Here is a 57671-nt window from a genome sequence, read left to right as displayed (position 1 = left end):
CCTTTTTCTTCTTCTAACTGATTTCCAAGAGATGTTACCTGTTCTACAACATTTTTCATTTTAGAGAGTTCATCTCTGTCAAACTGATACATCTTTTCTGTGTACTCTGCTTTACTTAATAAGTCTGTGATATTGCTGGACTCTAAAAGCATCTGTGCCCATGCACCACTTCCACCATTCTCATAAAGATACTGAATTCTTTTTTTCATGGCTGCGTACTGTTCATCACGCTCTGCTTCAGATTCTGCAAGTTTTTCTTTTGTTTCTTCTATAGAATCTTCTTTATCTGAAATCTCACCCTTTAAGATTTCAATTTCTGCCAGTGTTTTTACCAGACTCTGGTCAAGAGAATTAATTTCTCCTAATAATTCTTCTTTCTGTTGTTCCAGTTCTGCTTCTTTGCTTTCCGCTGCAGATAATTTACTTTCTGTATTTGCTTTTTCAGTCTGAACTTCCTCTTTTCTGGATGCAGCTACCGGCATAACCTGTGTGACTGCAAGAGCAAAAATAAGACTGAGACAAAGAAATCTTTTTTTCATATATATTATGTACCTCACATTTTCTTTCTGAGACAATATTACCTTGAACATGATATCACAAAATTATTACATTAGCAAGCATAAGTTTAAATTTTTGTAACAAATAAGAGGTCCTGTACAATTTTGTACAAGACCCCTTTTGTCTTTTGTTCGCTTTTTAATTCTCTTAAAGTAAGATTACTCTACAATTCTTCTGATTGCTATGTATGGACGATACAGTGCGTTAGATGAATACTTAATTCCACCCTGTGGATATGGTGCACTGTTAGAAGCATGTACAATTCCACCGTCTCCTGTAAGAATTGCTACATGTCCGGAATATACAATGATATCTCCGGCACGGGATTCGGAATAAGAAATTCCTCTTCCTGCTCCCGCCTGAGCATCGCTGACACGTGGTAAACTGTATCCAAAGTGTGCAAATACCTGCTGCACAAATCCAGAACAGTCAATTCCGTTTGTTAAGCTGTTTCCACCATAGACATACGGATTTCCAATAAACTGGCTTGCATAAGCAACGACTGCTTCTCCAGTTGCACTGGAAGTACTGCTTGAACTATTATCTGTTGTACTGGAGCTGTCATCAGATACATCTTCAGAATAATTGCTGTCATTATCGGATGTATCGTTAGATGCATCATTTGTTGTGTCATTAGATGCATCATCATTTGAAGTATCTTCAGAAACATTGCTGTTATCTGTTGTATCTTCGGAAGCACTGTTACTGCTGTTGTCTGTTGTATCTTCGGAAACATTATTGTCACTGTTATCTGTTGTATCTTCGGATTTTGTACTTGTCTGTTCTGCTTTTGTGCTTTCAGCTGCTGCTTTTTCTTCCGCAGCTTTTGCTTCGGCTGCTGCCTGTTCTTTTGCTGCTTTCTCTTTCGCTGCTTTTTCTGCTGCCGCTTTTTCTGCAGCTTTTCTTGCTTCTTCTGCTGCTCTTGCTTCTTCTTCCTGAATCTTCTTCAGTTCTGCATTCTGCTGTTCAATCAGGTTTTTGTATTCCTGAGCCTGAGCCTGTACATTTGCAATCTGAGTTTCGTAATCGGAAGCTTCTGCTTTCTTCTGATCCATCTGCGTCTGCAGAGAACTCTGCTGTTCTTCCTGAGCCTGTTTCATATCTTCAAGCTCTGCTTTTTCCTGTGTAAGCTGTTCTCCAAGCTGTGTAACTTCTGTTACAACATCTTTCATCTTCTGCAGCTCATCGCGGTCATACTGATACATTTTTTCAGTATACTCGGCTTTATCAAACATATCCGTAATACTTCCGGATTCCAGAATCATCTGTGCCCAGGCATTACTGCCACCGTTTTCATACAGATACTGTATTCTTTTCTTCATAGATGCATACTGTTTATCTTTCTCAGCCTGTGCATCCTCTAATTTCTGTTTTGTATCTTCAATTGCAGATTCCTTGTCAGAAATTTCTCCGTTTAAGATTTCAATCTGAGCCATCGTCTGTACCAGACTCTGATCCAGAGAATCAATTTCTCCAAGTAATGCATTTTTTTCTGATTCTAATTCATCGGCCTTACTTTCTGCCGCAGATAATTTACTTTCTGTTGCTGCTTTCTCAGCCTGTACCTCATCTTTTCTTGCTGCTGCAACTGGAAAAGTAAGAGATGCTGACATCGCTAAAACTAAGCTAAGAGCTATAATTCGTTTTTTCACTTCTTTACCTCTCTCCTTTTTTTGTGCTTCACTGTTGTCCATAATAGCACACTTCTTTTAAAGATGCAAGCTTTTTTCATTTTTTATTAATTTTCATGTTATATTTTGTAACATTTTATTAATATTTAACTTCTTTTCTTGTGCTTATTTTTTTAGACAACCTTACTCTTTTTTGTTGTCTTCACAACGTTTTTTATGGTATTATAAACTCATCATAAAAGGGGGTTCTTGCGTGAACATAAAAAAGAAATTAAATGAAATCATCTACACAATCTCACGCTACACGGAAATATTTCTATCTCTCATTATTCTGACCGTGATTGTTCTACTGATTATTCCCGTCGTATATGATTTTGTACAACATCCTCTGCTTGAAATCACGGCTCACGATTTCACCACATTTCTGGGGAATGTCCTCACCTTACTCATCGGTGTAGAGTTTGTAAAAATGCTTGCAAAACACACTGCCGAAACGCTTCTCGAAGTACTGATGTTCGCTCTTGCACGACAGATGGTCGTCGTCCACGAAACCATGGTGGATACGCTTATCGGAATTGTTGCGCTTGGAGCAATTTTTGCAATTCGTAAGTATTTATTACTAAAAACTCCGGACAAGCAGAAAATCTATGACAAGCTTTAAAAAGAATCTCGCTTGCGAGATTCTCCGCCTGCGGCGGATCGCTTTTGCGACAGATTTCCTCACCGCCGCAGTGCGCTCCCTGCGGAGTGTTTTTATTTCATAGGATGCAATTTCCTATGAAACAAAAAGCCACCCTGCCTTAGGGTGGTTTTTTATTCATAAGCTCTCATTCCCGGAAACAAAATGCCATCTCCGTCAGGATGAGATTTTGCCCGCATCTGTCTTTCTGTCAGCATATAATACTGATATCTTCTTCCATTTTCTCTTTCTCGCAAATCCCAGGTAACGTCGCAGAAAAAGTGCTGGTCTCCTAATTTGACTACATTCCACGCATGAGTTTTAGAAGCATAGCCAAAACATTCGATCTGGAGCTGTCTTAGCAAGTAAAGAAATGTTACTGAGATTCCTTCGCAGACACCGACACGATTCAATAATGTTTCCAGCGTGTAAGAAGCATAAGGATAAGAATTATCATTCTGATATTTCTTGTTTGTATACGTCAAATTTAAAGTAAGAAAATCATAGACGGCACGAACCATCTCTGCTTCCGTCATTCCTTTTGTAATAGTCTCCTCCAAAATATCTTTTGCCATTGCCGACATCTGATTCATTTTTCTTCGAATCAACTCCCTGTCGGTATAATGATAACTTAGTTCAAAGGAAACAACTATTCCGTCCTCATTTTGCTGAATCCGTTTTATTTCATACTGATTCCAATAGAAAAATTCTGGAAAATCCAATGCAATCGCTAAAAAGATAGCAGACCAGTCTCTTCTTGTCATAACGGTGCATGGGATAACCTCTTTTTCTAATCTGGAAATCATTTTTACGAACTGCCAGTAAAGCTCCTGCTGTCTTCCTGTTAACTGATTGACACAGCGCAATGAAGTGCTGTGCTCCATCCTATCAATTTTTACAATTTCTTCTGCCATTTCCTGTTCCTTTCATCTACCGCTCTCCCAATATGCCAAACATGTACGCTCACGGTCTATACTACATTTATTTACTCCAAGTTTAGCTTAAATCCAAAGTTACATCTACTTTCTGATTCATTCCTTTTTCTAATGCCTTTACCTGAATTTTATCTGCTGTTTCCATAATCAGTTCCACTTCAATAGTCGTATATTTTGCAAGTGGTTTTTTACTTCTTAAGAGACAGGTTCCAACTTCCTGTGCCCCTTCCAATTTCATTTTTGTACTGATACTGCCACTTGAATACAGATGCAGTGCAACTTTTGTCTGTTTCTCATAAGCAGTTTTTACGTTTGTTTTAATATGTACCGGAAGCTCCATATTTTTGAAAATCAAGTTTTCGATGTAATAACTTTTGGTTCCTGCACCAGAACCATCTAAAATTCTAAGACCAAGTGTCTCATTCGACACCTGTTTCATTTTCGGGATTTTGGAATGACTACCTGACTGATTTTCTGAATAAATCAAGCCTTTCATAATCCCTTTTTCCAACATGTAAGCATAAACTGCATCCCCAAGCGCTACGGCTTCTTTTGATTTGTAAGAGATACAATTATTTCCGTACATCTTTTTAAATTCATTCACAAAATATGGATTTACATTACTTCCCCCTACTAAAAGAGTCAGGTCTGCTCTCACTCCTTTTTCTTTTTCCACCTTTGCCAGACGTTCCAAGACAGGCATTAACTTTACCTGCATCAATTTTTCACAAAGCTTATGATAATCTGCTTTTGAGATTCCGATTTCAACCTGTTTGTTATATTTTGGAGTATAGAGAATAATACTGTCGTACTCTTTTCCTGGTGCAGACATACGGATTTTACATTCTTCACAACGGTTTCTTAACACCTGAAATGCCTCTTTATCCCCAGAGAGATCGATTCCATTCGCTTTTAACTGTACTGTAAAATACGCCATCATCAGATAATCGATATCGTCTCCTCCTGCTTTTACTCCGTCCACTGCCAGCACTTTAATCTGACGTTTTGAGGCAGATAACAGAGCCACATCAAATGTACCTGCACCCAAATCAATGATTCTTAAATTGAGCGGTTTCTCAGATAACTTGTCTGGATACAGATATGCAAGTGCACAAGCCTCCGGTTCTGTGATCATACCAGCCACCTTCATTCCTGCACTCTGCGCTGCTCTGCGCACAAATTCCTTTTGTTTTAGATTAAAAGAAGCCGGATAAGAAACAACACATTTATCTGTACGATAATTCAGTTTTCCATCAGGATCCATTCTGGTCTTTGTATTTCTTTTCAAGTACTGAAATAATACTTTATGAGCGTCCAAAATCGAGAAACGTACCCCTTCACGGCTGATTGCAAATCCATTATTTTCCGTGCCAATCAATGATTTCATAGATAAAACAACCGGCTCAAGCATGGCTCTTTCCTTGGCACTGCGTCCCACATCTGAAAATTCTAATGGTTCTCTTAAGAGAACAGCAGAAGGGGTGCTGTTCACTCCCTCTTCATTTTCAATTACTAAAGGTTTTTCAATTTTCGTGTTATAGACTCCTACTACGCTGTTATTCGTACCAAAGTCAATTCCTATCGTTTTCGCTGCGTATTCTTCAAACATCGTCAGTCTCCTCCTGTATATTTATATCCTGCCACCATTTCTTTTAACAAAATCTTTCCATGATATTCATAACCATTTCTAATTGATTTTGCAATTCTGGCATGTTTCTCTTCTTCCTCTGTCTCCACAATATCAATTACTTCATGAATTTTTGAATCAAAAGCAGAATTTTCCTTTGTTGTATGAATTTTAACCCCCATCTCTTCGAAAATAGAGTCAAGCCGTTTAAAAATCAGATGACTCTGTTCTTCCTGTTCATTTGCGGTCAGATAAGAGGCTACATCTTCTCTCCATAAAGCAAGCTCTCTTAAAAACTTTTCGAAATCTTCCCCTTCTCTCTGCTTCGCATTTAAAAGTCCGATAAATTCCTGCAATATTTCACTCTGACTTTCGATTTTACGATTCTGTGAGTCTATTTTTTCATTCATTTTCTTTAACAGATTTTCCATCTGACGATACTGGATTCTTTTATTCATCTTCATCCTCCTCTGTGTTGTCAAACTTAGTCAAGTGGATATTCGCAATCCGCTTCGCTACTTGCTCATAACCAAATAGCTGCTACGCAGCTTATCAGAAGGGGCTTGCCCCCTCCTGATACAAGCAAGTCCCCACCCCTGCTTATTGCTTTTCGCAATTGAAGCAGGGGACTTACTTGATTTGGTTAAAATGTTCCATATATTCATCCTGGTTTGCTTTTACTAATTTGTCTCTTTTAGACTTCTTTAAAGGGATTTTCATTGTATTCAAATACTCATCCATCACAACTTTTTCGTAATATTTCATTTTTCTCTGTTCTTCTTCCATTTTGCTTGATAAGAACTTCATTACTTTTGCCATATCATAAGGTGCCGGCAATAAACCATCTTCTTTCCACATCAAACTATAATACTCATCTTGATGATACTCGTAAGCAAATAATAATAACTTTGCAAAGCACTGTGTTTTACCATCTTCTGGCTTTCCAATCAAAGAAACCGCAATGGAATATCCAAACAATCTTTCTCTTAACTCATTCTGAAACTCAAACCATTCATCCTCTTTGTCCTGATAATAATTGCGAATTTTAGAGAATAAAAAACTTGGATTTGCGCTGTTTTCAAGATACTCCCAGCATTCTTCTGCAAATTCTTCTGGTTTTTTATCCTGTTTCTTATCTGATTCTCTGGTTTTAATTTCTGTTTTCTCCTGACCAGATAATTTATATTCAAAAGTTTTTGCTTGTAAAGAAGTCTGAATCATTCCTTTTTCTCTTAAGAGATTCCAAATTTTCGGAAAATAAATTTTCAGCATATTTTCAGCAGCTGTACATTTTTTCTCAGGGTTTCTATAAATTTCCCATAGATTTTCATACAGCGTAAACAAAATTTTTTCTGTCACTCCTAACACATCTTCTCCAGCTTCTTTTATAATCTGATAAGTAAACTCATAAATTTTCTTTCGCTCTTTCCAATCCAATCCTAAAACTGTTTTTACGGTTCCTGGAATCCACATAGATTCCCATTTCTTTTCTCCGTTTTTATATTCCGTTTTTCCTCCAATTAAAATTTGTGCTTTCGACTGAAGGCATGTTCCATTACTGATAGTATAAAGATGTTCCTGAAGCTCATAAGGCAGAATCTGATAGTACTCAAGCTGTACTTTTCTTCGTTCCGGCTCTGAGCCTTCAAATTTAAAATAGAAGGATTCTTCCGGATGTTTTGCCAGATAAAATGCCATTTTAAAAAGTTCTAATCGAGTTTCTGTATTTACCTTTTCAAGTAAATCCTCTTCCTTCCACTGTTCAAACCATTTTACATCTCTCTCAAAGTTTTCGTTTGGAAGTCTTTTTAAGTTTTCTTTAAATTCTTTCTCATAAAAGACCATTCCGTTTACTGCCGGCAGACGAAAAATTATGTTCTTAAATTCCTCAATATTCATTAAAAAGCCGTGCATTGTCACATGTGCTCTTCCATCAAAATAATTTCCATTGACTTTCTTTCCCTGCATAACCACCATATTTTTATTTCCAATTGGATAGATTAACAATGCTTTTTCTGGACTGTCCACTTCAATTTCAAGACATTCTTTTTCAATTTTTTCCAGATATTCGATTGGAAATCCAGGACTGTAGCGTAAAACACCAAGTCCATTTCCACTTTTTGTATTTCTGCCTCCAATAAAGTAATACATACCTTTCCCTCCCGATTCCTATTCTACCGTTTTCCTAAACTTCTTCTTTAAGATTTCCTTTAAACTGTTAAAGTCAAATAATCCATCTACATCTGTTTCATCTGATTCTTCGTCTTCTTCATAATCTCTTTTTGTCTCTTTTTTGGTTTCTTTTTTAGATTCTTCCTTTTTTTCTATTGCTGTCGGATAAAGACCTGAATCATTCAACAAATACATAATTGGTTCTTCGATAAACTGAGGATTGTACTCATACTTCCATTCCATTCCATCTGATTCACTGATTCGAACCGGTTCACTGCCAATGGATGCTAATAAACCATAAACCAGTTTTTCTTCTCCGATATAACGGCGGATTGTATTATAAAAGTCCGGGCAGTCCTGACTTAAATACTCCTTGATTGCCATCTGCTTCTTATTGAACTCTTTTAAGTTGAAACCATTCTTGTGAACCAGTTTTGTATATCTTTTGCCATCCCAGGAAAGTGTCTTCTGACAAATGCCTGCCAGTTTTTCATTCTGTTCTAAAAGCAAATCTGCTCTGGTAATTGCAACAAAAATTTTATAATCCTGACCCGCCTTTTTAATTTTCACTTTTGGAAGAAGCTGGTCTAAAATTTCATGGTACTTTGCAACTTCTTTTCCGAGCAATTCATTTGAATCAATCATAAAAACAATGTAAGAAGCATTTAAAATAGAAGAATTCCAATCCATGTTGATACATTCTTCTCCGGAGATGTCATCGTATTTTAATAAAATATTACGTTTTGGAGCAGAAATCATATAATAATTCGCCGGATAAATACCGTTTACCTTTGTTCCTTCCGGCAGTACCTGCTCATAAATAAAGGCTCTGCGCTCTTCATCCTGTTTTCTTTTTAGTAAATCGATTGCCGGAAAATCATCATAGATTGCTGTATCGGTTCCCGATGCAATCAAATCAAAATACGGCAGGTCTGTCATCTGGAGACGCAGGCAGGTTTTTCCTGAGGACATACGACCAACTGCAACGACCTGTTGCACCGGCACACAGCCTGCATGAATCGGAAGGATTTTATCGGTGCCGGCTTTTACTTTTATCGGTGCAAATTTCTGTCTGCCATCTTTTAATTTCTTTTTTAATGCAATTGGAAATTCAGCATCCAAATCTTCATATACTGCTTCAATTCCGTTTTTTCCAACCATATCTATGCTTAAATATTTATTTTCAATCACCTGGCTTTCCTCTAATTCCCAGTCTTCGGAAAGAGTTTCTACTCCATTTCTCAGCTCTTCATTGGTAAATAAAATTTCATTTTTTTTCAATTCCACACCATCCACTTCAAATGGAATATAATCTACCTCGTCACTAATTTTTAATTTTTCAAACATAACCGTTCCTCCTCTTTCATGTACTATCGAAACCTATTCTTCCGTAACTAATCGATTGACGATCTCTTTCGCAATCAGTCCGGCATTGACACTGCTTCCCCCATCAATATGATTTAAACATACCGTAATCGAATATGGTTTATTTTCATTCAAAATGCCTCCTGTTACGAGTAACGTCTGTGTCTTTCCGTCTCCTTCTTCACCGGTACCTGTTTTAAATGCCATCTCAACTCCATCAACTGCAAAGTCACGTCCTGTTCCTTCTCTCATGACTTTCACCATCATGTTTTTGATGCTGTCTGCCACCTCTTCTGTACACATCTGTCTTGTGACTGCCTGTGTCTTTGCTTTCATTGGTTCTTCTCGTTTGTCATTCGATCCTAAAATAAAATGAGGCTCTGCCAGAACACCTTTATTTAAGATTGCATTTGTATACATGTTTAATCCAATCGTGGTTACGGATGCCTGTCCCTGACCGATACATCCGTAGACCAGGTCGTAAGCATTTTCACTTTCCCCCATAAAGGTATTATCATTAAATTTAAATGAATCATAATGCATCACATCGTCAAATCCGAATTTTTTTAAGTTTTTTCTTAAAATTTCTTCTGGAACCTGCTGCGCTAAGGCAATAAAATAACCATTACAGCTCTGCGCCATTGCCGACTCCATTGTTGTCAATGTTCCATGTACATTTCCACCTGAGCAGTGAACAGAAACCGTTTCTTTTCCCTCTGCATCTAATGTAAAGGTATTGTTGCCTTTGCAGGTATAACTGAAATTTGCAAGATTTGCATCGTATTCTAATGCCGATGCTGCAGTTGCCAGTTTCATGGTGCTTGCCGGATGAAATTTTCTTGAAAATACGGTTTCTGAAGAGTCTCCTCCCAGACATACCGCAGCCTCAACCTCTCCGGTTTGAAAATTACTTACCATAACAGAGCTGTCCATATAGCCATTTTCAATCAACAGATCTTCAATAAAATTTTGTAAGTCTGCGTCAATCGTAAGCTTTACATTTCCACCAATTCGTCTCTGATTTGGATGAAACAAAGATTTTTCATCCATTCTTGAATCGGATTCACCCAAAAGTTCCGGTGCCATCCCAAGAATGGTCATGCGGACATTTCCGGTTTCCACTGCCTTTATATAATCCGTTCCTCCAATTAAACGCTCCAGAGAATTACTCTTTTTATCACTCATCCAACTAAGTTTTCCTGGTTCACTGCCAAACATCAATACATTATCCTTTTTGTCATAAATAGTACCTGGCAGATACACTTCTGAAAGACTCAGTAAAGAACTGTCTAATTCCTGTTCTGACATTGTCGTTTTTGCGTCTGCTTCCAGATAACGGTTTCCCAAAACAACAGCCAGAACAAGCATCATTACAAGTGCCACTTTAAACAAACGCCATACCTGATTAATGTAACTTTGAAGTTTTTCTTTTTTTCTGAACATTTCTTTTTTCTCCTTTTTCCATAAAGCCAAGCTCCACAGCTATGTAACTTACAAACATTGCATTTAAACATAACCCTCTTGATGCCAGAGGAAGGCTCACTCCTGCACTGATGAATCCTCCTGTATTAGACCCAATATGAAGCAAAAGAATCGTACCGGTTACAATAATGCTTCCCAACGTCCAAAATTCTTCCATTGTATCTAATGTTCGAATAGTTGTCATCCATCTTACAAGCAAAACTCCTGCTGCAATGACCAGTATTCCCATTAAAATTCCATAATCATAAAGGATTCGTGTCAATGCATGATCCGTATCACAAGTCGTTTTAAAAATAATTGATAAGTTTCCAGGTCCCAGTCCAAACCAGCCACTACGCTGAATATTTTTCAAAAAATAAACAATACTTTCTGTCTTTCCAACCAGTGCTTCGTCGGTTACTGCTTTCGGTAAATCAAGCCATACTTCCAGTCGTACTCTGATATGAGAAACAAACTTACATGCCAAAAATGCTGTTCCAAGACAGAGACCGATGTAAGCCATCCGGATTTTTAAATCCGGAATCGAATACCAGAAAAACGCTGTTCCAAGCAGAGCAATTAGAATTAATAAATTAAATTCGTTGCACATTGCTATAAGAGGGAAGAGAGCTACGGTATAGCATAAGAAACCGACATTTTTGGAAGAAAGACTTCCAACCTTTCCTCCAAGATATCCTCTGCTGTGCCCTTTCAAAAACCAGCAGATAGCAGTTTGATAAAGCAGAACAACCAGCGGTAAAATCAAAATTCCAAAGACCTTAATGTGTGCTCCGTTTATCGGATTACAAAACAGCGCGCCGATTAATGCCAAAGGTGCAGAAAGCATAGCCAGAAAGCCCAGATTCTTTGACTGATACCAGTCAGTATAACAAGTCAGAAAATAAACACCTGTAAAAATCAAAATCAAATACTTTAAATCGTTTGCAAAAGCTCTGCAGTTTGATGCACAATAGGAAACGGCTGCCCCGATATTCATTAAAAACAACATGATGTAAATTCCCTGTCGTTTCTTTCGATTCTTTTCCCATATAATACTGATTACGAGTTCTACTGCTAACAGTATTGTAACTACCCATACATAAGCCAGGCTCTCATCTAATGATTTCTTATTGCTGAATACAGTCCAGAAAAGCAATGAAAAAGAACTGATAAAATAAACTAATTTTTCAAGCATTAATCTTCCTCCCTTCTGAAATCGATTTTAATTCCATCCATAAAAAGTGTTGTATTTCGTGTGATATGTTTCTGTATGGAAGAATTCTCTTTTAAAACAATCCCCTCCATTTCGACTTCTCCCTTTAAAACAGTCAATAAAATTTTGTTTTCTGATTCTATATTTAAATAAAGCTTTACTTTACTCTTACATCCGTAAATTCTGATATCGTTAAACCACCCTGTTCCAAGTCGATAAATACCAGGCTGAAGTGAAAGTTCAGATACCATATCTTTATTTTTTAAAAAGCGTTTCATTCTTCCGATTCGCTTAATTCTCAGACTCCATACTCCTGAAACTTTATAAACTGTTTTCTGCATTGTCGCACTTTCATAACAAATGAAAATCAAAAAACAGATGACCGTTATCATTTCTAATGTGATGTTTGTGATTCTCACTTCGCTTGCCTCCTTCCTTTTATAAAAATCTCGCTTGCAAGATTCTCTGCCTGCGGCGGGTCGCTTTTGCGACAGCTTTCCTCACCGCCCGGTACAATCCTCGCAGATCGTTTTTAAATTCATAAGACGAAGTTTCCTATGAATTTAAAAAGAGCATTTCTGTATAATTTAACTATACAAAAATGCTCTTGAATTTCGTTTCTAATTTTATTTTTTTATTGCTTTTTATTCTTTCCAGAAGCAATCATAAAAGATTTTTACTTCTCCCTTCCAGTTTTCCCACATGTTTCTCTCTTCATTGATATGATAATGTCCTGCGTACCAGGCTTTTATGGAAGAACCAAATCGTTCAAGGATTTCATCCATTTTTTCTTCTGTCCGTGATGTCTGTTTTCGTTCTGTAAATACTTTTGCACAACTTTTCGGAAGCACATGAGAAAGTACAATTAAGTTTAATAGGTCTAAATCTTTTTGATTCTTCTCTTCTAACCTGCCAATAATTTTCTGCCATTCTATCTTTGAAAGTTCTTCATCCGGCCACCAGCCTTCGTTATTTAACATTCTCGAAAAATAATCCGAGGAATATCCACCACCGAGTACCAGATACTGACTGCCTTCGATTTTAAATAATTCTCCATCTTTTAAAAAAATCAGATTAGGATATTCAGATTCCACATAGACTTGTCCACCCCATCGCATCTGCTTTTCATAAGAATAAATGTTTTCCGGTCTGCACTCATGATTTCCTCGAATCAATAAAATATTACATTCTTTTTGATTCTTTTGCCAAAATTCATCCACTGCTTTTTGAAGCTCTTGCTTCTTTTTTCTGTCCCCTTCTCCTAAATCATAGTTGATTCCTGCATCTCCATGCACAAACAGATAACAGTTTTCTTTTCCTTGATTTTTTTGAATAAATTCAATGATACGACTCATGTTCCCGTGTAAATCTCCGGTATGTACTCTCATCTTCAAATGCCTCCTTCTATTCTCTATATATCAAATTTTATAAAGAAGGTTCTGAATTTTGAGTTAATTCTCACATTTTACCTGATTCAACAATCGTTCATCAATTTCTATTGTTTTATTCTTTAATTTTTCTTTTAATGCATCTAAAATCACTTGCGGATGCGCGCCTTTTTGCTGTAATGTTTTTAATATTTCCAAATCTTTTCTTACTTCATCTGCAGTCCGGTATTCTTCTTTTCCATTTTTTTTCATCATTTCAAGCAGCTTTTCAGCCACGCTTTCACTGCATCCGGTTCGTTCCTGAATCTTTTCTATGTTAACACTTCCATCTCCTTTATAAACCTCTCCATATAGAAGCCGGAACATAACCTGAATACAGCTGTAAAGGTCTGTAGCTGGCGTAATTGCTTTTACTGCTTCAAGAAGCAATCCGGCACGTCTTGCTGTTCGCTCTTCTATATATCTCGCTTTTGCAACACTAAGCTGAAAAATTTTCGGAGCTCGATATCCCTCACTGCTGCATCCAATTCCTTCGTTAAATACAATCTTATCTGCCATCTCCTTCTTTTCCTGCCGGCTCATGGTCTTTAAATCATATCCATATTCGTCATAAGAAAATACACTCCCGAAATCAAGCAGGCAAAATGATTTTGCCACGCCCTCTCCACGAATCCAGATATTCTGCCCTTTAATATCCCCGTGACAGTATTTATCTCCCAAAAGCTGTTCTACAATCACTAAAAGCCGTTCGATTGATTCAATCGCTTCTTCGATGCTAAGCCGTCCTTTTTCTCTGACATAAGCTTCTAATGTCTGCCCCTCTGAAGTATCCAGAATCATATAACTGCTGTCCCCGTAATGCGTTAAAAATTCCGTATGAAATGCATAAGGACTGTTATTTTTTCCATCAAAATACATCTCATTTGCCAAACGAATTTCTCGTCTGACATTTTGTTCCTGACGTTTCTTTTCTTCTTCACGATCCTCTGAGCGAATGCAAATCGGCTCTCCTGCTTTTTCCCGATAATAACGTTTCACAGGTGACTGACTTTCATCTGGAAAATATTCTTTTATGATACACATCTGTTTTTCTCCATTGAAATGCCGGATTCCTTTATAAGCAATCGCTGTGCCTCCCCTGCCCACTACCTGAATCAAGTCTACTTTCAACACTCCGCTTTTTTCATCCGCCAGTGTAATTTTTTGTTTTTCATCAATCAGACTCTGTCTCTCCATTCTTTTACTCCCATTTTTTATTCCTATTTTTTCCTCTTACTTAGCATTTAGCAAATAAAATATCATGAAAAACTGCATAGCCCTCTTCCAGACAGCTATCTTCAAAATCCCATGAAGCCATTCTTAATCGGTTAACTCTTCCTTTTAAGGAACGCATTTCTTCCATACTTTCAAAGGCTTCTATAAAATATTCATCAAACGATGTGTCCAAAAGTTCCATTCCAAATCTGCAATTAAATAATAAATTTTCATTTATGTATGAAAGCTGAATATTTGCTACTCCAAGTGCTTTAATTCCAAGTACTACAAGCAGTAAAAATTCTCTGGAAACCTCTCTTTCTCCAGTCAGCATTTCCTTGAAAATCACTTCCATTCTACGAATTTCATAAGGCTTTTCCTTTGCATCCATTCCATGTCTGACCGCTCTTGCTTCAAATGGGGCAAATGCCTCTCCTTTTTCTTCTATTACTTCTAATTCTTCTGCTATTTCTGGTTTTTCTTCTGTTTCTGATTCTTCTACTATATCCATAAAATAATCCTTTGTATTATCCTCAAATGTCTGACTTCCATCTAACAATTCATTGAATACGTGAATGACTTTCGTATAATTTAATCTCCGGCTCATCAGATATTCTTTCCATTTTTCTGATGAAACCTCTTTATACTCGTCAATGTATTCTGCTATTTTCGATAACGGACGCCCCATTTCATTTGTTTTTCCAAGCCCAATATCCGTCAACCAGCACTCTTTGAGTTCCTTCTTTAACTGCTCTTTCATCGAAGCATCCGTCTGCCAAATTTGAATATCTCTACAAAATTTTTCAATCTGCCCTATTACAACAAGGGATAATAAACGGTATAAATACCACTGTCTCCGTTTTTCGGTATCACATACATGCAAAATCACTTCCTGATTAAACACTTCTTCCAGCTTCGTTTTTCCAAGTCTGGTCGGATCCGCAATAATTCCATTCATATTTTCTGTAATGATATCCAGCGAATTTTTTGTTTCCATTCCGGTTTCATCCAGTCCAGCTTTGATTCTCTCACAAACTTCTTTGAAATTTTTTGTTGTCAGATTATCCATTTCAAAATTCAATGCATACGCTGTTTCTTTCCGTTCCTTCCAATCTTTCGATAAGCCTGCCCAAATATCAAATCCCTGATGTGTTTTTAAGACATAATACAAAATTAGTTCTGTCATATCACTTTTATTATCCATACGCATTAACGCATACTTGCACCCCGCTGATTCACAGATATCTTCATAAAGTTCCAGATAGGATTCTTCTTTATCAATATTTAGCTCATTTTCAATCACAACAAACATCAGAGTCATACACTCTAACTCGGAGAGCTTTCTCTCTTCTACTTGCTCTCCCGATTCTTCTGCTTTTAAATCCTTTATAAACTGTGTAATAAATTTCTGACGCAATTTTTTATGTCCATTTAAATATTCAAATTCCAATTCTCCAATCTGCTTTATCATTTCTTTTGACGTTTTTACTGTCTCTTTGGCTTCCCATTTTTCTATTGAATACGGATAATCTGTTATTTCAGCAACGCATTTCAACACTTCTCTATACATCTTTATCTTCTCCTGTCTTTTTTATTCTAAAACCTTCTCTCAGAAAATTGTTTATAAATACTCCTCTATCTTAGTTCGATATTCTTTCACTAATTCTTGCAGTTCTGTCCACGCTTCTAATTCCTCTAATTTTTTCTGCAAATCTTTCAAAACACCAACATTCATTCTTCTGTTTGACACAGCTAATTCAACTACACGCTCGATCTGTACTGGCAGTTCTTCTAAGATTTGTTTTTCCAGATTTTCTTCTTTCTTTTCTTTTAACAGACAAAGTTCACAGCCAATTGCCCGCACTAAAAATAACGCATCCGGCTGTGTCTTTTTTACTGCTTCCCGATAAGTTTCATATCCTTTTTCATATTGTTTCATGCAAAAATAATCACTCATAATCGTCCGGTAACTGTCCATCACTCTGTTAGGAAGAGAAATCTTACGAAACTCCAACGCTTTTTTATGCCATTTTAAAGCTTCTTCATACTCTTTTCTCTGATAATAATAGCTTCCCATATTCGAAATAATTTTTCCGTAAGTCAACTTATATTCTTCCTGCTTTTTTTGATATTGCGGCACATTTTCCAGTTCTTTTATTGCGGCTTCTAATAGCGGATACGCATCCCTCTTCTTCTCTTTATTACAACAATAATATAAAAAATTATAACAAGTCCCTTGTTCTAATGGCGTTAACTTTATTTTTTGCATTTCCTCTACTGCAATCCAGCCAATTTCCACACACTTCTGATTCTCACTTAAGTCTTCATGAAGTCCTGCAAGCTCATAATAAAATTCAAAGGCTTCTTTTTTTACTTCGTCCTCTTCTGCTAAAAAGCAATACAATTCTGCTCCAAGCTCTCCATAAATGAATTCCGCAAAATCAAGGTGACGGCATCTTCTGCTAAATTGGGCTGCTTTATCAAACTTAGGATAATATTTTAAATTTTTTATTACCAAATCTATAACTTCTTTTCTATTCTTTGTCTCCAGAAATGCACACAAAGCCAGATATTCTCTAATTGTTTCATGCGAAAATTCAAGCTGCTCATCTACGATTCCCAGCTTTGGAAGAATTTGATAAATCAATGCCTTCGTCATATTCTGCGGAATTATTGTCTCACTCAAAACTTGTTCCAATAAGCTTTGATATTCCAAAGTTCTGAGCTTGTTTTCTTCCGAATCCACATTTATCCAAAGCAACGCTTTCTCTACTTCCAATGCTATCTTCGGTAAAATCTCATGAATTAAAAAGCGTCGGATCTCACGAATATTATCACGATGCGCTTCCATTGAATCTGCTAAAACATCTAGCTCAAAATATTTTTGAAGCAACTCATTTCTACTTTTTAACCGCATCGCTTCTTCCGGTGCACGCTCATAAATCTCTCGAAAAAGCTTTAAAAACATTGGGTTTTCTAACTCTTCTTTTAAATGGATTTCCGGTGCCACCCATTGTGTAGGACTCAACTTTAAATACGCATCAATTTGTGTTTTCTCCAGCTTTTCAAATTCAATCTTTTTAAATTTTTCTTGAATCGAAGGGTCATAAAACGAAAATTCTCTTCTGCTTGTCATAATGATATTTACATTTGAAAAAGAACTAAGTTCCCGAATTTCATTTTCCAGGCACTCGTATACCGTCATTCCATTTTCCAGACAATAATCTACTAATTCATTCACTCCATCTAATAAAAACAGGAACAAATACTCAGATGATTCTCTTAGCATCTTGCATACCACATCTGTCCGTACCGCCTCATTAAAAAACGCACATAATTCATCCAGCAAAAAGTTTCCTCGAATCCGTTTTCGATTCCAGACATTCATCTTGAAATATAACGGAATTACTGTTTTATTGTTGAGCATTGCACCTGTCAGTTCTCGCTCTAATAATAAAAGCGATGTTGTTTTTCCGGTTCCTCCAGATCCACATAAAATATAATTTTCAGGATAAGTTTGATAAAATTCCAATAAATTCAAATGGTTCACCAGCTTTCGTAAATAAGTATATCTAGACTTATTATAGCAAAAAAAGCCAGCACTCAAAAGCAACTCTGGGATTAATTCTGGAAAGAACCTTTTCCTGCCTTGAAATTTTATTCTTGCTGGCATTAATTACGATAAAGAAACAAAACATCACAGTTGTTCCATTAAAAAAATTGATCATTCTAATTTTTAGCATATTAAAAGAGATGGTTTTTCAACCATCTCTTTTTCCTCTGAACTCACTTTTCTCGTTTTAATTTTTTTCTCATAACTCCACCAACTAATACGCCTGATACAAGTAAAACTATTAGAGGAATTTAAAAATATAATTGAGAAAGTAGATACTGCTATTATCAAAAATTTTTCATAAATTTATAGTCTCCTTATTAATTTGGATTATACACAACCTGTCCTTTATACTCCTCAAAAAAATTCATCGGTATACTTCGTTGACATTTAAAACTCTTTTCCGCTACATATGTAAAATGTTTTCCCAGCTCATCCCCTGGGCATAATACTACGCCATCAATTTTACCATTTAAAGCATCTGTTAAGGCAATAAGATATCTTATCGTTCTTGTAGTAAAATCTTCATTTATCTCTTCTTCAAACTGTGGTGAATATCGACCCAAATCTATCGTTGGTGAGTCTTGCACTTTTATCTCCAGCATCTGATTTCGAATATCTGGATATCCTCCTTCCAATCCTCCCTGCAATTTCTTATATCCAAGTTGATATGCAACCATTCTCTCAAGTTGCTGCCCTCTTTGCTTAGTTGACAATGATATGTCTAATTTTTCACCCAACAATTTTTTTGTTATCTGTTGATGAATAGTTTCAATCGGAAGTACTTTTTCAGGTTCGTCCTTAATGCTAACGTCTCCAACAACCGTACTATTTTCTGTATCTAATAAATCAACAGATATATCTGTATCTGCAACAATCATTCCATGTTTATTTATAATTTCTTCTCGTTTCTTATTTGAAATAATCAATTGTTGTTTTACTGTTGGCTTTCCAAATTTACCAAACCTATTTTCAATATATTCTGGTGTCATAATAACAATTGATTCTATAATTTCATCCTCATTTATTTTCCCCAGCACAAATCGCACATCACTTGCTAAAAGCGTTTCACCATTCTTCAAATTCACCTGAACAGATGCGCCATTAGGATTTCTATTCCATACCTGTAAATTATAATTGACTCCTGATGTTACTAAGTATGTATCTATATATTCCCTTAAAAAGGACGGTACTCCTTTCTGCTTTGGTGGTACAATCTCATATTCAACAGCCTCCTTTGGAATATACTTAGACAGTAAATGATTTGTAATCATCTTTCTAAAATTCGATCCGTCAGTTCTTGGTTTTCCCGTTAAAGGAAACTTCTGTCCTATAAGAGACTGCAAATTTTCAACAAGCTGTTCTGGATTAGATAGTTCACCTTTACTGTTTGGTGGTATTTTCCCTAATTTAATATAATCCATTATCTACTCCTTTCCAACAAATTTATTAATTTGATTAATTTCACTATCTGACAAACTGAAAGCATTAAATACAATATCATTAATCTCTCTTTCAGCCTCTTGTATTTCCATGTCACAATTCATAATACTATCCACATACATAGCAATCCGTTCTGCTTCTCCCTTTGTAATTCGCGGAATTGGCCATTTATTCAAATTAGTTGTTGTATATCGATACTTTTGAGAATACAAACAGCCACTAATCAATTTTTGATAGTATTCCAAAGCCGTAGAATTAAGCAAGCCAAGTACAAAGCTATAAAATTCATATTCAGACATATCTTCATACTCTGTAACAAACAAAGAATCTTTTTTTGTCAGAAAAAATGTATTTCCTTGACATAAATACCCTTGTTCATCTAGTGCAAATGTATTAGCAGATACAATATCTCTCGTAACAATTTTAATTTGACGAAATTTTGATAATTTCTGTGGAACCCAGCACTCATACCATTCACGAGTTTTTGATTTTGCTAAATATCTTCTTCCTTTTAAGACTTCTGAATTGCTACTCAAATACTTTGCAGCATTGGGTATTTCTTCAAGAGGATATGCTTTCATAACACCATTTTCTTCCTTGTGTGGATATAAAATATAACGATCTTTATTATTGTCTCCCCAATTAATTGACCATTTTTCAACATCAAAGCTCTGAATCAATGGATAAACAACCTCATCTTCAAATTTATTTTCTTTAATAAACTTCTCCGTCATTGGTTTTACAAATACTGTATCGGCAGTTGTCTTTATTCCCACACATACATCTAATATATCTTGTAAACAACATAATTTTTCCTGCTCCATTTTTATTTTTATCTGACTTTCATTGTCTGAAGAAAAATTCCAAGTTTTTCCATCAATTGGTAATTTAGAATGTCCTTTTGATATTTCAAATGTACGATGATCTATATTATCTCCATATTCAATATATTCTTTTGATGTTTCTATCTCTTCTATATATTTAAACAATTCTGTTGCATCACTACATCTCTGCTTGCTTTTCTTATCTGTTGTTTTAATCCCTATATGTTCAACCATAGAACTTTTGTTATTAGAATTTTCACACAAAATAATTGCCGGTAAAACTGCCGCCCCAAAAAATCTAGTATCGCATAAATCAACAATCTTTCTCACATGTCCTGTTTCCACTAAGTAGCTTCTAATTCCAACACCATAATTAGCAGTTAAATATTTGTTACTAGTTATCAAGCATAACCTTCCATTGGGTTTTAACAATTTATCTCCATGTTCAATAAAGCAGGTAAATATATCAAATCTTCCAGTTGAACTTTTAAAATTTTTCTTGATATACTCTCTTACTTCAGTTGTTAAATTTTGTAAACGTATATAAGGAGGATTACCCACAATATAATCAGCATTCCCCGAAGCTTCCAAAAAGTCTTGACAATATATTGGTAATTTTTTTACCAACATTTTCACAAAACCTATATCGCAAATACATCCTGCTTTAAGTAAACTGGTAATAATCACAATCTTCGTCACAAAAACATTGGATGGTTTTGTATCATAAGCACGCACTAATTTTTCTTCCAACAATAATTGTTGCAAATCAGCATTATCACTCAATCCACTTATAAATCTTTCCATTATTTGTTTAACAAACGTTCCTGTTCCACAAGCTGGATCTATAATTGACTTTTTTGTAGATACTGATTTATCATAGCCCAGCATGTCTAACATATATGTAATAATCTCATTAGGTGTACGCTCACTACCCGATTTTTTTCTTGATTCTAAATCGATACCATCTGTCAACAATCCAAACAATATTTCATCTAATTCTTTAAATGTTTTATCCGAAAAATTATATTTTCCATTCTTAACCTTTGAAAAACCAGCAAATATATCATCCATGTCACTAAGAACATATTTTATATTATTTCTTTTAAGATATTCCTCTAACACAACTACTGATATATATATTGATGAAACTGCATAATTCAACATTTTATCTGATGGCGTAAGTTTATTTTCCACGTTCTTAAATAATTTATCTATAAATTGTATCTCTTCATCGTGAACATTTATATAATATGTATGTCCAAAATTATCTTTATAAAAGTTAATATCTCTATTTATAATATAATATGTATTCTCCAACACAGTAAATGCGTCCATACTTTATTCCTCAATTCTTTCTATTTCCATAATTTCCGAAATGTCACATTTTAGTGCCTTGCAAATCTTTAAAAGTATATCTGTATTTACATTTTCATTCCTACCTAATTTTGCAATTGACGTAGTGCTAATTCCAGCCAATTTAGCAAGTTCTTTCTTTTTCATCTCTCTATCAATTAACATTTTCCAAAGTTTTTTATAAGTTATTCTCATGGCGTACCTTTCTGCTATATTTTATATATTACAGTATTAATATGTTTTATTGGTTTATTGTAGCATTAAAATTTAGCGTTTGCAATATATATTATGCGAACGCTAATTTATCTGTATTTATACTGTTCGCAAAATAAATTTTCATTTACATTACTTATTCACCATTCATACGTTATTAATTATTTGTTTATCATTTCTTCTTGACCTCCCCACATTTTCATAGTACTATTTAAAGGTAGTACTATACTTATAAGGAGGTTCTTATGCCAAATCGATACGGTTTATCTGACACAGAATTGGAAATCATGGAAATGATATGGTCCTCTAAATGCCCCATTTATTTCAATCAAATTTTGGATTTCTTTAATAACAATGGAAAAGACTGGAAAAAGCAAACATTACACACTCATCTTTCACATCTAATTGAAAAGGGTGCATTAGACTGTAAAAATGAAGGACGCAAAAAAGCTTATTTTCCAAAATTGACACGTGAACAGCTCACTCAAAGATATGCAAAATCTTTTTTAAACAATGCATTTAATGGTTCTTTGAACTTGTTTCTTTCCTCCCTTACAGGCAACAAAAAAGATTGTACACAAGAAGAGCTGGATGAACTAAGAGATTTTCTTAATAAAGATTAGGATGTGATTTTTTTATGATAAATTTAATAATTGCTTCTTCCATTCGCTTACTTTTTTATATGAATCTTGTTGGAAGTATCTTTTTATTTTTATCTATTGGCGCAACGCATTTATTTAGTAAACAGCTTGCGCCCAAGCATAAACTTTTATTTTGTAAAGTAAATATCTTCTTATTTTTACTTCCTGTTCCTTTACTTACAAATTATTACAAACGATTATTTTCCCCATTTATGATGCATCCAAAACCAACGGATAAAATACCTGTTGATGATTCAATCAGAATTGTTCAAAATCATCTGGTTCTTCGGCCACCGAATATCAGTATTGGAATTTTAATCGGACTGTTTTTATGCATTAGCATTATGCTGTTTAGAGCTATTTACATACACCGATTATATCTTCAGACTAAAAATTTCTGCTCAACTATTGATTCCGATTTTCATTTTAAAGAATTCATTCAGCCAAACCAAGCTATCATTACAAACCTATCGAGGGATTTAAGATTATCTAAATCTCCAATTCTCTCATTATCCGACCACATTTCAATTCCTTTTGTGACAGGACTTTGGAACACGAAACTATTTTTACCTTTATCTTTTAATTTGTCTGATGATACAAACTATTTGATTATTAAACATGAACTTGCACATCTAAAACACCATGATAATTTATTTAAGCTAACTCTTATGCTTTTATCTGTTTTGTTTTGGTATAACCCATGTATTTATCTTTTAATTCAATTTTATCAAAATACTTCAGAATTAGCCGCTGATGATTTAGCATTAATGAATTGTACACTCGAACAAAAAAGAAACTATGGCCATGCCCTTTTAAAATATTCATCTACACCACCGCATCTTTCACTTGTTTCTTCAAGTGGATTTATGTTCCATCAAAAAAATATACTGAAAGAGAGGATTACTCATTTGAAAAAACATACTGCGCATAAACACCCTATTTTTACTTCTATTGTAACTGGATTTGGAATTATATTTTTAAGTTTTTCTTCTTCCCTTACCATTCTTGCTTATAATACACCCGCTTTAGAAATAGATAATATTCACTCCTTAGAAGAAGTTCTTAATGAAGATAAAAATATATCTGAAACGGAAGGTTTCTTCTCGGTTATTGATGAAGAGGAGGATACTTTTCTTTTTTCTGATTCTTATTTTACAGATGAAAACGGAACTTCTTATGATGTAGACATAACAGAAAAAAAATCATGTAATCATATCTATGTAAGTGGAACTTATACCAGACATGATAAAAAGGTCAATGGCAGTTGCAAGGTTCTAAAATATCAAGCGCAAAGATGTTCTTCCTGCCAAAATCTGGTATTAGGAAATTTAATTTCTAGCCTTTATTCTGCCAAATGCCCTCATTAAAATAAGGTTATTGGAGATTTATGTAATGAATAAAATAAAACAATGGTTTTATATGATTCGCTTGGTATTTGTGGAACATTTAGCATATATAGAGGCGCAATGGTTCGATATTGTTGGTACAATAGTTTCTGTTTTTCTATACTATGCAATATGGCAAATTATATTTAAAAAATATGATAGTATATCCGGATATACGTTGAATCAAATGACAAGTTATATTATCTTATCAAGAGTTCTTAGTTCTCAGTTTTCAGATGGTATAAATGAAACTCTTGCACAATGGATATATTCAGGACAAATAGGTACCGAACTTACTAGACCGGTTTCTATATTTACAATTCTTTGGACAAGAAGAATTGGAGAATTTATCTTTTTTGCTGTTTTTAAAGCGATGCCAACACTATTTATTGCATTTTTTGTTTTAGGAGGCACACTTCCATTTAATATAACATATACTTTCCTTTTTGTAATAAGTATATTAATTTCAATCGGAATTATGTTTATGATTGAATTATTATTTGGTATGTTATGTTGTTATACTTTGACACACTATGCGTTAAGTTTTACGAAGACATCAATTATGGAATTTTTAAGCGGTGGTATTATTCCACTTTTTCTTCTCCCTGGATTTTTAGAAAAAATATTGAACATGCTGCCTTTTGCAGGTATGGTTTATATTCCAATAAATCTTTATTTGGGAAAAATATCTTGTTTTGAAGGAATGAAATTTATTTTTATAGAAATAATATGGATTATTATTTTCGCTCTAATAAATAGTATGTTGTTTCGTCATGTTATAAAAAAAGTAGTAGTTCAGGGAGGGTAAGATGAAAAAGCTATATTATTACTTGGTTATGATGAAAGCATATATGCGAATTGGAATTATTACTTTTACAGAGTATCCGTTGGATTCTATTATATGGTGTGTTGCTATGTTCGCAAGAGAAGCTGCAAGTTTTTTTGGTATTTTCTTTATTTGTAAAATGCTTGGAGGATTAGGTGCTTGGACTCTTTATGAAATATGCATATTGTTTGGAATGGCTATGATTCCTGAAGCCATCGGGCAGTGTTTTTTTGATTCTGTATGGAATATTGGAACATTTATTAGAGATGGAACATTAGACAAATTTATTGTACGACCTTTACCGATTATCATGCAGTTGTTAGGTAATCGATATACTTTTCAGGCTGTTATAACAATAATCAGTGGAGGGGTTATTATATATTACGGGATTTATCATGCTATGGTCTCTTTCACGATTGGAAAATTTTTGCTGTTAATTTTATTTATTATTTGTGGAACTAGTATTAATACTTCCATTTATTTGATATTTAATAGTCTCAATTTTTGGATAATACAAGGAAATGATATTGCATATTTGGTTTTAACAATTAGGCAATTTGCTAAATACCCAATTACTATTTTCCCCAAGGTCGTAGAGATAACAATATCATATGTTATTCCGTTTGCGTTTGTTTCATATTATCCAACACTTTATTTGATTGGAAAAGGAACTGTATTTATTCCGATCTGTACAGTATTTATTGCTATATTATTACCGCTCATAGCCATAGGGATTTGGAATTGTGGAATGAAAAAGTATGATAGTACAGGAACGTAAATTTCTTTTTATAGAACAGAAAAAAGAAATCAAGAAAATTTTTAAGATTCCTTGTAATTCGTTTTTTAATGAATATATCAACAAGGTTAATTTTTTTAAAGATACTATTTAATTATATTATGATTGTGAGAACAGTATGACGTTAATTAAGGTAGAAAATGTAACCAAAGAGTATAAAAGAAAAAAAAGTAGTCAAAATTTAAAAGAAGAACTTCTGCATATATTTCATCCTAAATATGAAAATGTAAGAGCTGTTGATAATATCGATTTTTCAATAGAAGAAGGAGAAGCAGTTGGGTATATTGGTCCAAACGGTAGTGGAAAATCAACTACCATTAAAATGCTTACAGGTATATTAACTCCAACAAAAGGAAACATTTATGTAAACAATAGAATTCCAACAAAAGAACGAAGAAAAAATAATCGTGAAATTGGTGTAGTCACAGGAAATCGTTCCTTACTTTTTTGGGATGTTCCAGTAATAGAATCTTTTAACTTATTGCAAAAAATGTATGAAATTCCTTCGCATATATATGAGAAAAATCTTCGGGAATTTACTGAATTATTAGATCTGCATTCACTTTTAACAGTCCCTGAAAGACAATTATCTTTGGGACAAAGAATGCGTTGCAATATTACGGCGGCTTTTTTACATGATCCTAAAATTGTATATCTAGATGAACCTACAATAGGACTTGATACAAAATCGAAAAATAGCATTAGAAATTTTATAAAGAAAATCAATGAAGAGAAAAAAACAACCTTTTTAATTACTTCACATGATTTTCAAGATATCGAAGCACTGTGCAAAAGGATTATAGTAATTGATCATGGTAAGATCATTCTAGATAATCATATTGAAAATGTAAGAAAGGAATTTGAAAAATATAAGCATATTGTTTTTGAAGTTGACAATAATATGCCAATGAAATTTGCTGCCCCTATTATGAATGGAGTAAAATTTATATATAACGATTGTTACTATGTAGAGGTTGAATATGAAATTGAAAGTGTAGAGGCAAAAACAATTATTGATCTTGTTTCAAACTATTGTCAAATCAAAGATATTTCTATTAGTGGGCGGGATATCGAACATATTATAAATGATATATTATATAAGTAAAGTCGGGTATGCTCCCGGAGCACGGTCTCATCTTCCGACAGGGAAGGAGCCTGTTCCTGAAGTTTTTTTCGTGGTTGGTTTTTTCGTCAACAACCGAGAATTCCCGCCCTAATTCTTAAACCTTCTTCATGCAAAAAAACTCCCCGCCATCTGGCGAGGAGTTTTCCACATCTTATTTTACATTCTATTCAATTACAATTACAGTTTCAGATTAACTCCGATTTCATTCATATTTTTCAGAATTGCATCTACCGCAGCCTGCACTTCTTCGCTTGTCAGTGTTCTTGTATCAAGCCCAAAGGACAGACGAATCGTAACACTCTTCACTCCTGCTGCATCATAGATATCAATAACCGAAACTTCTCTTAAAATTTCAAGTTCTAATTTCTTCCAGCACTCAGAAATTGTATCAAAGCGTACCCCTTCTGGAATGAGTAAGGATAAATCATATTCAATCGTCGGGTATTTGGATGGTTCATTGAACTCTAAGTCCATAGCCGGAATTGCAAGTAATGCATCCATATCAATTTCAATGCATACCACTGCTGCATTTTTCGCAATGTGAGCCAAAGTCTTTGGATGCAGTGTATTCAAAATACCGATTTCTTTTCCGTCTACCAAAATCTTTGTTGTATTCTTCGGATGCTGCCACTCATGTCTTACTTCTGTTTTTTCATAAGCCACTTTTTTATGTTTCAGCTGACTTACAATGGTATTTAAAAGCTGTACTGCTTTAATATATAATTTCTTTTCGCTTTCTTCTTTGCTGTACATTGCGATTCCGAGCATGCGATGTTCATCGGCAGTCTCATCTTCTCTTACACCAAGTACAGTACGCGCAATTTCAAACATTCCAAAACTTGGTTTGTAATTACGGTTATTGTACACCAATGGCAGGAAGCTCTGCATCATGCTGGTTCTTAAGATTCCATTGTCGTCTGCATGACCTAAAAGACGTACATTTTCTTCCGGAGCAAGTCCAAGATTTCTAAGAGCATCCGGATCACACCATAATCTGGTATTGACTTCATTCATTGCGTAAGCTTTTACCAGTAAGTCTTTAATCAGATTTTCTTCTTTTCTGCGTTCTGTTGTCTTTGCAGGAAGCAGTGGAGATAAGGTTGTCTTGATTTCAAAGTTATCATATCCATAGATACGTGTAATTTCTTCAATAATGTCGGCTCTCATGCTGACATCTTTTGTTCCTCTCCAGCTTGGCACTTCTGATACGAAGTTTTCGCCGTCCTGTGTGGTCTTAAATCCAAGCTGTTCCAGTGTTAATTTAATTCTTTCACATGGAATATCAATTCCGGTATAACGGTCTACGAATTTTTTGTCAAACTCTACTTTTAATTCCGGATATTTTTTCACATACACATCTGTAATCTTACTTGCACATTCACATTCCGGATCTACGTCTTTTAAAAGCTTGATGAAACGTTTTACGGCAAGCATTGTCATTTCCGGGTCAAGTGTCTTTTCATAACGTGCAGATGCATCGGTACGAAGTGCTAATCTGGAAGCCGATTTACGAACACTTACCCCGTCAAAGTTTGCGGATTCCAATACAACAGATGTTGTTCCGTCTACGATTTCACTGTCTAAACCACCCATGATTCCGGCAACTGCAACCGGTGTTTCATTATCATAGATCATCAGAGTATCCGGTGTAATTTCACGTTCTACATCATCCAATGTTTTGAACTGGAAGGATTCTTTTGGCGTGTCAACTACAATCTTTTCGATTTTATTTCCGTCAAATGCATGCATTGGCTGACCAAGTTCTAACATAATGTAGTTAGTTAAGTCTGCAAGCAGATTGATTGCTCTTGTACCACAGTAGAACAGACGAATCTGCATTTCCATTGAACTGACTTTTTTGGTTACATTTTCAATGCGCATGCTTGTGTAACGGAATACCAAGTCTTTGTTTGCTACTTCTACTGCAACAGTTGCATCACCTGTGTATGGATTTTCCATTACATCAAGTGGTTTTACATGCTGGTTGGTCAGTGCTGCAAACTCACGAGCCATTCCATAATGTCCCCATAAGTCCGGTCTGTTTGTTAAAGATTTATTATCGACTTCAAATACCACGTCGTCGATTGGGAAAATTTCTTTTAAATCTGTACCGTTCTTTAAGTCTGCATCTAATTCCATGATTCCGTCATGTGTCTCAGAAATTCCCAGTTCTTTTGCAGAACAACACATACCGAAAGATTTATATCCACGAATTTTGGAAGCTTTGATTTTGATTCCGCAAACTTCTCCGCCTACTTTACAAAATGCAGTTTTTAAACCTGCTCTTGCATTTGGCGCACCACAAACAACATCATATATTTCATCTCCGGCATCCACTTTTAATAAATGCAGATGATCGGAATCCGGATGGTCTTCGCAGGAAAGAATTTCACCTACAACAACATCTTTTACATCTTTTCCTTTATATTCAATTCCTTCTACTTCTGCTGTAGAAAGTGTAAATCTGTGAATCAGCTGGTCTAAATCCCATCCGTCCAAATTTACAAAGTCTTTAATCCAATTCATTGATACGAACATGTTTCTTCACCTCCTATTTACTTACGAACTGTGACAATGCATTTAAGTCACCTTCGTTAAATACACGAATATCTTTTACGCCATATTTCATCATTGCCAGACGGGTCAGACCCAGACCAAACGCAAATCCGGTATATTTATCTGGTTCTTCTTCGGTGTTAATTCCTGCGTATTTTAATACGTTTGGATGAATCATACCACATGGACACAGTTCCAGCCATCCGGAGTTTTTACAGGATGGGCATCCGTCACCTCCACAGATTAAGCACTGGATATCTAATTCAAATCCAGGTTCCACAAATGGGAAAAATCCAGGACGCAGACGTACTTTTACATCTCTTTCAAAGATTTCAGAAAGCATGGTTTTCATAAAATAAATCAGGTTTGAAATAGAGATGTCTTTATCAATCATAATTCCTTCCATCTGGAAGAAAGTGTTTTCATGGCAGGCATCGATTGCTTCATTTCTGAAACATCTTCCCGGGAATACGGCACGAATCGGACGTCCTTCTTCTTTTAACGCTTTTGCATACTTCTTCATAATTGCATTCTGTGCAGCGGAAGTATGGCTCTTTAATAACTGGTTTGGTGTAGACAGATAATAGGTATCCTGCATATCACGCGCCGGATGATATTTCGGAATATTCAGTGCTTCAAAGCAATGATAATCATCTACGATTTCGCTATAATCTTCTACATTAAATCCCATAGATTCAAAGATATCCTCTAATTCTCTCTGAATCAGAGTAATTGGATGATAAGAACCACACGGATTTTCTGTCGGAAGAGATTCATCGTAGGACTCTGCCTGATTGATGGCTCTTTCTTCTTCCAGATGAATCAGTTCTTTTTCTTTTTCTTCAAATTTTGCAATTACTTCCTGTTTAAATGTATTGATTAACTGTCCTGTTGTCTTTTTCTGTTCCGGCGGAACTTTTCCAAGCTCTTTCATTAAGCCTGAAACATACCCTTTTTTACTTAAAAAATTTCGGCGAAGTTCTTCTAAAGAAGAAGATGCATTTACGGTTCCAAGTTCATCTTGAAACTGTTCTCTCAGTTTTTGAATCTTGTCTTTCATAATTTCCTCCATAAATTAAAAATTCAAGCACGCTTCTCATTTATTGAAATAAAAAAACCTCGCCCCACAAAAAGGGACGAGGTATCTCGCGTTACCACCCTAATTCAAAACCGCTGTTTTTTTATTATTTCTATTCTTTCTCTTATACGGTTTTGCTCTCATCTGGCTTTAATGCAGCCTTACATCTGACTTAACGCTGAACTTTACAGCTTTTCGCCAGAAGCTCCCGTGCTGAAATTCGATTTCTGATGTTTTTGCTTCTGCTTACAGCCGGTGACAAAAGCTCTCTGGAAAAACAAGTTCAAAAATCTACTTACACACATTCTTCGCTTTAAAAATTCTAACATACTTTTTTTTAAAAATCAATAAGAAACAGCCGAATTATTTTTTAATAAGCCAGCTGTTTCTCTTATCTTTTTATTCTTTTACTCCACCTAATGTTAATCCGGTTACAAAATATTTCTGTAAGAATGGATAAATACAAATAATTGGAAGCATTGTGATAATCGTAGCCGCTGCACGAACCGAAGTAGGTGTAACCGCTCCAATTGCATTTTTCATCGCTTCTGCCGAAGCACCCTGATTTGTTACAGACGACAACAGTTTCATCAATTCGTATTGAAGTGTTGTCAGACTACCATTCATACGGTTATACAGCATTGCATCAAACCAGGAATTCCACTGTCCAACTGCTACAAACAGTGCAACGGTTGCATACACTGGTTTGCATAACGGAGAATAGATTTTTAAGAAAATCGTGGTATATCCTGCACCGTCTAACTGCGCAGATTCTTCCAGACTATTCGGGATTCCGTTCATATATGTACGAATTACCAACATATTAAATGCACTTACCATTCCAGGAATTACATATACCGCAAAACTATTGGTAAGTCCAAGTCCTTTATATAACAGGAAAGTCGGAATCATTCCACCATTTACATACATTGTAATGACCCAGAATAAAGAAAGTCCTCTTTTAAACAAAAAACGTTTTCTACTAATAATAAATGCAAGAATTGCATTCGATACCAAAGCCAGTACTGTTCCAATAATCGTTCTTGATACGGTAATATAAGCACCTGTAAGCAGATTATCTTTTTGTAATACGGTAATATAGTTTTTCCATGTAAATTTTCTTGGCCAAAGGTAAATTCCTCCACGAAGTGCATCTGTACCATCATTTAATGAAATTGCCAATGTATTTAATACCGGATATAATGTAATAATTACAAGCAAAATCATAATGATTGCATTTACAATTGGAAACACTTGTATTTTCTTTTTTGCTTTTTTTGTCTCTTCCATTGTCAAATTCCTCCTGATTAGAATAACTGTTCCTCACCATTATGTTTTGCAATCTGGTTTGCAATTACAATCAAAATGATACTAACAGCACTTTTAAAGATACCTGCCGCTGTACCAATTGCATAATCACCCTGACTGATACCCCATTTTAACACGTAAATATCGATTGTCTGAGATACACTCTGTACCAGGCCATTTCCTAAAAGATACTGAATTTCAAAACCTGCATTTAATACATTACCTACATTCATAAGAAGCAGAATAATAATTGTAGGTTTAATTCCCGGCAATGTGACGTATTTAATTTTTTCCCATCTTCCTGCACCATCAATGGAAGCGGCTTCATATAAAGACGGGTCAATAGATGTAATAGCCGCCAGATAAATAATTGCATTCCATCCGGTTTCTTTCCATACATTTGCAAACGCTACAATCGGCCAGAAATATTTTGTATGTGCGAAAAAGTTAATCGGCTTACTAATCAGATGAAGATTTACAAGTAACTCATTTATAATTCCGGTTCCCGAAAGCATATCATGTAAAATACCTGTTACAATAATCCAGGAAAGGAAATGTGGAAGGTAAGAAATTGTCTGTACGACTTTCTTTCCACCTTTTGATTTGATTTCGTTTAGTAAAACAGCAAATGCAATTGCTGTAAAAAATGTAACCACAAGATTAATTACACCCATGGCCAGCGTATTTCGAATTACGCGAATAAATGTCATATCTGAAAACAGCATCCGGAATTTTTCTAATCCTACAAATTCAGAATGAAGAATTCCTGTTCTTGGCTTATAATTCTGGAATGCCATTGCCCATCCTCCAAGTGGAAGATAGTAAAAGATAATTCCATAGATTACCATTACTGCTGCCCAAAACAATAGTACTTTCTGACGTTTTATTTCTTTCCATGTGATTTTATTTTTATTTTCTTTTCTCGATTTTGTTTTTACCATTGCCATAACATCACTCCTTAAAAAACAGGCAGATGAAATTTTATGCTACATCTGCCTGCCTTTAAATTTCATTATTTAAATTGTGCTGCCTGTTCCATTCTTCTGTCTAATTCTGTTTGTAATTCACTAATAAAATCTTCCGGTTTACAATCGCTATATGCTTTCATATATTCGCTCCATGCACCGTCAAAATCTTTTGCCATTACAACCTGTGGCAGTTTTTCATGTTTCAATTCTGCAATTTTTGTCCATGCTACACCACCGTCGGTATCTGTTGTAAAGTTATTGGAATAACTCCACATTGGATACCAGTCTCCAGGTGCATCATTTGTACCAAGCATCTCTACATAAGTTTCTGCTCCATACGCCTCAAATGCTTCTTTGATATCATCATTTAAGCCTGAGAAAAATTCACTTGCCTGTCCATCTGGTTTATTTGCATTTATTCCATCTTCACTTGTTCCTGTATACTGTGGGAAGTAAGAATAACTGCACATATGTGATGCTTTATACGCAGTATCGGATACCTGCATTCTTTCTTCCGGAGTTCTGTAAAATTCTCCGTTCTCATCTACTTCATAGTCTTTACCCTCTACGCCCCAGCAACGTAAGTTATGTACTTCTTGTGAAAGTAAATCATTCACAAACTGTAATGCACCTTCTACATCCTCACAGCTTGTTGTAATCGCAAGTCCACTTGATGCATTAAATGCTCCACCGGAATTATGCCACTGGTTATCACGCCCATCAATTGTAACAGGAACCGGAATATAATCACAGCCCTGCTTATCCAGTCCGGCTTGTTTAATTGCATCATTTGCATTTAAAAAATCCCACCACTGGTCAATCATTCCAAGTACACGTCCTGAAGAAAGTTTTGAGATATATTCGTCATAGCTCTGAGTAAATGATTCCGGGTCTACAATTCCTTTTTTATACTCCTCATTTAACTTTCCAAAATATGCTTTTGCAGTATCTGTTGTATTGTAATCCATAACTTTCTGAGTTTCAGGGTCTACCATACAAGAACCATCATTTGGATATCCATCCAAGAACATTGGAGCATTTTCCAGACAGAAATATCTCCAGTCATCGCATAAAATAGTATACGGAATATTTTCTGTTCCATCTTCCATTGTAGGATTTGCTTCATTATAAGACTCTATCAGATTAAAATAGTCATCCATTGTTTTAATTTCTGGATAGTTAGCCCATTTTAATACTCTTGCCTGAATCCAAAATGCTTCATCATTATGAGTACAGACTTTTTCTTCACCTTTGATGCAGCTAAACTGTGGTATCCAGTAAATATGACCATCTTCCTGTCTTAATTTTTCCCATTCAAGGTCTGTAAATAAATTTTTAATATTCGGATAGTCATCCAGATAATCATCTAATGGAACAAGCGCTTCTGCATCATATAACTGTGGTGTTCCATTTCCTCCCTCAATAAAATCCGGATACTCTCCTCCTGCAATCATTGTTCCAATTGCTTCTACATCCGTCTGTCCTGTCAGCCAAGTTTCTTTTACTTTTGCTCCAGTCTTTTCTGCAATCAGTTCCTGAATCTCATTATCATCATTAATTTCCGAACCCGGAACTGCAAAAAAGGCAGTAAACTCTTTTACTCCTCCTTCATCTGAACTTGATTTACTTTTTCCACTGCCGCCGCATCCAGTAAATAATGTGGCAGCCAATACCGTGCCTATCAGTACACTTGCAACTACTTTTCTTCTCATACTGTAAGTACCTCCTTTTTGATATATTTATTATACTTGTTTCACTTTTTACAAACCATCTGAGAAATTATAGTCAAACACAGGATAAATTATAGTTTTTCTTTATTTGTTCTATAATTTATCCTGCTTTTTATTATTCTTCAAACATTTGTTTTCTAAATCTTGCCGGAGTGCAGCCTTTCACCTGAATAAATCGATTCACAAAATAATCCAGGTCATGATATCCTACTTCCTCCGCAATTTGTATAATTTTTTTATCTGTATGGATGAGCTGATTCGATGCTTGCTCAATCCGATAATTATTTAAATAATCTTTAAAAGACTGTCCATATTTCTTTCTAAATAACTGCCCCAGATATGCACTATTTACATAATATTTTTCACTTAGCCCTTTTAAAGTAAGATTAGAAGCAAAACTCTCACGGATTTCTTTTTCTACCATACCAAGAACTCCTCTTGAAACATTCTTTCTAAGTTGAAAAAGGTACTCTGCATATTCACATGCAAAACTTGCAAGATGCGCTTTACTTCCTCGCATAATTCCACTTTCAAAACTGCTCTCACTGATTAATCTTAAAATTTCCTGTTGATTCACATCATCATCCTGCTCGCTTGCAAGATGAATCAAGCGAAATAAAAGATAATTGATGTTAAGCGTCATGGTCTCACTGTTCATTCCCATATTTCCCATTTCCTGGTAAAATAACTCAATTGCCTTTTTTATTTCTATATAATTATTTTGCTCGATTGTCCCAATCAACCGGTCCAGACTTTCTTTACACAATACAATCTTATTACAGGATACCTGCACTTCATCTTCGTAAAAGTAAATGGATTTTTGCGCCCGAAATCCCTGAAAGGACCGAAGCATACAGGTATTTCCATAAGACTTTGAAATACTGTTGATATCTGAAACCTTCTTTCCAACCAACATTATCAGTGGCTGTTTCATATTATTTACCAGATATTGATAAAACTTTTCCAGATAAGCTCTTTCATCTAATCCTAATTTTTGCGCCATCCCATCTGCAAAAATCAGACCAATATCATATATTTTTTCATTCGCAGATACATCAAACACACAATGGTTTGCATCTTCTTTTAAAAATTCAATGCAGCACTGATATAATTCTCTTTGAAAATTTCTCATATCTTTTTCTATACTTTCATCCATTTCCTCGGATTGTGCTTTTTGAATTTCAACATAACGAACTCCCTCTATATTCTTCATATGTTGTTTTACATATTCCAAATTGAAATCATCATATTTTCCATGAATCAGTGCAATTACATTTCTGGAAAAGTAAGCTTTTTCCTGCTCTTTTCGCTTTTTATCCAATTCTCTATCCTGACTTCGCATTGTATAAACTTTTTCCAGTAACTTAAGTAACATTTCACGGTCGATAGGCTTTAAAAGATATTCCGTACACTCATTTTGCATTGCCCTCCTCGCATACTCAAAATCGGCATAGCCGCTTAAAATCACAAAATAAGCATTGGATAATTTTTCTCTTTTTATGGTTTCTAAAAGTTCAAGTCCTGTCATCTCTGGCATTCGAATATCTGCAATAATTAAATCTACTTCTTCTTGTTCTAAAAATGCAATTGCCTCTTTCCCATTTGCAGCCATCCCTGCAATTTCAAATCCCTCCTGTTCCCAGTCAATGAGCATTTTTATTCCTTGCAGAATAAATGGTTCATCATCCACTAATAGTACTCTTAACACTTAATTTTCCTCCTCATACATATTCAGCAGGTATCTGAATCATAACCATGGTTCCTACCCCTTCTTCTCCTTCAATCGTAAATTTCACTTTATCATCTGAAACTATTTTCAGTCTTAAACAAGCATTAATCACCCCTACTCTTCCTTTTACTTTCAGCATTTCAATACTTGCATTTTGCATTTTATTTTGTAAATCCTGATACTCATTTTCGCTCATTCCATTCCCTGTATCTTCTATTTCAATATATAAATTTTCGTTTTTTTCATAGATTCTTACAAAAATCCATCCCGGAGAGGATTTACTTTCAATTCCATGTACACATGCATTTTCTACAAATGTGACCAGAGTAAGTTTTGGTATAATTTTCTTCTCACATTTTGGACTTATATTTATATCATAATTTAATCGCTCTCCAAATCTATATTTTTGAAGTGCCAAATATGCTTTTACAAATTCAATTTCCTGTTCTATTTCCACACAGTCTGCTCCCCACTCTACATACTGTCTTTGCATTAATGCAAGTTTTTCTACCATATCTGCCGTTTCATTTTCTTGTTTTAAAATACTATGCATCCGGATGCTTTCAAGCGCATTAAATAAAAAATGAGGATTTATCTGACTGTGCAATGCAAGTAACTCTGCATTTTTTCTTCCTACTATAATCTCTTGTTCTCTGATTTTACTTTTATACACCGTTTCAATTAAATGATTCGTTCTCTCTACCATACGATTATAGTTGCGAATCATACTTCCAATTTCATCTTTTCCCCGTTCATCTGACATATAAATCAGTTGTTCATTATTTACGGACTGAAATACTTTACTTAATTTTGTAATCCTTTTGGTAAAAGAACGATTGATTAAATAAACAAATAAAACCGGAAGTATTACATTTACAAAAATAAGTAATAATATAATCGGGAATTTATTCATAAGACTATCCCACCCGGTTTTCTCACTTTCATCTATACGGATTTCAAGTTCTGTCCCGTAAAGATTTACCTCCTGACAATAAGTGTATTTACTCCTTTTCTTTACTTTTTCATAATTTTCACTTTCCGTTCCATGCTTTTTATTGGAAAGCACAATTCTTCCCTCATTTAAAATTTCAACTTCATTATCATAATTCATTTTCTTTAGTTCGTCGCTTACTTTTCCATAATCCAACTCTACTTTTAATATTTTTTCTTTATTCGATGAATAGAAATCTAATTTCTGCAAGAAAACAATCTGCCTTTTTTTTGATATTTTGTTTCTGCTCTCATCATATACGAAAAAAATCCCTTTGCTTTTTTTCTGTTCGACTAAGCTTTGATACGCTTTTGTTTCTCTGATATTTTCAATCTTATTTACCTTTCCTCCATTTACTATCGTTTCATTATCTATGTAAAAAGTAAATACTAAATTATTCATTCCTAATATATTTTCAAGTAAATGGTCCTTGAAAAACTCCTGATAAGTCAACACATATTCCGGAGCACTTTCATATTCTTGCATCAAAAACGAATTGATATATTTACTGGTATAAATACTTTTTGCTGTTTCCCCTATGCTGCTTATCGTATTACTGATATTATAGCTTACTGCATTTGCAATATTTGCCATCTCATGTTGTTGTTTTTCCTGTTCTGAACTTCTAACAATGAAAAAGATAACACTATCCGTGATAATAATGGGGATTAAAACGCATATGAGATAAAGCATGTATAATTTTTTTTTAATTTTTAAGTTATCCATCCCTTCTTCTATCCGATGCAATAATTTTCTCATTTTCTTCTTTCTCCTGCTTTTTTCTAAAACCACTTCAGGGAGCAGAAAAATTCTGCTCCCTAGTCAAAAATCCTATATCTAATCAATCCATATTTTTCAAATAAAACCAACCAAAATCCGCATAATTCTCACTTTGTTTTCCATTTGAAGACGCATACATTCCTACCGTACACCCTACAAATCCTCCTGCCTCTTCTGTTGTATACGCAGTAAGAGGAATCTTTTCTGCAACCGGTTTAAGGTTTTTCTCTTTTCCAATCCATACTCTGGCTTCCTGGTCATGACATTGAATCATAATTTTTAAAATCCCCTGCCACTTACTAATATCAACTATTGAAAGTTTTGTCTCTTCCCCATGAATATAAGAGTTTACTTCAAATACTTTTTTCCCTTCTACCTGTTTTATTTCAAACTTTAAATGATTTTCATGGTTCTGATACAAAATCACTCCTGCTGTTTCATTTTCTGCCTTCGGTTCAAATTCAATCCCTGTTTCCACCTCAAAACGATAACTTTTTTGTCTTAATCCCAAATAGGAACTGTAGTCTTTTTCTGAAATTTTCTCTTTTCTACAGTATAATCGTAACATTCCTTTTCTCTCTGAAAGAGAATAAATTTCTTCATCTCGTTTTTCGATTCCTACTAGTCTTTCATCTAACTCATTTTCCCAAAACTGAATACAATCTGAAGAAGTCACTTCATTTGCAAAACGATGTTCTTCAAGCGGAATCTCAACAAAATCTTCAAGCCGTCCAACTTGTGGGGCGATAACCGGCCATCCGTTTTCCCAGATAACTTTCGCCAAAAAAGTCTCTCTTCCCATGCTGCTATGTTTTTTACACGGTCTTGATGCAAGCATTACTACATACCAGTTTCCATATCCATCATCCACAAGGTCTCCATGTCCCGCATAGACAACCGGATAATCCATTCCCAGATTTCTGTGTGTAAAAATCGGGTTTCTAGGACAGCCTTCAAACCACTGAAATAGTTTTTTACTTCTTGCTACACTAATGCTATGTTCTGGTCCTGTTCCACCTTCTGCATGCATTAGATAATAATACTCTCCAATCTTATAAATATGAGGTCCTTCCGGCCAGATGACTCCCTTTACAGCCCCTTTCCAGATTGCCATACTCTCGCCGACCAGTTTCATACTCTTTAAATCAAGTTCCTGAACCCAGATTTCCCAGTCTCCGTTGTAGCGTACCCCTTCCGGATTCGGTCTTGTGCCACAATAGTAACACCTACCATCATCGTCAAAAAACAGACTTGGGTCAATTCCTATTGCTTCTTCTCCTAAATAATATGGTTCTGACCATGGTCCTTCCGGATTCTTTGCAGTAACAATAAAGTTCCCTCCATAGCTTACGTTTGTTGTAATCATGTAGAAAAGCCCTTCATGATAGCGAATCGTCGGAGCAAAAATCCCTCTCGAAATTTCGCTTTTTTCAACTTGAAGCTGCTCTTTGCTTTCTAAAATATTTCCAATCTGCTCCCAGTGTGCTAAATCTCTACTATGAAAAATCGGAACTCCAGGTGCATATACAAAACTAGAGTTTACGATATAAAAATCATTCCCCACTCTACAAATAGATGGGTCTGGATAAAATCCACTTAAAATTGGATTCTTTGCAATTACCATACTTCTTCTCCTCCTATTTCACATATCCAAATCCAAGAATTGTAAAACATTTCTCTCTTTCTTCCTTTGGAATCTCTATTCGGACAATATGTTCTTTCGTTTCTTTTTCATTGAATAAAATGACCGCATTACAATGAAGCCAGTTATTGATATGTGGGTCTGCACACAGGCAATATTCTGTGTCTACCCAAACATCTGCTTTTCCCACATTTGTTTCTCCTGAATCTTTAAATATCAATAATAACGCCTTACAGCTTATTTTCATCTCAAAGTATGCATTTTCCGGCGAATCTCCATTATACATCCAATTATGCGGAAACTCTGGCACTGTCATTAAAGAATCATCGATTTCTACACATTGCAATTCTTTATCACAATGTACAAATCCTCCCTCATCAATCTTCGCACCTACATAACTATCTTTTTTATCTATCAGGTGGACTGACTCGAAACTATTTCCAATGACAGGTGTTTCCAGAAGCCTTCTCTCTAATGTTTCCTCATCAAAGATTCCTGTTACAAATTTATTTTTTCTTAATCCCTTTGTTTCTTCACATCGTTCAAAAAAATAGCTAAGACAATCTGCCATAATGGTATGTCCCAAATTGCTCGGATGAAACATATCATAGAAAAACTGATTCTTCGTTATACTTTGTTTTTCTTTGTTTTTAAACTGAGGCACTACTGCATCTTTTATGCTGACCATTGGCAAATCATATCTTAATCCAACAGGCATCAAACGTTCTTGAAGATTCCAGTCATTTGCAAACACTGAAAACAGCAAAATAACTGCCGGTTTCCATGGAAGCTTCAAAGCTTTACGTACAAGGCTTTCATAACAGTCTCCCTTTGTTTCATCTCCTTCATCATTCACTGCAAATTCAATGACAATGATATCCGGCTGTTCATTTTCCCTTAATACATCTCTTTCAAACCGTAACATTCCAAGCTCCGATGGAGTTCCTCCTACACCTGCTTTTATGAATTTTACATTTTCTTTTATTGCAAATTTTTTCTGAAACATCTTCCACGATTTATACGCATAACACTCCGTATGGATCGGCGTTGCTCCTGCTCCCTGGGTAATAGAACCTCCAATGTATGCTAAAGTAACAGGCTTGCCTGATTTTGCTTTTTGGATTGCTTTTTGTATCCGGAAAGTATTCCCCATACTTAACAATGAGCTGCGAACCATTTGACTGTACTGCTCTGAATTAATATTTACGGTTTCATCTTCTATTTGTTCTGGGGCATCATATCCATCGTTTAAATAAAGTTTTACACTTGCTTTTCCCATTATTTCCGGAGTTTGAAATATAAATTTTATCTGTCCCGGAATATTATCGTCTTCTGTCCATTGATATTCTGACAACAAAATCTTATATTCCATTCCATCGCCTTTTAATTTCGTTTTTAGGTTTGTTCCTCCTCCATAGAGGTCATTCTTTCCATATATCTGAAATATAAATTCTATTTCTTCTTCCGGATTCTCTGTTTCTACAAAAATTCCGATACTATGGACCAGTTTTCCAAACCCTTCTACTGTCTCTAAAAGCTTTAACTCCTCTTTATCTGTAACATTACCTGCTATCTGTGCGCTATTTATTAATCGTCCATCACTCTCATAAATATATTGAATTCCTGTTCCATCCTCCTGTCTGGAACTAAAAATTTCTTTTTCTCTCATAATATAAAAATACGGTCTTTTTTTCTCTGGATTTTTCGGTGCTTTTGGACCTTGCATCTTTCTTTCTCCCCAGTCTCATTCTTAATTTCATTTATTATAACATACTACACTCTTTAGAACACCGGGAGAAATTATAGAAAAAACTCCGACAAAATATTACGTTTTATTCGAATCCTAATTATTAATAAATTCGATAGTTTCCAGACAAAGCAAGCATTGAAAACATATAAAGGAAATTATCATAATATCTTCTGTCTCCTGTGCGAAGCGGTGTATTCCAGAATTTCTCTACACATTCTTTTGCATACGGACCATTTGCTGCCAAAGATGCCTGAGCATTCGTTGCAATAATTGCCACCGGATGCAATGCTTTCTCTTCTAGTCTTGTTCCATCTGTTAAAAATACTCCATCCCAATGTAGCTTCTGGTCCTCACAGTAAAATTTCTGAAGATGATTCGCATTTTCTACCTGCCAGGAATCTACTCCAAACCACTCATAATCCAGTCCGATATTTGCAATCGTTCGATAAGCATCACTATAATACCAATCATGACGTCCAAAAATCTCCTGATGCCCTTTATGAGGAGTTCCATCATAATCCGCATATTCCGCCGATAAACCTGTTTTTGGGTGACATGCTTTATGAAGATAGTCGCGACTTGCCTTTGCTGCCTCTTTCCAAAATTCTCTATCCTCGGGATTTGCCCATTTTGCAAATAATTCATAAAAATGAGGGAGATGATAAGATGGGTCACTAAAATCACAGTTTGGAATAAATTTAATCAAATGGTTTTTCGCATCCCACATAGAATCACCCGGTTGCCCCGGTTCGCCTTTATGTACACATTCTTTTAAGATTGCCCTTGCCTCTTTACTATACTCAAAAATTCCTTCTCCGTCACCCCATCTTCTCCACGCAAAGAATAAAGACATCGCAAAAAATTCTTCTCCATCCGGAGCCGGTCCATCTGAATTCCAAGTTCCATCAGTGCCACACGACCATGCAAAATAATTTTTTCCAGGTCCTTTCGGAATATACATATAAGTACGAACCCATTTCCAAAGACGGTCAAATTCTTCTTTTCTATTCATTTGTACACACACCATCATTGCATAAGACATTCCTTCTGTTCGGACATCGTGATTTCCTGTGTCTTCCACATACGCCATGTCTTCTCCGACTTCATGGTAAAAGCGTTCTTCTTCTGTTCCATAAAAAATAGTCTCAAAGGTCTTCTCTACTCTCTCTTGAATTTCCTCTTTAGAATATCCGCACTCCAAAAATATATTTCGATATTTTCCTGTCTGATAAGCTGCTGTCATTTTTTATCTCCTCATACTATATTATTTTCTCTGAATTTTTTTAATTATAACAAATTCCATCTCATCTAATACCGGGAATAATTATAGAAAAACCTCCGACAAAATATTAAGATTCTTTCATTGATAGGTCCCTTTAGTTTAAAAAACTCCCCACTTTTTTTCCATCTCTTTCTTGCGAATAGATATGCAAAAATTGCGGAGTTTCTTTTTTCTTTTAATAAAAATAACCAATAGACATGAAAAAATCGAGATATCCACAATCTTTCTTCATGCCTATTGGTCTACTATTCTAATTCACATCTTCTCTTTATAATATTTTTCTTTCAAGCAAATATTTTTTTTTTCTTTTGTGAATTCATATATTATATCTTGCACTCCAAGTGGCATAAAATCATCTCCTTTCCGTATCAGAAACCGTACGTTTTTTATATTTTTATTATATAGTGTTTGTATTTCCAGATCAATGTCCTTAATCCCTGATACAAAAAGCACAAAAAATCCCCCAGAGTTACTGCCCAAGCAGTTTCTCCAGGGAATTTTAGCTATCCAATCAAAAATGGTATCACATACGCCACAAGTACGATTACTACCGCACATGCAACCACAATGCTCCAGATTTTAAATTCTTTATCCATTTTTTTCTTTTCTTCCGGACTTGGTATTTCTTCTTCTATGACTCCCGACAGGTCTTCCTGCGCTTCATTTTTATACTTACTTCTACAGACTGCATAAATTACAAGTCCAAGTGCGCACCAGATAATTCCGGTTATCATTGCTTCTTTATCTAACTGAGTCATCATAATCAGATAAATAATAATACTGATTGGCGCTCCTATCATAATTCCAGGTGCTTTAAACGGACGTTTGAGTTCCGGATGTCTTTTTCTTAAACATAATGATGCAGTAATTCCGATGACGTAGTAAAACAAATCTGCAAACAAACTCAAAGAAGCAATGTAAATCATAGAATTTGATGCAATCAAAAATGCCGAAAGCAGTCCAAGCACGATAATGGATACATAAGGAGTCTGATATTTTGGGTGTACTTTTGCAAAGATTTTTGGCATTGCGCCATCTCGTGACATTGTAAATAAATATCTCGGCGGAACTGCAATACTTGCATTTAAAGTAGAAAAATCTCCACCAAAGGCAATTCCGGCTGCCAAGAGTACCAGCGGAAATCCAAGAATTCCGGCCGTTTTCATTGCTTCTGCAAACGGTGCAGACGCAGTTGCCAATGAAGAAATCTCTGAAATCGGTACGATTCCGACTAAGAACCACTGAAATGCAGAGTTTACTGCAAATACAATAAATGGTGCCAGAATCAGAGCGCGTGGAATATTAATCTGCGGATATTTGATTTCTTCTCCCATTGCACAGCAGGTTTCAAATCCTGCAAAACACCACCAAATCATACTGACCGAAGCAATAAAGCTAAGTGGTGTTGATTTTGCAATGAAATCCGGCATCTGTACAAAGTTCGGCATATTTACATTTGGAAGCATCATTAAGAACCAGATAATTGCCACACCCCAGAAGAAGAACATAAATCCATTCTGAAGTTTTCCGGTCATTTCAATTCCTCGCACATTTGTTACAATAAATACCAGAACAATCAGTGTCGCTACAACGGTATCACTGACTGGAAGTTCAATTCCAAGTGCAGAGAAAAACGTTTTAAAATAAAAACTAAATGCCAGTGCTTCTCCACTTGTTACCGATACCAGTGAAATAATAAAGTTCCAACCAGCCAGCATTCCAAACGGTTTTCCAATTCCGAGGGAAGCATATTGGTAGGTTCCTCCGGCATACGGAAGTGCGGCTCCCATCTCTGCATATAATAAAGATGGATAAATGCTGATTAACATTGCAACTAAGGTTGCCAGTATAACCGCCGGTCCTAAATCACCAACTACATTGGCTCCCGTCGTAAACAGTCCAACTCCGACAACGGTTCCAACTGTAATGGTCACGGCTTCTCTCATCCCAAATGTTCGCTTTAGCGTTTTTTTCTTTTCCTCACTCATATCTTAATCCCCTCTTGCTTTTATTTTTGTAAAGCGGACATTCGCAATCCGCTTCGCCACTTGCTCATGAACGCAGTCGCTTCGCAATCTGCCAGTGTGAGCTTTCAACTCCCACTGGCATAAGCATCCCTCCTCACCTGCCTCTTAGTGCTCTGCGCACTTGAAGCGGGGGAATGCTTATCTGCATTCAAATAGTATAAGTTATTTACGAATATCTGCTGCCGCTTTGTGTCCCATTAACCCTTCTCCATCAGCCAGTCTTGATACCAGCGGTGCCAGTTTTTTAGAAGCTTCTGCTGTCATACTTTGCTGGGTGCAAGTCTTTAAGAATGTTCCTACCCATACGCCACCGGTATAACGTGCTGCCTTTAATGTCGGAAGAGTATGGTTTGTTCCAGATGCATAATCTCCGAATACTTCTGCTGTATTTTCTCCGATAAACATGGAACCATAATTCACAAATCCTTCAACAACTTCTTCTGGATTTTTTAAATTCAATTCCAAGTGTTCCGGTGCATAATCATTGACCAAATCTACTGCCTCTTGGATATCATCCACGACTACGACTTCTCCGTAAGTTTCCCATGATTTTCTTGCAATCTCTGCGGTTTCAAGTACCTGAAGTTCTGCTTCTACCGCCTCAATGACTGCTTTTCCAAATGCTTCATCTGTTGTAACCAACATGCCTTTTGCATTTACATCGTGTTCGGACTGTGCAAGCAAATCTGCTGCCACAACTGCCGGTGTTCCACTTCCATCTGCAATCACAAGTACTTCACTTGGACCTGCGACAAAATCAATTCCAACCTGACCATAGCACTGTCTTTTTGCTTCTGTCACAAAACGATTGCCAGGTCCTACTATCATATCAACCGGTGCAATCTCTTCTGTTCCATAAGAAAATGCTGCGATTGCCTGAGCACCACCGACTGCATAAATTTCATCCACCCCTGCAATATCCATTGCAACAAGTGTCTTCGGATTGATTTTTCCTTTACCTTTCATAACTGGCGAACAGGCTGCCACACGTTTGACTCCCGCTACCTTTGCCGGAATAATCAACATCAATGCGGTAGAATACAGTGGATAATTTCCACCTGGTACATAACAACAGCAGGAATTAACCGGAATAATTCTGTGTCCGAGAAAGATTCCCGGCATCGGACTGAAGTTTTCCAGTGGTTTTACGGTCTCTCTCTGCGCTTTCGCAAAGGCACGGATATTAGAAGCGGCTGCTTTTAAATCTGCGATTTCTTCTTCTGATAACTGTGCATACGCTTCTTCAATTTCGTCTTTCAAAACACGGATTTGTTCTCTCTCGCACGCATCAAATTTTCTTCCATATTCCTTTAATGCCTCATCCTTGTTTGCTCTTACATTATCAATGATATCCTGTACCAGACGGGATAATTCTCTTCTGTCTTCTTCTGTTCTTTCCTGTGATTTCTTTAAAACTCTCATAACTAAAAACCTCTCTATCTTTTATGATAAATTACTTTTCTTATTCTCTATGCTACTATATTAAAGCGTCTAGTTTACTTTAGGTCAATATAGAATTTTCTCATTTTTTCTTCAAAACATGGAGTATACTCCATATTTTCATTGATTTTTTTACTCCAAACTACTACACTACAAATACAAATAATTTTTATGTGAGGAATTTTTATGCGAATTGGAAAAGTTTCAAAAGAATATCATATCTCCATCGATAATCTGCATTACTATATTAAGTATGGACTTCTTGTTCCCCCAAAGCCAAAGGGACAGTATTTCTTTGATGAGACCACGTTAAAAGACTTAGAATGGATTCTTGCTCTAAAAAAATTAGATTTCTCTCTTCGGGAAATTCATTCGATTTTGTCTCTGAAACGAATCTCAAATTTTGCAGATGCTGAAGATTTAGAAGAACTAAAAGAATTATTTAAAAGTAAGCGAGATTTCTGCCAGCAAGAAATCCAGAAAAAAGAAGCGGTTATAAAAAATTTAGATACTCATATCTTACGCATGGAGCAGGCAAAAAGAAAAGAAAAAAGTCCAACTGGTGTTCCGATTCAGGCAGTTTCGCTTCTCTGCTGTCCAAACTGCGGCGCTTCTTTTTCCATGCAGGATGTGGAAATGGACCAGCGTTTTTTATATAAAGGAGCACTGTCCTGTAAATGCGGTTATTATGCCAAAATTTCTTCTGGAATTTTAATGACACCAAACAAAAATCAAAATCTGCAGGACACACCTGATTTGACTCGCGAGCTTTATAAAGATTTGCCACCCGATTTAATCAGCATGTTCGAGCGTTCTTATAATTGGATGTTAGAAAAAATGAACCAAGTCAATCTTCATGGAAAAATCATTGCAGAAACTTATATCAATGCCTGGTTTTTTATGCACAATCACCTGCAGGCGCTTCCAACAGACAGCCTTTACATTGTCATTGATAAATATCCGGAAACCCTTTTAATGTATAAACATTTAATTGAAAAACAAAAGCCGGAACTCGACATTTTATATATTGCCGATTCTAGCACGAACTTTCCGTTAAAAAAACACTGCATTGATTTACATCTGGATTTCTTTGCTGCAAATGAACATAATTTCTATCATAATACCTTTTTATATGAAAGACTGACCCCATTTTTGAAAAAACATGCCGACTTAATCGGAACTTATTTTTATTTTTCTCACGCACAAAAATCCATGCGTAGTCTGCTTTCCCAGTATCCCGAGTGTAGTGCAAATAATTTTTCTCTTCCTTATTTTAAGAACTCACTTGCAGAATCTGATTTTATCTTAAAAGACTGTGAATCCTTAGATGCTGTAACTGATTCCGGAAATAACCTTGGATTTGGATTTCATCAAAAAGGAGAAAAAATGTATCTGATGCCTTATTATGCTCAAAAAACCGGCCAGTAGTTTCTGACCGGTTTTTCTTTCCATCCATATTTTTTTCATTCTTAAGCGAAAAACTTCCCTGCCGCCTGAATCAAATACCATGTATCTTTAATTCCGGCAGTCTCATACGGAGAGTGCATTGCGAGCTGTGGAAGTCCGATATCCACTGCATTTAACGCAACTTTGGTTGTGGAAATATTTCCAAGTGTAGAACCTCCTAAAATATCAGAACGATTTGTAAATACCTGATATGGTACATCTGCTTTTTTGCAGATATCTTTAAACATTGCTGCTGAAACCGCATCCGTACAATATTTCTGGTTTGCAGAATATTTAATTACAATTCCTTCATTCAGATATGGACGGTTCACCGGATCTGCTACATCACTGTAGTTTGGATGAACAGCATGTGCATTATCTGCGGATAGCATAAAGCTCTTTGCAAGATTTCTGACATAATCTTCATAAGAATATCCCATACATTCATTGATTCTTACCAGTACGTCATACAGGAATGTAGAGGCAGCACCCTGTTTTGTTCCACTGCCGACTTCTTCATTGTCTAATACGCAGTGAACTGCCAGATGCGCTTTCTTTTCGCCTTTTAAGAATCCTTTTAAAGAAGCAAACGCACACTGTAAGTCATCGAGTCTGGAAGAAGAAACAAACTCTTCATTTGCTCCCCAGATTGTTCCTTTTACACGATTGTATAAGAATAAATCATGTGCTAAGATATCATCTTCCTTTACTCCTGCTGTTTCTGCAATTGTTTTCATAAATGTATCTTTAGAAGCAATATCTCCGTAAAGCGGAAGCATATCTTTCTGTGCATTGTATTTATAACCGTCATTTACTTCACGATTCATATGGATTGCCAGATTTGGAAGCATCAATAAATCCCGGTCTACATTTACCAGTTTTGTGACAAATTCATCGTTTTCGTTTACAATAATTCTTCCGGCTACCGAAAGTGGACGATCGAACCATGGAGAACAAATCATTCCACCATAACGTTCTACATTTAATTTTACATATTTTTTATCTACCTGCATTTCCGGATTTTCTTTAATTTTAAAAGTTGGAGAATCGCTATGACTTGCCATGATTCGGTAACCTGAAAATTCGTCTTCCGGCATTACAAATGCAATGATAGAAGAATCATTTCTTGTCACATAGTACTTTCCACCTTTTTTTAATTCCCATTTATCTGCTTCTTTGATTTCTTCAAATCCTTCCATATCAAGCATATCTTTCATGGTTTTTACAGCATGAAAGCAACTCGGGCTTTTTTCAATAAATTCAAGTAATTCTTTTGCTGTTTCTTTATACATTTTTTCTTCCTCCTGGAAATCAGAAAAGCCATGAAACTTCCCTGCAAATTCCTGCACACAGCAAGACTTTCACGCAGAAATCTCATGGCTTTCCGTAAATAAAATTTATTTTTTATTTGTACGTCTTGCAATCATCGGCATGATAAAGCCAAGTCCAATTAGTACAAATGGTGTTACAATATTTAAGATAAGCTGGAATCTGTCTTCAGAATAGATACCCATAATACATGCAAATGCTGTAAATAAGAAGCACCATCCACCAAATATCATACCAACTGTCTTATTCTTTACAAAATGATACTGAGCCGGGAATTTATCTCCTGCTTTTTTCAGTGCAATATATGCTACAAATACCCAAAGATAACGGAGTGGCATACAAACAGAGTTTACTTTTACCAGCCAGCGAACCAGTGTATCCACACTGTCAATACCAAATGCCGGTACAATAATCAGAATGGAAACGATTACCATAACTAGTTTATGTCCATTTGTGTAAGTACCATATTCATTTTGTTTAAACATTGCTTTTGGAATATAATTTTCATCTGCACAATCCAGCAGCATACGAAGCGGTGCATCAATTGAAATAATCAATACCGTAAACTGTCCGATTAAGTTACAGATTGCATATACCACTACAAAGAAGTTGCCCAATCCATAATACTGACCTAATGTCTGGAATGCGTAATAAGCACCATTTGTCATAAGGTCTTCCGGAATATTATTGGAATCAAACATCATACCCATTGCGATTGTTCCAAGCATTGCGCACACAGCAACCATAATTGCCAGTGCAATCATACCCTTCGGGAAATCTCTTGCTGGGTCTTTTGTCTTATTAACATATGGAGAAATTTTCTCACATCCACCTACTGCGAACACCAGAATGGATAAATTTAATAAAAACTTCATATCAAAAGATGGCATGAATGTTTTCATAGACCAGTCAATATCTAACACATTTGCATTTGTAATCGCCGGTGCTGCCATCATCATTACGATGAATAATAGGGACATGATAAACATCGTAGAGCCTGCCAACGTAGACAGTTTCTTTAATACATTGATGCCTCTTGACGCTACCCATATTGCAAATAAGAACAGTACCAGACATGCAATCTGAAGCACTTTTGTATTTACAGAACTAATACGGTTATCTCTAAAAATTGCCCAACTAGCTGCGATAAAAGATGCATTTGGCTTCTGAGAAATGTACGGCATATGTACAACCCAATATGTCCAACCTGCAAAATAAGCAACTTTCGGACCAATTGTCTCATGCACCCAAGAACTCACACCACCACCTGCATCTTTGAATGCACTTCCCAATTCACCAACCATAAGTGCATATGGCACAAAGTAAATCGCAAAGATAATCACCCACGAAATAATTGCTTTTAAGCCGCCATACTCAGAAAAACCATTGATGACATTACCAAATGCCCAAACTGTGGAGAATGCCATAAAAGCAAGACTGTACCAAAGAATTTTTTTGTCACTTCCACCTTGTTTCATTGTTACTTTCCCTTTCTTTAACTATACTTTGCTATTCTGTTTTTAATAACAACAGTTTCAATACAACATAAATAATTATACATTCAAAGCTGTCAAAAAAGTGACAAACTTTCCTACTTTTCGTCAAGAAGTTCCATGGCAATCTTTTCCGGTTTAATCGGCATCTCTTCTACACGAAGACCGACTGCATTGTAAACCGCATTGGCGATTGCCGGACACGGAGTATCAATTACAATTTCCCCGATTGATTTTGCACCGAACGGATGACTCTTTTCATAACTTGGCTTAAATTCAACCCGAATTTTTCCAACATCGAGACGACTTGGAATTTTATACTGCATAAGAGAATTATTCGCCATTGCACCTTTCTCAGTATACTGGATATCTTCAAATAACGCCATACCAATTCCCTGTGCAATTCCTCCTTCGGTCTGCACTCTCGCCAAATTTGGATTAATCGGTGTACCACAGTCTACTACTGCAACATAATCAATCAATTCTACACTTCCGGTTTCTTTATCAATCTCAACTTCCGCCATTCCTACCATGTAAGGCGGCGGTGAAATCTCAGCGGCACAGTTTTCTGTTACCTGAAGTGCATCGTTATTTCCAAATGTTCCCCGAACTCCGATTTCCGGAAGGGTTACTTTTGCAGATTTGTCTTTCTTTTCTACACATTTTCCATCAAAAGTTACTTCATTCGGTTCTGCTTCTAACATGGAAGCTCCCATTTTTACAATTTTTTCTCTTAAGTTCTCAGCTGCTTTTGCCACTGCTTTTCCTGTGATATAGGTTGTAGAAGAAGCGTAGGAACCAGAATCATAAGGGGAAATATCGGTATCTACACCAAATGGAACAACATTGTTCAAATCTGTTCCTAAAATATCTGCTGCCATCTGTGACAAAATCGTATCACAGCCGGTTCCCATATCGGTTGCACCAAGTCCCAGCGTATAAGAACCATCCTCATTTAATTTTAAAGTTGCACCACCGACATCAACTTTGAAAATTGCGGAACCCTGCATTGCCATGGCTACACCAACACCTCTGACTTTTCCATTTGGAAGTTCTTTTCTCGGATACTTTTCATCCCAGCCAATCATTTCTTTGGCACGTTCCATACATTGATCCAAAGTACAGCTTGTAGCAGTCGGAGAACCATCATAAGCAATAAATGGATCCCCTTCACGAATCATATTTTTCTCACGAATCACAGTCGGATCCATACCCATCTTTTCTGCCAGTTCACTAACTGCGGATTCCAGCGCAAAGATTCCCTGTGTTGCCCCATAACCACGATAAGCACCTGCTGCCATACGATTTGTATACACAACATCATATCCAAAACGATATGCCTCTGTATTTCGATATAAACCAATTGACTTATGTCCGGACAAAGCAACCGTTGTCGGTCCATGTTCTCCAAATGCACCAGTATTCGATAAAGTAAATAAATCAATTGCCAGAATTTTTCCTTCTTCATCTGCACCGACTTTTACTTTTACTTCCATTTCATGACGCGGAGACGAACAAATCTGAGATTCATAACGAGTGTACACCAATTTTGCCGGTCTTCCGGTTTTAATTGTCACAATTGCCGGATAAACTTCTGTTACCAGGGTCTGCTTCGCTCCGAAACCGCCACCAATACGTGGTTTAATTACACGCACTTTAGAAGCGCCAATTCCAAGCGCACGACCTAAAATTCTTCTTACATGGAATGGAACCTGCGTGGAAGAAACAATTACAAGACGTCCAAAATGTTCCAGATAAGTATAACTGCGGAAAGTTTCCATCATTGCCTGCTGATTTGCTTTTGTATGATAAGTTTTCTCTACAACGTATTTACATTTCGCAAATGTTTCTTCAAGATTTCCCATTCCTTCTTCAGAAGAAGCACAGAGATTTCGTTTATTATCTGCACCAACCGGGAATCTGGATTCCCAGTTATCTTCCGGATGAATTAAAATTTTATTATCTTTTGCATCATGAAAATCTAAAATAGCATCCAATACCTGATATTTTACTTTAATGATTTTAAGCGCCTTATCAACTGCCGCTTCTGTCTCTCCAGCCACAATCGCTACCGCATCTCCCACAAAACGGACTCTCTTATCGAGAATCAAACGGTCGTAAGGACTAAATTCCGGATAGGTCTGACCTGCCATTGTAAAACGATCCTGTGGTACATCTTTATAAGTAAGAATACAGGCAATTCCCGGCACTTTCAGCGCTGCATCAATTTTGATTTCTTCGATTAAAGCATGTGCATGCGGACTTCTTAAAAGTTTAACAATCAGACAGTCCTTCGGTGCAAGGTCATCTGTGTAGACCGGCTGTCCGGTTACCAATGCTTCTGCATCTTTTTTTCTGACTCCGCTATTTACATATTTCATTAGGCTTCTCCTTTCTCTGCTTTTTTATGTTCCAGAAATTTTAAAATACTTCTGGTTTGTCCCATAAATCCAGAACAACGGCACAGGTTGCCAGCCAGATATTCGTTAATCTGCTCTTCTGTCGGATTCTCCAGTTCTTTTAACATTGCAAAGATATTCATAATAAATCCCGGATTACAAAAGCCACACTGTTCTGCACCTTCGTCTGCTAAAAAGCCACCAAACTCTTTGGCTTCTTCCTGCATTCCTTCTAACGTTACAATCTTTTTGCCATCCGCTCTGGCTGCAAGCATACTACAAGATAAGACCGGCTTTTCGTCCATAAGTACCGTGCACAGTCCACAGTTTGCTGTCTCGCATCCTCTTTTTACACTATAACATCCTTTTTGTCTTAATAAGTCTAATAACAACAAATCCGGTGCAACTTCTTCCTGCACTTTTTTTCCGTTTAAAAAGAAATTAATTTTCATTTGCATCTCCTTCCACCTGTACAAGTGCTCTCTTTGTCAGTACCTTTACTAAATGGCTTCGGTATTCGGCAGATGCTCTCATATTGCTGCCGGTCGGAACCAGTTTCTGCACTTCTTCTGCCAGTGCCTCTACTTCTTCTACTTTAAATTTAAAAGAAGATTCTAACTCTTTTTCAATCAACATTGCTTTTTGAGGTCTTGCTCCAATTACGATTCTGACTTTCTTTTCTTCTAATCCAACTGCACAAGTCAGCACCGGAAAATCAGTCGCTGAATTTCTCTGACTTAAATACACCGTATGCATCGGTACTTTTTTTACAATAATGCGTACCAGAATATCCCTGTCTTTCTTCATCTGGGCAAATTCCTTCATTGGAATAATTCCACCCTTATAAAGTTCTACATAAGAATCCATCGCCAGAAACATAGTCAGTACATCGGAAAAACCATATCTCCCAAAAATACTTCCACCAACTGTTGCACAGTTACGGAACTGAACTCCTACGATATGTCTTACACTTTCACGCATTGCTCCATTTGTATAATCAGCCAGTCCTTTATGAAGCTCCAGACTGCGAAGTGAAGTCATACAACCGATTCTAAATTCATTTTCATCTTCCTCAATAGTATCAAGACCTAAACCGGATAAATCAATCGCCATGCTTACATTTCGATTTCCCATCTTTAACCAGACCATACCGCCGATAAGACAGGCTGTTCTTTTCTGATTTAACTGATATGCCTCTTCGAGACTTTCTACCTTTGTATACTCTTTTATTTTCAGCATAATAATCCTTTCCATAAAATTATTTGAGTCATTTGATTTTATACAGGAAAAAAGAGTCTGAAATTCAGACTCTCTCCCAAGTAACATTGTCAGTAACCTTGCTCTTCTTTTATGAGTATAGCATAGCAAATGGCACAAATGCAACCCAGTTTTTTTAACATTTTCAGTCATTGACATTTTTCGTAAATCCTATACAATATACAATAGGGTATAAAAGGAGGATAACTTGAGTGTTAAAAAATAAAAAACAGATATTACTAATTGGATTTTCTGTCTTATTGCTGCTTATTGTTTTGATTTTCGCTTTGACTTTTAAAACTTCAGCCGAAAAAGAACGTGAGGAACAAGCTTCTCTTGATGCGGTCTCTGCATCTATTGATGGAACTGTTACAGCAATTACAGGAAAAACGATTACTATTTCAACATCCGATGGTGATTCTATTACTTTTAATATGCAAAAAGTAGAACTCGACTGCAACAGCGGTGTTATTCCGGGAAACAATGTAACTTTGATTTATGTAGGTGCACGTAATGGAACAGATACCAGTAACGTACGGCTGAGAAAAATCATTACAACCGATGATAACTCAGACCTTTTATCAGCAAAACTCAAACAGACAGAAGAGGAAGACCAAGAAGAGGAAGACACAACTTCCACTTCCAGTTCTCCAGGATATGATAAACCAGGAGCAGATGTCGATGTTGAATTGACAAAAGAAAATGTTACTGCTCTTTACAATGTAAATGTCCGTGCAGACGCCGACGGAGATGCACAGGTCATTGGAGCACTTGACCCAGATACAACTGTAACAAGAACCGGTATCTGCAGTAATGGCTGGAGCCGTATCGAATATGAAGGTCAGACTGGTTATGTGTGGGGTGAATATTTAGAAGCGGATGAATCTGATTCTTCCTCAAATTCATCTTCATCTGATAGCTCAAGCAGTTCTGATTCCAAAAAAAGCAGTAGTTCAAGTTCTAAAAAATCAAAGAAATCAAGCTCATCTAATGAGTAATACAAAAAGAAGCTCAAGAACAATCATCGTTCAAGAGCTTCTTTTTTATTCATCTAAAACTATAAAATTTCAATTCCAGCTTTTTCACAAGCTTCTAATGTATGTTCATCCCAGATACTTGCCTGTACTTCACCTACATGTGCTTTCTGAAGCAGAAGCATACAGATTCTGGACTGACCGATACCACCACCGATTGTCAGCGGAAGTTCATTATTTAACAGCATTTTATGGAAAGTCAGATTTCTTCTTTCATCACATCCTGCTTTTGTTAGCTGTTCATCCAGAGTTTTTGCATCTACACGGATACCCATAGAAGATACCTCTAACGCACACTGAAGCGGTTCATGCCAGAATAATAAATCTCCGTTTAATTTCCAGTCATCGTAGTCCGGTGCTCTTCCATCGTGACGTTCTCCGGATTTTAATAAATCACCAATCTGCATGATGAATACAGTTTTTTTCTCTTTGACGAAAGCATTTTCTCTTTCCTTTGGAGTCAGATTCGGATATAAATCTTCCAATTCCTGGGAGGTAATAAAAGTGATGTCTCTACAAAGTTCTGTATGCAGATTTTCATACTGATATTTTACTTCGTCTAATGCATTACAGATAGATTCTACAATACGTGTAACCGTATTTTTCAGATAATCCATATTTCTGTCTTCTGCTGTGATGATTTTTTCCCAGTCCCACTGGTCTACATAAGCAGAATGTAAATTATCTAATTCTTCATCTCTTCTGATTGCGTTCATATCACAAAGAATTCCTTTTCCAGGATGGAAATTATAGCGGTATAAAGCCATACGTTTCCACTTTGCAAGAGAATGTACAACCTGTGCTTCCATCTTTGCATCTGGAATATCAAATGTGACTGGTCTTTCCACACCATTTAAATCATCATTCAATCCAGACGCCGGGTCTACGAATAAAGGTGCTGTTACTCTTTTTAATTTTAACGCCATGCAGAGTTTTTTCTGCATCAGATTTTTAATCATACCGATTGCTTCCTGTGTCTCATAAGTTGAAAGGCAGGATTTATAACCTTCTGGTATTATTACTGTTCCCATTCTATTGTCCTCCACTTTTCCAAGAATGTTATCATTTTAGTACAAAATACAATTCTTGTAAAGACAATAGGGACGGCGTTTTCCGATTTTTTATGTTAGCCATATTAATATTGCACTTATTATTAAAATAGCAGCCACAATTAACGAATTTTTTCTTCTATTTGATTCACCGTAATCTCTTACCAATACACACGCTCCCGCACTAATACTCATTAATAATATTACGCGCTTTCGGATTATTGGATTTATTTCTCCTACTGCAATCATGCCAATGGCAATTAGCACCAAAATCCACGTAAGATTTCTTAAATATTTGTACCCTCTAATATCCATTAGATCACTCCAATCAAATCTGTACGAGCTGCATTACTGTAAAAATAATATTTGTGATACATACGTGGTCTTCCACCCACTAACTCATCTGTATAATAGGTAATATCCGTATAATAAACAGTTGGAAGAGAACGACTTATTATTACATTTGCAATAGTAATTGCCGCTGCTGCTCCAGCAGAGCCAACAACTGCTACAATCGCAGCTACAACCGCTGCCGTATCACTTAAATCTGCATTTAATGTACCATTTCTACGTGATAATTCATGAGAAGCATATAAGCTGATTCCTACTTCAGAATTTCCAATATTTTTTCCATCTAATATTAAGTTACCACTTTGTTTATTATAATCAATTACGTGCTCAACTCCATTTTTGTTATAGCTAACTCTTCTCAAAATTTCATTTTCATATATATTATACGTTATTTCTTCACTATCTATTTTAGTTTCTATTGATTCATCAAAAATCAAATCATTTTCGGCTTTTACAGGAAAAACAGCTACATTTACAATTGATATGATAGCAATTAAACAAATACTCAAAATTTTCTTAGCTAATTTTCTTAGCTAATTTTCTCATATAATTCCTCCTTATATATCTAAAATAGTTTTTTATAATAATATTATACTGTTCATTGGACCTTCCTCCTTTTTCTTTATATTTGTTTAATCTTTTCGTATTTTCTGATATTTTATCATTTGTAATATTTTTTTCTTTATTTTAATATTTTTTATTGTTTTTTTCAATCTTTTATTATATAAACATTATCTTTTTATAAAAAATACACAAATATAAATTATCCCTCTTAGGCAGTTTTACATACAAAAAAAGAACCCTTTCGGATTCTTCTTCATGTTTTTCTTAAACATGTACCTTCAAAACTACATATACAAAACCGAAACCATGCAGACACTTGCCGCTTCGCTGATTTCTCAGCTTCTGGTCAAGCCCTCGACCGATTAGTAGCAGTCAGCTCCATACATTGCTGCACTTCCACCTCTGCCCTATCTACCTCGTCGTCTTCAAGGGGTCTTACTTCTCACGAATGGGATATCTCATCTTGAGGGGGGCTTCACGCTTAGATGCCTTCAGCGTTTATCCCTTCCAGGCTTGGCTACTCTGCCATGCAGTTGGCACTACAACAGATACACCAGCGGCCTGTCCATCCCGGTCCTCTCGTACTAAGGACAGCTCCTCTCAAATATCCTACGCCCACGCCGGATAGGGACCGAACTGTCTCACGACGTTCTGAACCCAGCTCGCGTACCGCTTTAATGGGCGAACAGCCCAACCCTTGGGACCTACTACAGCCCCAGGATGCGATGAGCCGACATCGAGGTGCCAAACCACTCCGTCGATGTGAACTCTTGGGAGTGATAAGCCTGTTATCCCCAGGGTAGCTTTTATCCGTTGAGCGATGGCATTCCCACTTAATACCACCGGATCACTAAGCCCTACTTTCGTACCTGCTCCACCCGTCGGTGTCGCAGTCAAGCTCCCTTCTGCCTTTGCACTCTTCGAATGGTTTCCGTCCATTCTGAGGGAACCTTTGGGCGCCTCCG

At 36.0% G+C, this 57671-nt stretch carries 45 protein-coding genes, 1 rRNA gene and 1 other annotated feature (2 of these 47 cut by a window edge); of the genes, 8 read left to right on the top strand and 38 right to left on the bottom strand.

Features of this window, described 5'->3' with window-relative positions; all coding sequences use genetic code 11:
• Both ACYQ2D_RS13180 and ACYQ2D_RS13175 read right to left on the bottom strand, forming a co-directional pair.
• Nucleotides 1–539 carry the 5' portion of a C40 family peptidase gene (locus ACYQ2D_RS13180; protein WP_022304267.1) on the bottom strand. It extends 841 nt beyond the left edge of the window, so only the first 539 of its 1380 coding nucleotides appear in the window; it begins with the start codon at nucleotides 537–539; its stop codon lies beyond the left edge, outside the window.
• 177 nt (nucleotides 540–716) lie between these two features.
• Complete coding sequence (locus ACYQ2D_RS13175; protein WP_459785735.1) at nucleotides 717–2210, bottom strand: C40 family peptidase; 1494 nt, start codon at nucleotides 2208–2210, stop codon at nucleotides 717–719.
• Nucleotides 2211–2442: 232 nt separating this feature from the next.
• Between ACYQ2D_RS13175 and ACYQ2D_RS13170 the strand changes: the two genes are divergently transcribed.
• Nucleotides 2443–2850, top strand: coding sequence for a phosphate-starvation-inducible PsiE family protein (locus ACYQ2D_RS13170; RefSeq protein WP_022304269.1), 408 nt, complete (start codon nucleotides 2443–2445; stop codon nucleotides 2848–2850).
• 152 nt (nucleotides 2851–3002) lie between these two features.
• Here ACYQ2D_RS13170 and ACYQ2D_RS13165 read toward each other — a convergent pair whose 3' ends face one another.
• From ACYQ2D_RS13165 to ACYQ2D_RS13095, 15 genes are all read right to left on the bottom strand, one after another.
• A complete protein-coding gene (locus tag ACYQ2D_RS13165) occupies nucleotides 3003–3782 on the bottom strand; it encodes a transglutaminase domain-containing protein (RefSeq protein WP_459785734.1) in 780 nt (259 codons plus the stop codon).
• Nucleotides 3783–3864: 82 nt separating this feature from the next.
• Nucleotides 3865–5412: an Hsp70 family protein gene (locus ACYQ2D_RS13160; protein WP_459785732.1), complete on the bottom strand. Its 1548-nt coding sequence runs from the start codon at nucleotides 5410–5412 to the stop codon at nucleotides 3865–3867.
• A gap of 2 nt (nucleotides 5413–5414) precedes the next feature.
• Complete coding sequence (gene grpE / locus ACYQ2D_RS13155; protein WP_022304272.1) at nucleotides 5415–5888, bottom strand: nucleotide exchange factor GrpE; 474 nt, start codon at nucleotides 5886–5888, stop codon at nucleotides 5415–5417.
• 172 nt (nucleotides 5889–6060) lie between these two features.
• On the bottom strand, nucleotides 6061–7581 hold the full coding sequence (locus ACYQ2D_RS13150) for a hypothetical protein (RefSeq protein ID WP_459785730.1): 1521 nt from the start codon (nucleotides 7579–7581) through the stop codon (nucleotides 6061–6063).
• Nucleotides 7582–7599: 18 nt separating this feature from the next.
• Nucleotides 7600–8949: a hypothetical protein gene (locus ACYQ2D_RS13145; RefSeq protein WP_459785729.1), complete on the bottom strand. Its 1350-nt coding sequence runs from the start codon at nucleotides 8947–8949 to the stop codon at nucleotides 7600–7602.
• A 33-nt stretch (nucleotides 8950–8982) separates the two neighbouring features.
• Nucleotides 8983–10410 carry a penicillin-binding transpeptidase domain-containing protein gene (locus ACYQ2D_RS13140; RefSeq protein WP_459785728.1) on the bottom strand — a complete coding sequence of 476 codons (1428 nt, stop codon included), beginning with the start codon at nucleotides 10408–10410 and terminating at the stop codon, nucleotides 8983–8985.
• Nucleotides 10373–11623 carry a hypothetical protein gene (locus ACYQ2D_RS13135; RefSeq protein WP_118701561.1) on the bottom strand — a complete coding sequence of 417 codons (1251 nt, stop codon included), beginning with the start codon at nucleotides 11621–11623 and terminating at the stop codon, nucleotides 10373–10375. Before ACYQ2D_RS13135 ends, ACYQ2D_RS13140 begins: the two co-directional genes overlap by 38 nt.
• Nucleotides 11623–12060, bottom strand: a complete 438-nt coding sequence (locus ACYQ2D_RS13130; protein ID WP_459785727.1) for a hypothetical protein — start codon at nucleotides 12058–12060, stop codon at nucleotides 11623–11625. The genes ACYQ2D_RS13135 and ACYQ2D_RS13130 overlap by 1 nt, the downstream gene beginning before the upstream one ends.
• A gap of 225 nt (nucleotides 12061–12285) precedes the next feature.
• Complete coding sequence (locus ACYQ2D_RS13125) at nucleotides 12286–13029, bottom strand: metallophosphoesterase (protein ID WP_459785726.1); 744 nt, start codon at nucleotides 13027–13029, stop codon at nucleotides 12286–12288.
• A 63-nt stretch (nucleotides 13030–13092) separates the two neighbouring features.
• The gene (locus ACYQ2D_RS13120; protein WP_022304279.1) at nucleotides 13093–14265 is read right to left on the bottom strand and encodes a protein kinase domain-containing protein; all 1173 of its coding nucleotides are present in this window, start codon (nucleotides 14263–14265) and stop codon (nucleotides 13093–13095) included.
• A 40-nt stretch (nucleotides 14266–14305) separates the two neighbouring features.
• Nucleotides 14306–15853 (bottom strand): hypothetical protein, encoded by a 1548-nt coding sequence (locus ACYQ2D_RS13115; protein ID WP_459785725.1) that lies wholly within the window; start codon nucleotides 15851–15853, stop codon nucleotides 14306–14308.
• A gap of 51 nt (nucleotides 15854–15904) precedes the next feature.
• Nucleotides 15905–17824, bottom strand: a complete 1920-nt coding sequence (locus tag ACYQ2D_RS13110) for a tetratricopeptide repeat protein (RefSeq protein ID WP_459785723.1) — start codon at nucleotides 17822–17824, stop codon at nucleotides 15905–15907.
• 392 nt (nucleotides 17825–18216) lie between these two features.
• Nucleotides 18217–19320, bottom strand: a complete 1104-nt coding sequence (locus tag ACYQ2D_RS13105; protein WP_459785722.1) for a nuclease — start codon at nucleotides 19318–19320, stop codon at nucleotides 18217–18219.
• 3 nt (nucleotides 19321–19323) lie between these two features.
• Complete coding sequence (locus ACYQ2D_RS13100; protein ID WP_459785720.1) at nucleotides 19324–21498, bottom strand: Eco57I restriction-modification methylase domain-containing protein; 2175 nt, start codon at nucleotides 21496–21498, stop codon at nucleotides 19324–19326.
• 3 nt (nucleotides 21499–21501) lie between these two features.
• Nucleotides 21502–21711, bottom strand: a complete 210-nt coding sequence (locus ACYQ2D_RS13095; RefSeq protein WP_459785719.1) for a helix-turn-helix domain-containing protein — start codon at nucleotides 21709–21711, stop codon at nucleotides 21502–21504.
• A gap of 263 nt (nucleotides 21712–21974) precedes the next feature.
• Between ACYQ2D_RS13095 and ACYQ2D_RS13090 the strand changes: the two genes are divergently transcribed.
• The 5 genes from ACYQ2D_RS13090 to ACYQ2D_RS13070 all read left to right on the top strand — a co-directional run bounded on the left by ACYQ2D_RS13090 (nucleotide 21975) and on the right by ACYQ2D_RS13070 (nucleotide 26482).
• A complete protein-coding gene (locus tag ACYQ2D_RS13090; protein ID WP_459785718.1) occupies nucleotides 21975–22352 on the top strand; it encodes a BlaI/MecI/CopY family transcriptional regulator in 378 nt (125 codons plus the stop codon).
• A gap of 14 nt (nucleotides 22353–22366) precedes the next feature.
• The gene (locus tag ACYQ2D_RS13085; protein WP_117456882.1) at nucleotides 22367–23737 is read left to right on the top strand and encodes a M56 family metallopeptidase; all 1371 of its coding nucleotides are present in this window, start codon (nucleotides 22367–22369) and stop codon (nucleotides 23735–23737) included.
• Nucleotides 23738–23762: 25 nt separating this feature from the next.
• Nucleotides 23763–24563 (top strand): ABC transporter permease, encoded by an 801-nt coding sequence (locus ACYQ2D_RS13080; protein ID WP_118701555.1) that lies wholly within the window; start codon nucleotides 23763–23765, stop codon nucleotides 24561–24563.
• A 1-nt stretch (nucleotide 24564) separates the two neighbouring features.
• Complete coding sequence (locus ACYQ2D_RS13075; RefSeq protein ID WP_117456884.1) at nucleotides 24565–25359, top strand: ABC transporter permease; 795 nt, start codon at nucleotides 24565–24567, stop codon at nucleotides 25357–25359.
• A gap of 136 nt (nucleotides 25360–25495) precedes the next feature.
• Nucleotides 25496–26482: an ABC transporter ATP-binding protein gene (locus ACYQ2D_RS13070; protein WP_459785716.1), complete on the top strand. Its 987-nt coding sequence runs from the start codon at nucleotides 25496–25498 to the stop codon at nucleotides 26480–26482.
• Nucleotides 26483–26680: 198 nt separating this feature from the next.
• On the opposite strand, the gene pheT is transcribed toward ACYQ2D_RS13070, so the two are convergent.
• From pheT to hisD, 12 genes are all read right to left on the bottom strand, one after another.
• A complete protein-coding gene (gene pheT / locus ACYQ2D_RS13065; protein WP_459785715.1) occupies nucleotides 26681–29041 on the bottom strand; it encodes a phenylalanine--tRNA ligase subunit beta in 2361 nt (786 codons plus the stop codon).
• Nucleotides 29042–29054: 13 nt separating this feature from the next.
• On the bottom strand, nucleotides 29055–30119 hold the full coding sequence (gene pheS, locus ACYQ2D_RS13060; RefSeq protein WP_459785713.1) for a phenylalanine--tRNA ligase subunit alpha: 1065 nt from the start codon (nucleotides 30117–30119) through the stop codon (nucleotides 29055–29057).
• A 69-nt stretch (nucleotides 30120–30188) separates the two neighbouring features.
• Nucleotides 30189–30455: a binding site (T-box leader), on the bottom strand.
• Nucleotides 30456–30536: 81 nt separating this feature from the next.
• Nucleotides 30537–31427 carry a carbohydrate ABC transporter permease gene (locus tag ACYQ2D_RS13055; RefSeq protein WP_118701551.1) on the bottom strand — a complete coding sequence of 297 codons (891 nt, stop codon included), beginning with the start codon at nucleotides 31425–31427 and terminating at the stop codon, nucleotides 30537–30539.
• A gap of 17 nt (nucleotides 31428–31444) precedes the next feature.
• Nucleotides 31445–32386 (bottom strand): ABC transporter permease, encoded by a 942-nt coding sequence (locus tag ACYQ2D_RS13050; RefSeq protein ID WP_408610100.1) that lies wholly within the window; start codon nucleotides 32384–32386, stop codon nucleotides 31445–31447.
• 71 nt (nucleotides 32387–32457) lie between these two features.
• The gene (locus ACYQ2D_RS13045; RefSeq protein WP_118701550.1) at nucleotides 32458–34125 is read right to left on the bottom strand and encodes an extracellular solute-binding protein; all 1668 of its coding nucleotides are present in this window, start codon (nucleotides 34123–34125) and stop codon (nucleotides 32458–32460) included.
• Nucleotides 34126–34258: 133 nt separating this feature from the next.
• Nucleotides 34259–35851, bottom strand: coding sequence for a response regulator transcription factor (locus ACYQ2D_RS13040; protein ID WP_117456888.1), 1593 nt, complete (start codon nucleotides 35849–35851; stop codon nucleotides 34259–34261).
• A 13-nt stretch (nucleotides 35852–35864) separates the two neighbouring features.
• A complete protein-coding gene (locus tag ACYQ2D_RS13035; RefSeq protein WP_118701549.1) occupies nucleotides 35865–37622 on the bottom strand; it encodes a sensor histidine kinase in 1758 nt (585 codons plus the stop codon).
• A gap of 82 nt (nucleotides 37623–37704) precedes the next feature.
• Nucleotides 37705–39267, bottom strand: a complete 1563-nt coding sequence (locus tag ACYQ2D_RS13030; RefSeq protein WP_022304289.1) for a glycoside hydrolase family 43 protein — start codon at nucleotides 39265–39267, stop codon at nucleotides 37705–37707.
• Nucleotides 39268–39280: 13 nt separating this feature from the next.
• Nucleotides 39281–41011 carry an SGNH/GDSL hydrolase family protein gene (locus tag ACYQ2D_RS13025; RefSeq protein WP_117456890.1) on the bottom strand — a complete coding sequence of 577 codons (1731 nt, stop codon included), beginning with the start codon at nucleotides 41009–41011 and terminating at the stop codon, nucleotides 39281–39283.
• Between the two features lie 124 nt (nucleotides 41012–41135).
• Nucleotides 41136–42278, bottom strand: a complete 1143-nt coding sequence (locus tag ACYQ2D_RS13020) for a family 8 glycosyl hydrolase (RefSeq protein ID WP_117456891.1) — start codon at nucleotides 42276–42278, stop codon at nucleotides 41136–41138.
• Nucleotides 42279–42820: 542 nt separating this feature from the next.
• Nucleotides 42821–44305, bottom strand: a complete 1485-nt coding sequence (locus ACYQ2D_RS13015) for an APC family permease (protein ID WP_117456893.1) — start codon at nucleotides 44303–44305, stop codon at nucleotides 42821–42823.
• A 201-nt stretch (nucleotides 44306–44506) separates the two neighbouring features.
• On the bottom strand, nucleotides 44507–45766 hold the full coding sequence (gene hisD / locus ACYQ2D_RS13010; RefSeq protein WP_117456894.1) for a histidinol dehydrogenase: 1260 nt from the start codon (nucleotides 45764–45766) through the stop codon (nucleotides 44507–44509).
• A 204-nt stretch (nucleotides 45767–45970) separates the two neighbouring features.
• On the opposite strand from hisD, the gene ACYQ2D_RS13005 reads away from it, so the two are divergent.
• The gene (locus ACYQ2D_RS13005) at nucleotides 45971–47212 is read left to right on the top strand and encodes a MerR family transcriptional regulator (protein ID WP_118701546.1); all 1242 of its coding nucleotides are present in this window, start codon (nucleotides 45971–45973) and stop codon (nucleotides 47210–47212) included.
• Nucleotides 47213–47253: 41 nt separating this feature from the next.
• Here the strand turns inward: ACYQ2D_RS13005 and ACYQ2D_RS13000 are convergent, their stop codons facing one another.
• From ACYQ2D_RS13000 to ACYQ2D_RS12980, 5 genes are all read right to left on the bottom strand, one after another.
• A complete protein-coding gene (locus ACYQ2D_RS13000) occupies nucleotides 47254–48522 on the bottom strand; it encodes a M18 family aminopeptidase (RefSeq protein ID WP_118701545.1) in 1269 nt (422 codons plus the stop codon).
• A gap of 105 nt (nucleotides 48523–48627) precedes the next feature.
• Nucleotides 48628–50037 (bottom strand): APC family permease, encoded by a 1410-nt coding sequence (locus ACYQ2D_RS12995; protein ID WP_117456897.1) that lies wholly within the window; start codon nucleotides 50035–50037, stop codon nucleotides 48628–48630.
• 113 nt (nucleotides 50038–50150) lie between these two features.
• Complete coding sequence (locus ACYQ2D_RS12990; RefSeq protein ID WP_118701544.1) at nucleotides 50151–52433, bottom strand: xanthine dehydrogenase family protein molybdopterin-binding subunit; 2283 nt, start codon at nucleotides 52431–52433, stop codon at nucleotides 50151–50153.
• Nucleotides 52433–52903: a (2Fe-2S)-binding protein gene (locus ACYQ2D_RS12985; RefSeq protein WP_118701543.1), complete on the bottom strand. Its 471-nt coding sequence runs from the start codon at nucleotides 52901–52903 to the stop codon at nucleotides 52433–52435. The genes ACYQ2D_RS12990 and ACYQ2D_RS12985 overlap by 1 nt, the downstream gene beginning before the upstream one ends.
• Entirely contained in the window at nucleotides 52893–53690 is a 798-nt protein-coding gene (locus ACYQ2D_RS12980; RefSeq protein ID WP_118701564.1) for an FAD binding domain-containing protein, read from the bottom strand. The genes ACYQ2D_RS12985 and ACYQ2D_RS12980 overlap by 11 nt, the downstream gene beginning before the upstream one ends.
• Nucleotides 53691–53920: 230 nt before the next feature.
• Here ACYQ2D_RS12980 and ACYQ2D_RS12975 point away from each other — a divergent pair, with 230 nt between their 5' ends.
• Complete coding sequence (locus ACYQ2D_RS12975) at nucleotides 53921–54706, top strand: SH3 domain-containing protein (protein ID WP_117456899.1); 786 nt, start codon at nucleotides 53921–53923, stop codon at nucleotides 54704–54706.
• 59 nt (nucleotides 54707–54765) lie between these two features.
• On the opposite strand, the gene asnA is transcribed toward ACYQ2D_RS12975, so the two are convergent.
• From asnA to ACYQ2D_RS12955, 4 genes are all read right to left on the bottom strand, one after another.
• Nucleotides 54766–55773, bottom strand: coding sequence for an aspartate--ammonia ligase (asnA, locus tag ACYQ2D_RS12970; protein WP_117456900.1), 1008 nt, complete (start codon nucleotides 55771–55773; stop codon nucleotides 54766–54768).
• A 90-nt stretch (nucleotides 55774–55863) separates the two neighbouring features.
• Nucleotides 55864–56106, bottom strand: coding sequence for a hypothetical protein (locus ACYQ2D_RS12965; protein ID WP_117456901.1), 243 nt, complete (start codon nucleotides 56104–56106; stop codon nucleotides 55864–55866).
• Entirely contained in the window at nucleotides 56106–56504 is a 399-nt protein-coding gene (locus ACYQ2D_RS12960; protein WP_147325948.1) for a hypothetical protein, read from the bottom strand. The genes ACYQ2D_RS12965 and ACYQ2D_RS12960 overlap by 1 nt, the downstream gene beginning before the upstream one ends.
• A gap of 544 nt (nucleotides 56505–57048) precedes the next feature.
• Nucleotides 57049–57671: ribosomal RNA gene (locus ACYQ2D_RS12955) — 23S ribosomal RNA — on the bottom strand (it continues 2263 nt past the right edge of the window).

The sequence above is a fragment of the Blautia stercoris genome, assembly GCF_054657695.1.
The sequence above is the reverse complement of the archived record's forward strand: the minus strand, read 5'-3'. Positions and strand labels throughout refer to the sequence as shown.

What these genes read in the sequence shown, in the direction of transcription:
- ACYQ2D_RS13165 (WP_459785734.1), bottom strand. Translation starts at nt 3,782, where the DNA reads ATGGCAGAAGAAATTGTAAAAATTGATAGGATGGAGCACAGCACTTCA.
- ACYQ2D_RS13160 (WP_459785732.1), bottom strand. Translation starts at nt 5,412, where the DNA reads ATGTTTGAAGAATACGCAGCGAAAACGATAGGAATTGACTTTGGTACG.
- grpE (WP_022304272.1), bottom strand. Translation starts at nt 5,888, where the DNA reads ATGAATAAAAGAATCCAGTATCGTCAGATGGAAAATCTGTTAAAGAAA.
- ACYQ2D_RS13150 (WP_459785730.1), bottom strand. Translation starts at nt 7,581, where the DNA reads ATGTATTACTTTATTGGAGGCAGAAATACAAAAAGTGGAAATGGACTT.
- ACYQ2D_RS13145 (WP_459785729.1), bottom strand. Translation starts at nt 8,949, where the DNA reads ATGTTTGAAAAATTAAAAATTAGTGACGAGGTAGATTATATTCCATTT.
- ACYQ2D_RS13140 (WP_459785728.1), bottom strand. Translation starts at nt 10,410, where the DNA reads ATGTTCAGAAAAAAAGAAAAACTTCAAAGTTACATTAATCAGGTATGG.
- ACYQ2D_RS13135 (WP_118701561.1), bottom strand. Translation starts at nt 11,623, where the DNA reads ATGCTTGAAAAATTAGTTTATTTTATCAGTTCTTTTTCATTGCTTTTC.
- ACYQ2D_RS13125 (WP_459785726.1), bottom strand. Translation starts at nt 13,029, where the DNA reads ATGAGAGTACATACCGGAGATTTACACGGGAACATGAGTCGTATCATT.
- ACYQ2D_RS13120 (WP_022304279.1), bottom strand. Translation starts at nt 14,265, where the DNA reads ATGGAGAGACAGAGTCTGATTGATGAAAAACAAAAAATTACACTGGCG.
- ACYQ2D_RS13115 (WP_459785725.1), bottom strand. Translation starts at nt 15,853, where the DNA reads ATGTATAGAGAAGTGTTGAAATGCGTTGCTGAAATAACAGATTATCCG.
- ACYQ2D_RS13105 (WP_459785722.1), bottom strand. Translation starts at nt 19,320, where the DNA reads ATGGATTATATTAAATTAGGGAAAATACCACCAAACAGTAAAGGTGAA.
- ACYQ2D_RS13100 (WP_459785720.1), bottom strand. Translation starts at nt 21,498, where the DNA reads ATGGACGCATTTACTGTGTTGGAGAATACATATTATATTATAAATAGA.
- ACYQ2D_RS13095 (WP_459785719.1), bottom strand. Translation starts at nt 21,711, where the DNA reads ATGAGAATAACTTATAAAAAACTTTGGAAAATGTTAATTGATAGAGAG.
- ACYQ2D_RS13090 (WP_459785718.1), top strand. Translation starts at nt 21,975, where the DNA reads ATGCCAAATCGATACGGTTTATCTGACACAGAATTGGAAATCATGGAA.
- ACYQ2D_RS13085 (WP_117456882.1), top strand. Translation starts at nt 22,367, where the DNA reads ATGATAAATTTAATAATTGCTTCTTCCATTCGCTTACTTTTTTATATG.
- ACYQ2D_RS13080 (WP_118701555.1), top strand. Translation starts at nt 23,763, where the DNA reads ATGAATAAAATAAAACAATGGTTTTATATGATTCGCTTGGTATTTGTG.
- ACYQ2D_RS13075 (WP_117456884.1), top strand. Translation starts at nt 24,565, where the DNA reads ATGAAAAAGCTATATTATTACTTGGTTATGATGAAAGCATATATGCGA.
- ACYQ2D_RS13070 (WP_459785716.1), top strand. Translation starts at nt 25,496, where the DNA reads ATGACGTTAATTAAGGTAGAAAATGTAACCAAAGAGTATAAAAGAAAA.
- pheT (WP_459785715.1), bottom strand. Translation starts at nt 29,041, where the DNA reads ATGTTCGTATCAATGAATTGGATTAAAGACTTTGTAAATTTGGACGGA.
- pheS (WP_459785713.1), bottom strand. Translation starts at nt 30,119, where the DNA reads ATGAAAGACAAGATTCAAAAACTGAGAGAACAGTTTCAAGATGAACTT.
- ACYQ2D_RS13055 (WP_118701551.1), bottom strand. Translation starts at nt 31,427, where the DNA reads ATGGAAGAGACAAAAAAAGCAAAAAAGAAAATACAAGTGTTTCCAATT.
- ACYQ2D_RS13050 (WP_408610100.1), bottom strand. Translation starts at nt 32,386, where the DNA reads ATGGTAAAAACAAAATCGAGAAAAGAAAATAAAAATAAAATCACATGG.
- ACYQ2D_RS13045 (WP_118701550.1), bottom strand. Translation starts at nt 34,125, where the DNA reads ATGAGAAGAAAAGTAGTTGCAAGTGTACTGATAGGCACGGTATTGGCT.
- ACYQ2D_RS13035 (WP_118701549.1), bottom strand. Translation starts at nt 37,622, where the DNA reads ATGAGAAAATTATTGCATCGGATAGAAGAAGGGATGGATAACTTAAAA.
- ACYQ2D_RS13030 (WP_022304289.1), bottom strand. Translation starts at nt 39,267, where the DNA reads ATGGTAATTGCAAAGAATCCAATTTTAAGTGGATTTTATCCAGACCCA.
- ACYQ2D_RS13025 (WP_117456890.1), bottom strand. Translation starts at nt 41,011, where the DNA reads ATGCAAGGTCCAAAAGCACCGAAAAATCCAGAGAAAAAAAGACCGTAT.
- ACYQ2D_RS13020 (WP_117456891.1), bottom strand. Translation starts at nt 42,278, where the DNA reads ATGACAGCAGCTTATCAGACAGGAAAATATCGAAATATATTTTTGGAG.
- ACYQ2D_RS13015 (WP_117456893.1), bottom strand. Translation starts at nt 44,305, where the DNA reads ATGAGTGAGGAAAAGAAAAAAACGCTAAAGCGAACATTTGGGATGAGA.
- hisD (WP_117456894.1), bottom strand. Translation starts at nt 45,766, where the DNA reads ATGAGAGTTTTAAAGAAATCACAGGAAAGAACAGAAGAAGACAGAAGA.
- ACYQ2D_RS13005 (WP_118701546.1), top strand. Translation starts at nt 45,971, where the DNA reads ATGCGAATTGGAAAAGTTTCAAAAGAATATCATATCTCCATCGATAAT.
- ACYQ2D_RS13000 (WP_118701545.1), bottom strand. Translation starts at nt 48,522, where the DNA reads ATGTATAAAGAAACAGCAAAAGAATTACTTGAATTTATTGAAAAAAGC.
- ACYQ2D_RS12995 (WP_117456897.1), bottom strand. Translation starts at nt 50,037, where the DNA reads ATGAAACAAGGTGGAAGTGACAAAAAAATTCTTTGGTACAGTCTTGCT.
- ACYQ2D_RS12990 (WP_118701544.1), bottom strand. Translation starts at nt 52,433, where the DNA reads ATGAAATATGTAAATAGCGGAGTCAGAAAAAAAGATGCAGAAGCATTG.
- ACYQ2D_RS12985 (WP_118701543.1), bottom strand. Translation starts at nt 52,903, where the DNA reads ATGAAAATTAATTTCTTTTTAAACGGAAAAAAAGTGCAGGAAGAAGTT.
- ACYQ2D_RS12980 (WP_118701564.1), bottom strand. Translation starts at nt 53,690, where the DNA reads ATGCTGAAAATAAAAGAGTATACAAAGGTAGAAAGTCTCGAAGAGGCA.
- asnA (WP_117456900.1), bottom strand. Translation starts at nt 55,773, where the DNA reads ATGGGAACAGTAATAATACCAGAAGGTTATAAATCCTGCCTTTCAACT.
- ACYQ2D_RS12965 (WP_117456901.1), bottom strand. Translation starts at nt 56,106, where the DNA reads ATGGATATTAGAGGGTACAAATATTTAAGAAATCTTACGTGGATTTTG.